Origin of the sequence: Bacteroides mediterraneensis, from assembly GCF_900128455.1 — a bacterium.
GTDB classification, from domain to species: domain Bacteria; phylum Bacteroidota; class Bacteroidia; order Bacteroidales; family Bacteroidaceae; genus Phocaeicola; species Phocaeicola mediterraneensis.
The window spans coordinates 967280-1024950 of record NZ_LT635783.1; the positions used below are offsets into that span (position 1 = coordinate 967280).

A 57671-nucleotide genomic window follows, 5' to 3' on the forward strand; every position below is an offset into this window, starting at 1 on the left:
AGGAGGACATTGCTTGGTGGGTAGTTTGACTGGGGTGGTCGCCTCCAAAAGCGTAACGGAGGCTTCTAAAGGTGCCCTCAGGACGATCGGTAACCGTCCGCAGAGTGTAATGGCATAAGGGCGCTTGACTGGGAGACAGACAAGTCGAGCAGGTAGGAAACTAGAGCATAGTGATCCGGTGTTTCCGTATGGAAGGGACATCGCTCAAAGGATAAAAGGTACTCCGGGGATAACAGGCTGATCCCTCCCAAGAGCTCATATCGACGGAGTGGTTTGGCACCTCGATGTCGGCTCGTCACATCCTGGGGCTGGAGAAGGTCCCAAGGGTTGGGCTGTTCGCCCATTAAAGTGGCACGCGAGCTGGGTTCAGAACGTCGTGAGACAGTTCGGTCTCTATCTATCGTGGGCGTATGAAATTTGCGTGGCTCTGACACTAGTACGAGAGGACCGTGTTGGACCGACCTCTGGTTTACCGGTTGTGCCGCCAGGCGCATCGCCGGGTATCTAAGTCGGGATCGGATAAGCGCTGAAAGCATCTAAGTGCGAAGCCGGCCACAAGATTAGATTTCTCAGGGTCGTTGAAGACGACAACGTTGATAGGATGCAGGTGTAAAGCTGGAGACAGCAAAGCCGAGCATTACTAATTGCCCGAAGGCTTTCCTTATCCGCGCAGGGCGGATGGAAAAAGCATCAAAGGATGATATATACGTTCAGCCGAGTGCTGGGATTGCTTGCTTGTGAGTCATGATGAAATAAGGATATTAAGGTGACTATGGCGCGAAGGTTCCACCTCTTCCCATTCCGAACAGAGAAGTTAAGCTTCGCCACGCCGATGGTACTGCGTACAAGTGGGAGAGTAGGTAGTCGCCGTTTTACAGAGAGCCTCGAGATAGCAATATCTCGGGGCTTTTTTTTTGCCCGTAAGGGAACGGGGAATAATACTTTTAAATAAATTGGCATCTGCTTTGGGGAGTGTCGAATCAGAAAATCTGTATTTCTGTTTGTCCCAGCGAGTGGTTTTCGTATCTTTGAAAAATAGAATCAAAGCGAATATTCTTTTTAATTCATCAGATGAATATGAAAACACACACCTTTCATTTTTTGAGAGCCATTTGCCTCGGGGGATTGTTGAATGCGTCCGCTTTCTGTGTACAAGCTGAGAATACAGTGTATGTTCCTACGCCGGAGAATTTGCAGGCGCGAAAAGAGTTTCAAGATAATAAGTTCGGCATCTTTCTGCATTGGGGAATTTACAGCATGTTCGGGCAAGGAGAATGGTACATGAATAACGATAATATCGACTGTCATGAATATGCGAAGGTGGCCTCTGGCTTTTATCCTTCCCGATTTGATGCGCATGAGTGGATCGCGGCTATCAAGGCTTCTGGTGCCCGGTATATCTGCATTACTTCCCGTCATCATGACGGCTTTTCCATGTTTCATACAAAATATTCGGATTACAACGTGGTGGATGCAACACCTTTCAAACGGGATGTTATTAAGGAATTGGCTGAAGAGTGCCAGAAGCAAGGCATCAAGTTGCATCTATATTATTCCCATCTGGATTGGACACGCGAGGACTACTATCCTTTGGGAAGAACGGGACATGGAACAGGTCGTACTGCGCACGGGGAATGGGCTACTTATTATGAGTTCATGAATCATCAGTTGACGGAGTTACTGACCAATTATGGTCCGATTGGAGCAATTTGGTTTGACGGAATGTGGGATCAGCCTGACGGATTCGACTGGAAGCTGGATGAACAGTACGCATTGATTCATAAATTACAGCCGGCCTGCCTGATTGGCAACAATCATCATAAGTCACCTTATCCCGGAGAGGACTTCCAGATGTTCGAGCGAGACTTGCCCGGTGAGAATAAAGCGGGCTTCTCCGGTGAGTCTGTGGTAGGGCGGTTGCCTTTGGAAACTTGTGAAACAATGAATGGCATGTGGGGATATCAGATAAAAGACCAGAATTACAAGTCGGTTACGGAATTGGTCCGTCTGCTGGTCCGTGCGGCCGGAAAAGGGGCCAATTTGCTGATGAATATTGGTCCACAGCCTAATGGAGAACTTCCGGCGGTGGCCGTTGAACGGCTGAGAGGGATCGGAAAGTGGATGTCGGAAAACGGGGAAACCATCTATGGTACTACAGCAGGAAACGTGATGACCTCCTCATGGGGAACAACAACCCGGAAGGGAAACATGCTTTACGTGCATCTGCTGACGGATGAAATGCCCCAGTTTGTGACGTTGCCTCTGACGGAAAAAGTTCTTTCTTCGGTTCTATTTCATACTGGAGAGAAGGTGAAATGGGAAAAAATTCAAGGAGGTATTGTGTTACACACTGAAAATTTGGAGCCTTCTGTGGATTGTATTGTCGCGTTGAAATTAAAGGAATGATTATATTTGCAATAAAAAATAGAATGCCATGGTGATAAAAACAATTTTAGATACTGATTTATATAAGTTTACGACTTCATACGCCTATATCAAGCTCTTCCCGTACGCTATGGGAACCTTTACGTTCAAGGATAGAGACGACACGGAATATACGGAAGGTTTTCTGGAGGCGTTGAAGAATGAAATCCATAATCTGGAAATGGTGAAACTGGCACCGGAGGAACTGGAATATATGACTTCTCATTGTCGTTTCCTTCCGGGAGTGTATTGGGAATGGCTATCGTCTTTCCGTTTCGACCCCAATAAGATAGAAGTCTGGCTGGATGAGCAGCATCATCTGCAAATGTCCGTTACGGACTATTTATATAAGGTAACATTGTATGAAGTCCCCCTATTGGCTATCGTATCGGAGATTAAAAATCAGTTCCTGAACCGTATGCCGGACAAACAGGTTATTCTGGACAAGCTGGCGGGAAAGGTGGAACTGTCGAACGCCCATCAGATGCCTTTCTCTGAATTTGGTACACGGCGCCGTTTCTCATTTGACGTGCAGAAACTGGTGGTGGAGTACTTAAAGAAACATGCCCGTTATTGTACGGGAACTTCCAATTGTTACCTGGCCATGAAATACGGGATGCTGCCTATGGGAACGCATCCGCATGAATGGTTCATGTTTCATGGGGCACAGTTCGGTTACAAGCATGCCAATTACATGGCCCTGGAAAATTGGGTGAATGTGTACGATGGAGATTTGGGAACGGCCCTGTCGGATACCTATACTTCCGATTCGTTTTTGAGTAACTTCAGCCGGAAGCAGGCGAAGCTGTTTGACGGTGTGCGCTGCGACTCCGGCAACGAATATGAGTTTATTGACCGTCTGATTGCCCGCTACAAGGAACTGGGGATTGACCCGACTACGAAAACCATTATTTTCAGTAATGCGCTCGACTTTGAAAAAGCGCTGAAGATATTCCAGTATTGCCAAGGTAAAATACGCTGTTCGTTCGGCATTGGTACCAATTTGACGAATGATACAGGTTATCAGCCTTCTAATATTGTCATGAAGCTGTCACGCTGCAAGATGACCATGAACCAAGAATGGCGTGAGTGCGTAAAGTTGTCGGACGATATGGGCAAGCACATGGGAAGCATGACCGAAGTAGAAGCCTGTCTACACGAATTGCGTTTGCTTTCTGAATGATAGATTTACACCCTATCGCATGTGTTTGTGTGAATTTGTTGTTTAAATATTGAAAAAACTTTCTTTTTATTTTCTCATTTCAAAATATTGTATACCTTTGCAGCAACAAAAAAGAAACGAGTAAAAAGATTCTGACAATGAACACTATGTTTTTACATATTTTGCTATGCGGTCTGATTAATCTGCTGGAAAGCCCGGTGGGAAGTGAGTCGCGTGCATATTGATGTAAAAATAAAATCATATAAAGCCTTTCTCACTTCCTTGTGCGAAAGGCTTTTTTTTAGGATTATAGGAAATAAAAAAGATACTATTATGAGTGACAGATTATTTATTTTTGATACTACGCTCCGCGACGGGGAGCAGGTACCGGGATGCCAGTTGAATACGGTTGAGAAGATTCAGGTTGCCAAACAGCTGGAAGCTTTGGGAGTAGATGTAATCGAGGCCGGATTTCCAATTTCAAGTCCGGGAGATTTCAATTCGGTAATTGAAATTTCCAAAGCCGTGACCTGGCCGACCATTTGTGCGTTGACACGTGCCGTACAGAAAGACATCGACGTGGCTGCCGAGGCGTTGCAGTATGCCAAACACAAACGTATTCATACGGGTATTGGTACCTCTGATTCGCATATCAAATATAAATTCAATTCTACTCGTGAAGAAATCATCGAACGGGCTGTCAGTGCGGTGAAATATGCGAAACGTTATGTAGAAGACGTGGAGTTTTATGCCGAAGATGCCGGACGTACGGAGAATGAATACCTCGCACGTGTGGTAGAAGCCGTTATCAAAGCAGGAGCTACAGTGGTAAACATTCCGGATACGACTGGTTATTGCTTGCCGGATGAATACGGCGCAAAAATCAAGTACCTGATGGAGCATGTGGACGGAATAGACAAAGCCATTATTTCTACCCACTGCCACAATGACCTGGGAATGGCTACGGCCAATACCATCAGTGGAGTGCTGAACGGAGCCCGCCAGGTGGAAGTGACCATCAACGGTATCGGAGAACGTGCCGGTAACACCTCGCTGGAGGAAGTAGCCATGATTCTTCGCTGTCACCACGACATCCATATCGATACGAACATCAACACGCAGAAAATCTATCCTACCAGCCGCATGGTTTCCAGTTTGATGAACATGCCGGTGCAGCCCAATAAAGCCATTGTGGGACGTAATGCATTTGCCCATTCTTCCGGTATCCATCAGGATGGAGTGCTGAAGAATGCACAGACCTACGAAATCATCGACCCGAAAGATGTGGGTATCGATGACAATGCGATTGTATTGACGGCACGTAGCGGACGTGCGGCTTTGAAACATCGTCTGCATGTGTTGGGCGTAGAAATGACGCAGGAGAAATTGGACAAGGTGTATGAGGATTTCCTGAAACTGGCAGACAAGAAGAAAGATATTACGGATGACGATATTCTGGTATTGGCTGGAGCCGACCGCAATGTGAACCATCACATCAAACTGGAATACTTGCAGGTGACCAGTGGAGTAGGAGTCCGTTCCGTGGCCAGTCTGGGATTGAATATCAGTGGCGAACATTTTGAGGCAGCCGCTACGGGTAACGGACCGGTGGATGCAGCCATCAAGGCCGTGAAACAGATTATCAAGCGTCAGATGACCTTGAAGGAATTTACTATTCAGGCCATCAGTAAAGGTAGTGATGATGTCGGTAAGGTACATATGCAGGTGGAATACGACGGCCAGATGTACTATGGTTTCGGAGCCAACACTGACATTATTGCCGCTTCGGTAGAGGCATACATCGATTGTATCAATAAATTCAGAAAATAATTAAACGAGATATTTTTATGGCTAATACGTTATTTGACAAGATATGGGATGCACATGTGGTGCAGAAGGTGGAAGACGGACCTACCCAATTGTATATAGACCGTCTGTATTGTCACGAAGTGACCAGTCCGCAGGCTTTTGCCGGTATGCGTGCCCGTGGATTGAAATGTTTCCGTCCGGAACGTATCTATTGTATGCCGGACCACAATACGCCGACGCACGACCAGGACAAACCGATTGAAGATCCGGTTTCAAAGGCACAGGTGGATGCGCTGGCCAAGAATGCAGCCGATTTCGGGTTGACGCATTTCGGAATGATGGACAAGAAGAACGGTATTATCCATGTGGTAGGTCCGGAACGTGGACTGACCCTTCCGGGCATGACCATTGTATGTGGTGACTCACATACTTCTACTCACGGTGCAATGGGAGCGGTTGCTTTCGGAATCGGTACCAGTGAGGTGGAAATGGTGATGGCTTCGCAGTGCATCCTTCAGGCTCGTCCGAAAACCATGCGTATCACGATTGACGGCAAGTTGGGAAAAGGTGTGACAGCCAAGGATGTAGCCTTGTATATGATGTCGAAGATGACGACCAGTGGTGCCACAGGTTACTTTGTGGAATATGCCGGTGAAGCTATCCGCAGCTTGACTATGGAAGGACGTCTCACCCTGTGCAACTTGTCTATCGAGATGGGTGCCCGCGGAGGAATGATTGCGCCGGACGAAGTGACCTTTGAATACATTAAAGGTCGTGAATATGCGCCGAAAGGAGCGGAATGGGACAAGGCATTGGCTTATTGGAAGACGTTGAAGAGCGATGACGATGCCGTGTTCGACAAGGAGGTTCGTTTTGATGCGGCAGATATCCAGCCGATGATTACTTATGGTACCAATCCGGGAATGGGTATGGCCATTACGGCTCATATCCCCACTACAGAAGGTATGAGTGACGTGGAAAAGGGTTCGTTTGAAAAATCCTTGCATTACATGGGTTTCCAGCCGGGTGAAAGTCTGTTGGGCAAGAAAGTGGATTATGTGTTCTTGGGAGCTTGTACTAACGGACGTATTGAGGACTTCCGGGCCTTCGCTTCTATCGTGAAAGGACGTAAGAAAGCTGACCATATTACGGCGTGGCTGGTGCCGGGCTCGTGGATGGTGGATGAACAGATTCGGCAGGAAGGACTGGATAAAGTTCTGGAAGAAGCGGGTTTTGAAATCCGTCAGCCGGGATGCAGTGCCTGTCTGGCCATGAACGACGACAAGATTCCGGCAGGAAAGTATTCCGTGTCTACCAGTAACCGTAACTTTGAAGGACGTCAGGGACCAGGTTCCCGTACGTTGCTGGCCAGTCCGTTGACAGCGGCAGCCGCTGCCGTAACCGGTGTGATAACAGATCCGAGAACGTTAATGTAAAAAATGAGTGTCATGAAACAGAAATTCAATATCATAACAAGTACTTGTATTCCTTTGCCTTTGGAAAATGTGGATACGGACCAGATTATTCCGGCACGTTTTCTGAAAGCGACGACCCGTGATGAAAAGTTTTTTGGTGACAATTTGTTCCGCGACTGGCGTTATAATCCGGATGGTTCGTTGAACAAGGATTTTGTGTTGAACAATCCGAAGTACAGTGGACAGATTCTGGTGGCCGGAAAGAATTTCGGTAGTGGCTCCAGCCGTGAACATGCGGCATGGGCGATTGCCGGATATGGTTTCAGAGTGGTGGTGTCCAGCTTTTTTGCCGACATTCACAAGAACAATGAATTGAACAACTTCGTGCTTCCGGTGGTGGTAAGTGAGAGATTCTTGAAAGAATTGTTTGACTCGATTTATGCCGATCCGAAAACAGAAGTAGAAGTAAATCTGCCGGAGCAGACTATTACCAATAAAGCGACCGGTAAGTCTGAAAAGTTTGAAATCAATGCCTATAAGAAACATTGTTTGATGAACGGGCTGGATGACATTGACTTTTTGGTAGAAAACAAAGATAAGATAGAAGCCTTTGAAAAGGCACGTAACTAACCGGCGGAAGACAAGAATATGAATAATCATCCGAGAATAGAAATAATGGACACTACGTTGCGCGACGGTGAACAGACCAGTGGCGTTTCGTTTGTGCCTCATGAGAAACTGATGATAGCCCGTCTGCTGCTGGAAGACCTGAAAGTAGACCGGATAGAGGTGGCTTCTGCCCGTGTGTCGGATGGTGAGTTCAACGCGGTAAAAATGATTTGTGACTGGGCGGCACGCCGTGGCCTGTTGCAGCGGGTGGAGGTACTGGGATTTGTGGATGGAACCGTTTCTGTGGACTGGATTCATCGTGCAGGATGCCGGGTCATCAATCTGTTGGCAAAAGGTTCGGAAAAGCATTGCCGTTATCAGTTGAAAAAGACGCTTTCGGAGCATCTGGCTGATATCCACCAGGTGGTGGATTATGCTTTGGCGAATGATATGGATGTCAATTTGTATCTGGAAGACTGGAGTAACGGAATCAAGGACTCTCCTGAGTATGTGTTTGGGCTGATGGACGATTTGAAGGACAGTGGCATCAAGCGCTTTATGTTGCCGGATACACTGGGAATTCTCAATCCGTTGCAGGTGATTGAATACATGCGCAAGATGAAAAAACGGTATCCCGACCTGCATTTTGATTTTCATGCCCATAATGATTATGATTTGGCAGTGAGCAACGTGCTGGCAGCTGTGTTGAGTGGGGTAAAAGGATTGCATACCACCATCAACGGATTGGGCGAACGGGCTGGTAATGCTCCGTTGGCCAGTGTGCAGGCCATCTTGAAAGATCATTTTCATGCGATTACCCACATTGACGAGAGCCGGCTGAACGATGTGAGCCGCGTGGTAGAGTCTTATTCCGGTGTGACGATTCCGGCCAACAAACCGATTGTGGGTGAAAGTGTCTTTACACAGGTGGCAGGCGTACATGCCGATGGAGACAATAAGAACAAGTTGTACTTCAACGATTTGCTCCCGGAGCGCTTCGGGCGTGTACGGGAATATGCCTTGGGAAAGAATTCCGGAAAAGCCAATATCCGCAAGAACCTGGAAAGCATGGGGCTTGAACTGGATGAAGAATCGATGAAGAAGGTGACCAACCGCATCATTGAGTTGGGCGACCGCAAGGAACAGGTTACTCCGGAAGATTTGCCGTATATCATCAGTGACGTGCTCAAGCACGACGGGATACAGAACAAGGTGAAATTGCTCAGCTATTTTGTCACTTTGGCTCAAGGGCTGAAACCGATGGCTACGCTGAGCATTGAAATTGATGGAAAGACTTATCAGGAAAGCTCTTCCGGCGACGGACAGTATGACGCTTTCGTGCGTGCGTTGCGTAAGATTTATAAAAATACGCTGGGCCGCAAGTTTCCGATGCTGGTGAATTATGCGGTTACCATTCCGCTGGGCGGACGGACCGATGCTTTTGTGCAGACCGTGATTACATGGAATTACGAGGATAAGGAGTTCCGTACCCGTGGATTTGATGCCGACCAGACGGAAGCAGCCATCAAGGCTACGATTAAAATGTTGAACTTGATAGAAGATTTAAATTAAACGTATCTGATTATGGATTTTAAAATAGCAGTATTAGCCGGTGACGGAATCGGACCGGAAATCTCTGTACAGGGAGTAGATGTAATGACGGCCGTTTGTGAAAAATTCGGTCACAAAGTAACTTATGAATATGCACTTTGCGGAGCTCACGCCATTGATGAAGTGGGTGATCCGTTCCCGGAAGAAACTTACCAGATTTGCAAGAATGCTGATGCGGTTTTGTTCTCTGCAGTAGGTGACCCGAAATTCGACAATGACCCTACGGCGAAAGTACGTCCGGAACAAGGGTTGTTGGCCATGCGTAAGAAGCTGGGACTGTTTGCGAACATCCGTCCGGTACAGACTTTCAAATGCTTGGTTCACAAATCTCCGTTGAAGGCGGAATTGGTGGATGGGGCTGATTTCCTCTGCATCCGTGAACTGACAGGCGGTATGTACTTTGGCGAAAAATATCAGGACAACGACAAGGCATACGATACCAATATGTACACTCGTCCGGAGATTGAACGTATTTTGAAGGTTGGTTTTGAATATGCCATGAAACGTCGGAAGCACCTGACGGTAGTAGATAAGGCCAATGTGTTGGCTTCTTCCCGTTTGTGGCGTCAGATTGCCCAAGAGATGGCTCCTCAGTATCCGGAAGTGACGACCGATTATATGTTCGTAGACAATGCCGCCATGAAGATGATTCAGGAACCGAAGTTCTTTGATGTCATGGTGACGGAAAATACATTCGGAGATATCCTGACCGATGAGGGCTCTGTCATCAGCGGTTCAATGGGTTTGCTTCCTTCTGCTTCTACTGGTGAGAGTACTCCGGTATTCGAACCGATTCATGGTTCCTGGCCACAGGCAAAGGGCTTGAACATCGCCAACCCGTTGGCACAGATTCTGTCGGTTGCCATGTTGTTTGAATATTTCGACTGCAAGGAAGAAGGAGCGCTTATTCGTCGGGCAGTAGATGCTTCATTGGATGCCAACGTGCGTACACCGGAAATTCAAGTGGAAGGTGGAGCCAAATACGGTACGAAAGAAGTGGGTGCCTGGATTGTAGATTACATCAAGAAGGCTTGATTGGATTGAGCTGAAAAAGAAATAGAAAGAGGGATTTTCCGTGTGGAAGCTCCCTCTTTTTGTTTTAGAATTTTTTGACCCGGATGTGGCAATAGGGTTCCCCGCCGGTCTTGTCATAATAATGTTGGTGATATTCTTCTGCGGGCCAGAAGGTGGTGGCAGGGGTAAGCCGGGTGTGTACCTCATAGCCTTTATCTTTCAAAATCTGAATGACTTTTTCGGCCTGCCGCTTTTGTTCTTCGTCCAGATAGAAGATTTCACTGCGGTATTGCGGGCCGATATCTGGGCCTTGTCCGTCGGTTTGTGCCGGATCATGTATCTCAAAAAACAGTTTACACAAATCGGTATAAGTGGTTTTTGTGGCATCGTATTCCACAAGCACCGCTTCCGCATGTCCGGTAGTATGGGCTTTTACTTCCGGGTAAGTGGGGTTTTCCTTGTGTCCTCCTGTATATCCTACGGTAGTACGTATCACTCCTGTAGCACGTTCCATCTGGTGCTGGACACCCCAGAAGCATCCACAGGCAAAAATCGCTTTTTCGGTTTTCATAATTTTCTTGCTTTTATGTATAAATGATTGTTCAAACTTACAAAAAATCTCTGGAATAACCTCGAAAAACGGGTGAAATGACACTAAACGACTTAATATCAGAGTTGTTACGGTGTCAAATGATGACAAGCCGAAAAAGCGGAAAACGCAAAGAAAAGCGGATTTAAGAAGAAGAATGGTTTGCAAATCATTACCCGTGAAAGAGTAAGATTTAACATATGGGAGATGCTATTGCACCGTTTGTCACCGATTTGCATATCAAGGTCTAACTCGTTGATATTTAACTTTGCAAACAAAAAAAAAACGAGTATGGCAAGAAGTACATTCAAAGTGCTGTTCTACGTGAACGGCAGCAAGGAGAAAGACGGTATTGTCCCCATCATGGGACGAGTGACAATCAACGGTACTGTGGCACAGTTCAGCTGCAAGCAGACCATCCCGAAAACCCTTTGGGATGCGAAAGGCAACCGAGCCAAAGGCAAGAGTGCCGAAGCACGGAACGTCAATCTGGCATTGGACAACATCAAGGCGCAAATCATCAAGCACTATCAGCGCATATCCGACCGAGAGGCATACGTAACGGCTGAAATGGTGCGCAATGCCTACCAAGGGGTAGGAAGCGAGTATGAGACACTGATAAAGGCTTTTGACAAGGATTGCGCCAACTTCCTGAAACGTGTCGGTAAAGACCGCAGCATCGGCACGTACAAGGTCATGGTAAGGGCAAGGAACTATGTCGCAGCCTTTATCAAGTCATTCTACAGACGGACGGACATGTCCATGCTGGAACTTACACCCGACTTCATCAAGGAGTTTGCGGCTTATCTTACGGCTGAACGGGGACTGAAAAACGCCACCATCTGGCTGAACTGCATGTGGCTGAAAGGGGTGGTCATGCGTGCGCACTATAACGGACTGATACCGAGAAATCCGTTTGCGCAGTTCCATATCAGCCCGAATGTTAAGGAACGGGAGTATCTGACAGAGGACGAAATCAAAAGAATCATGGCGCACGAGTTTGACAACCCCACCCTCGCATTGGTGCGGGATCTGTTTATTTTCGCCTGTTTCACCGCCTTGTCTTTCGTGGATATGAAAGAACTCACAACGGATGAAATAGTGGAGGTGAATGGTGAGAAATGGATATTGTCGAAACGGCACAAGACAAATGTCCCGTTCCAAGTGAAGCTGCTGGATATTCCCTTGCAGATAATCGAACGGTACAAGTATCTGTCGGAAGACAAGCTGGTTTTCGGGAAAATCAACTATTGGACGATGTGCAAACAGCTGAAAAAGGTAATGGCGGAATGCGGAATAGAGAAGCAAATCTCCTACCATTGCGCTCGTCATACGTTTGGAACACTGGCTCTTAGCAAGGGGATGCCCATTGAAAGCGTGAGCCGTGTTCTGGGACACACGAACATTGTCACGACTCAAATCTATGCGAAGATAACCACGCAGAAACTTGACAATGACCTGACGATGTTCGGCAACAAGCTGAACGCATCGTTCGGAAGTGTAACCCCATAACCAAGCATAGCCATGAAACGAAGCATCATAACAACAGACGGTAACGGCAACATCATCATGCCGACCGACATTAGCGCAACCGCCATGAGCGAATGGGAACTTTGCGACCTGTTCGGAGTAACCGCCCCGACATTCCGTGCAGGGCTGAAGGCTCTTTGCAAGAGCGGAGTTTTAAGGGAATACGGGATAAGGCGAAGCATACGGGTATCCGATAATTGCTGTATGGAGGTTTACAACCTTGAAGCGATAGTTACCCTCGCTTTCCATATCGGCACATTCGGAGCGGAACGGGTACGCAATGCCGTTCTTGAAATACTGTACCTGCGAAAAGAGAAAACAAGCATCTTCTTCTCGCTGAATACCAACGGTATATCCAAATCCGAATACTTCTCGTAGCTGAATGCCTGACATAATTCACTCGGTAAGTCAGTAATTCATTAAGTCAGTACGACAGACGCTCTGATTTTTTCTCCCGAAAAGCGTAATCCGACATTCGCTTTTCGGGAGTTTTCCGTTTGCACAACCCGTTTCCTGTCCCAAACCATTGAAAGTTTTTGTTTCGGGGGCTATTTGTCACCATTCTGCCGTGTTTTGCATAACAACCTATCCGATAATTGATTATATTTTTGCAGCTGGTAATTTTCAAACTTAAAACCATTTGATTATGTCAGCTATCGAACAACAGGACAGCCACAGACCGCCATCGGATGGCGGCATGGCAAAGGAAGAGTTTATCCGAGTGGGGACAACGCTCTATAAGATTGTGGAGCAGCCCAAACTGAACGGAGGGTATATAAGGAAACGCATCGCATGGAACAACGAGACCCTGCGACAGGATTACGGCAAGGATTACATCGGCAGAGTTCCCAAGTATGACGGCTTCTGCACAGTACCCGAACACATCGGCTACCGTTCCGTGGTCGGCAAGTTCCTTAACCTCTACGAACCGATAGACCACCGACCGCAGGAGGGCGATTTATCGCATATCCAATCTTTGGTACGGCACATCTTCGGGGAACAGTACGAGTTGGGGATGGACTATCTGCAACTGCTCTACCTGCAACCAATTCAGAAGTTGCCTATCCTGCTGTTGGTGTCGGAAGAACGCAACACGGGCAAAAGCACCTTCCTGAACTTTCTGAAAGCCCTTTTTCAGAACAATGTGACTTTCAACACCAACGAGGATTTCCGCAGCCAGTTCAATTCCGACTGGGCTGGCAAGCTCCTTATCGTGGTGGATGAGGTGCTGCTCAACCGCAGGGAGGATAGCGAGCGGTTGAAGAACCTCAGCACCACACTTTCCTATAAGGTGGAAGCCAAAGGCAAAGACCGTGATGAGATTGCGTTCTTCGCCAAATTCGTGCTGTGTTCCAACAACGAGCATCTGCCCGTAATCATAGACGCAGGGGAAACACGCTATTGGGTGCGCAAGATAGACCGCTTGCAGTCCGATGATACCGACTTCCTGCAAAAGCTGAAAGCGGAGATACCCGCCTTTCTCCATTTCCTGCAACACAGAAAACTGTCCACCGAAAAGGAAAGCCGGATGTGGTTCAACCCCACATTGCTGCATACAGAAGCCTTGCAGAAGATTATCCGTAGCAACCGCAATCGGCTGGAGATAGAGATGTCGGAACTGCTGCTTGACATTATGGTTGCAATGGATGTGGATAGCGTTTCATTCTGCCTTAACGACCTTGTCGTACTGCTGGTGCACTCGCAGGTAAAGGCGGAAAAGCACCAAGTGCGTAAGGTGGTGCAGGAGTGCTGGAAACTGACACCTGCACCAAACGGGCTTACCTACACCACCTATCAGGGCAATTACAACAGAAGTTGTCACTATGAGCCGATAAAGAGGGTGGGACGCTTCTACACCGTCACAAGGAAGCAACTCGAATCCCTGTAATACTATCATTTTTCTGTTGAATTGTTGAATATGGGTATAAATACACTGACAATAAACGATATACATTCTCAACAAAATCTCAACAAGCCAAAAGAGAAGTTGAGAGACCACCGACACCCGTTTGTGGATTTCTCTTTTGGCGAGCGGTTTGTTGAGAAGATGTTGAGAGGTTACGAGGCTGTATATAAACATATTACATTGACAATTCATCAAATCAACAAATTTTCATCAACTTCAAAACCGTATGTAATATGACAATCCAAGATGTAAAGCAAATCAAACTGGCGGACTATCTGCAAAGTCTGGGCTATACGCCTGTAAAGCAACAAGGCAGGAATCTGTGGTACAAATCACCGTTACGGGAAGAAACGGACGCATCGTTCAAGGTAAACACCGAGCTTGAAAAATGGTATGACTTCGGCATCGGCAAAGGCGGAAACATCCTCGCATTGGCAGCGGAACTCTACCGTTCGGAAGATGTAGCCTATCTGTTGAGACGCATAGAGGAGCGGACAGCATACATCCGCCCTGCATCGTTCTCTTTTGGCAGACAGCATTCCGACAATCGTACTTATCAGGGATTAAAGGTTGGAGAATTGTCCTCCCCTGCTCTTATAGCCTATCTGCAAGAAAGGGGAATAAACATCGGACTTGCCAAAAGAGAATGCAGGGAGCTTCGGTTTATGAATGCCGACAAACCCTATTTTGCCATCGGCTTTCCGAACATGGCAGGAGGATATGAAGTGCGCAACAGATACTTCAAGGGATGTGTCGCCCCGAAAGATATCACCCATATCCGACAGCAGGGCGGACAACGATGTATGTGTTACCTGTTCGAGGGGTTCATGGATTACCTTTCATTCCTTACCATCCGAGTAGAAAACAATCCGCAACACCCGCGATTGGACACACAGGACTATATCATATTGAACTCCGTTTCCAATCTTGCAAAAGCGGAAAGCATATTGGAGACCTACACCCAAGTCGGCTGTTTCCTTGACAACGACACGGCAGGACGGAACACTTGCAAGAAGCTGAAAGAGAAGTTTGGGGAACGGCTGCTTGACAAGTCAATGTACTATCGTGAGTATAAGGACTTGAACGACTACCTGTGCGGTAAGCCCTTGTCCCAATCGGCAGAGCCGATAAAGGAGAAGAAGCAAGTCCAATCCGCAAGGCGGATGATGCAGCCACCGAAAAAGAAAGGGGGATTTCATCTGTAATGTGCTCGTCTGCTTTCCGAAAGGTATTTAGACAGAAATACCATAGCTCAATAGGGCGTTTTCTTCACGCATTACTCCGTAACGCTAAAAACGCCCTATCGAGCCAAAGGGAAATCCCTTTGGAAACCCTGTGCAAACGAGAGCAGAAGCCAAACTCGTTTGGATTATGCCGAGTGCAGCAAGGGTTCATTTGCATAATAAACCCTGTGAGCCGATGCCACAGGCAGAGAGAAGAAACATAACGATAACCGCAAAATAGAAATAAAATGGGATATTTTTCATTGGACATTAAGAAAGCAAAGGGTACATCGGACACCACGCAGTCCGACCATATAGAGAGAAAGATAATACCTAAAAACGCAGACCCGACAAGGACACATCTGAACAGGGTGCTTGTCGAATACCCCGATGGCGTTCACGGCAGGGATGAAGCGATTGCCCACAGACTGAACACGGCAGGCATCAGACGGAAAATCACACACGACCAAGTCCGTGTCGTTCGGGTGGTTTTGTCGGGTACGCACGAGGACATGATGAACATACAGGAAAAAGGAGAACTCGATGAATGGTGCAACGACAGCATCCAATGGCTGCAAGCCACATTCGGCAAAGACAATGTGGTTGCCGCACATCTGCACATGGACGAGAAGACTCCGCACATCCACGCAGCCGTTGTTCCCATCGTGACGGGTGAAAGGCGCAAAGCCAAGAAAGAGCAAACGGACGGTAAGCGCAAGTACCGCAAGAAAACAAATTCCGTCCGCTTGTGTGCCGATGACCTGTTCAACCGCCAGACCTTGGTCGCCTACCACGACAATTACGCAAGGGTGATGGCGAAATACGGATTGCAGCGTGGGGTACGGGGTTCGGAAGCACGGCACACCACCACCATGCAGTATTATAGGGACTTGAAAAAGAAGAATGAAGTCCTCGAAACTGAAACCAGACTGTTGCAGGAGAAGAAAGCCGAGGCGCAGGAGGAACTGAAGCAGGTGAAAGCGGAAATCCGTACCGACAAGCTCAAAAACGCAGCCACCGATACGGCAACCGCCCTTGCAAGCAGTGTGGGCTCTCTTTTCGGAAGTGGAAAGATGAAATCGTTGGAGCGCAGGAACGAGGATTTGCAAGACCGCATCCTTGAACTTGAAAACGAAGCCCGACAACGGGAACGGCAACAAGCCAAGCAGATACAGGAGATAAGAAACGCTTACGAGCAACAGCACCGCAAGCTGTCGGAGTTTGCGGATTTTGTCAGACGCTACTTTCCATATGTGGAGAAGCTGATGCCTATAATAAACTTCCTGCGTGACCGATTGAAGTTCAATGACGGAATAATCAGAAGACTATGCGAGTTCAAGGAGGTCGGGATAAAAGGCGAACTCTATTCTTCCGAATTTAACCGAAGTTTTGATACCCGACACTCCGTCTGCTCTATCAAACAGGATGAAAACGGTAAATTCGATTTCAAGATAGACGGGGTTTCTCACGTGAACTGGTTCAGAAAGAAGATGAATGAGTTTAGAGAAGCCATCGGAATACCGAAGCCAAGACAGAATAGAAGTATGAAACTGTAAATCAAAAAAATCCGTGATAGTAGAATGGTATATCACGGATTTTTCATACTTTTGTATTGGATTGAGGCTACTCTTTCCAAAACATATTAGAATTAAGAAGAAGCGTTATGCTTATCTTGTACTTGAAAACGTAGGAAATTTTCAATTAGATGCAAGGATAGCATAGTGGTTCTCACGCATATAGCGTGGGCTACTATTGTTACATCTGCATCTATGGTTTCCTACGACCTTCAAGTAAGAGTGTGGCTTTGTAGTTCACGCTTTTTCGTAGGTTGGACTAAAATGTTTATTAAATATAATACAAGTATTCACCTGTAAGAAGTTACTAATGACAAAAAAGAAATTGCCCGTTCGTTTTACGGGTCAGCACTTTACTATTGATAAAGTGCTAATAAAAGATGCAATAAGACAAGCAAATATAAGTAATCAGGATACGGTTTTAGATATTGGGGCAGGCAAGGGGTTTCTTACTGTTCATTTATTAAAAATCGCCAACAATGTTGTTGCTATTGAAAACGACACAGCTTTGGTTGAACATTTACGAAAATTATTTTCTGATGCCCGAAATGTTCAAGTTGTCGGTTGTGATTTTAGGAATTTTGCAGTTCCGAAATTTCCTTTCAAAGTGGTGTCAAATATTCCTTATGGCATTACTTCCGATATTTTCAAAATCCTGATGTTTGAGAGTCTTGGAAATTTTCTGGGAGGTTCCATTGTCCTTCAATTAGAACCTACACAAAAGTTATTTTCGAGGAAGCTTTACAATCCATATACCGTTTTCTATCATACTTTTTTTGATTTGAAACTTGTCTATGAGGTAGGTCCTGAAAGTTTCTTGCCACCGCCAACTGTCAAATCAGCCCTGTTAAACATTAAAAGAAAACACTTATTTTTTGATTTTAAGTTTAAAGCCAAATACTTAGCATTTATTTCCTGTCTGTTAGAGAAACCTGATTTATCTGTAAAAACAGCTTTAAAGTCGATTTTCAGGAAAAGTCAGGTCAGGTCAATTTCGGAAAAATTCGGTTTAAACCTTAATGCTCAAATTGTTTGTTTGTCTCCAAGTCAATGGTTAAACTGTTTTTTGGAAATGCTGGAAGTTGTCCCTGAAAAATTTCATCCTTCGTAGTTCAAAGTCGGGTGGTTGTCAAGATGATTTTTTTGGTTTGGTGTCGTCTTTTTTTAAGCTGCCGCATAACGGTTTGCAGCTATACGCAGGCAGGGATTTTTACCACTAAGCTACCTACGATGAACTGAACTTTAAATTTACCACTTTCCTGTCTTACGAAGCACGAACCCCCTGCTTGCGTATAGGTGATGTTATGCGGTCGGCTTTCATTTTCTCTTCTTTCTCGTTAATTTGTAGTGCAAAGTTACTAAATTTGCAGTCAAGCAATTTCAATTTTTGAATTATGTATTTCAGCAGACCTTGGACTTCTATCTAAGTGATAGGCAGTCCTGAATAAATTCCAATCAATCTTTTAGGGCAAGACAATCAGTCTATGCTTTGTGTGTGCTGTCATTTTTTTTGATGGCATTGCTTTGTCGTAGTTGCTCTGTCGGGTAATACTGTCTATTCACTTCTCTGTGATTTGAATTCAATTCAAATTATGAAGAAGTTGATTGTATCATTCGCATTTGTTTTAATTGCTTTGACATCGTATGCTCAAAGTAGTTCCGAACACCTTACCTTTAAGGGAATTCCCATTGAGGGAAGTATGACTGAATTTTGTCAGAAGTTAAAAGCTAAAGGATTCACTTCTATTGGCAGTGAAAACAATCTTGCATTGTTTATGGGAGACTTTACAGGTCGTAATGCAACTATAGGTGTAACAGCTACAGATGATGGGAAAAGTGTATTTGCCGTAGCTGTGTTGTTTGACCCAAGTGGTGAATGGAATACGCTTGTTAATACTTATAACTATTATAAAGATTTATACACCCGAAAATATGGCAATCCGACTATTTCAAAAGAGAAGAACCCTGCCCATTTGGATTCCAATACAGCTTTAATGGCAGAAGTTCATCAAGGAACTGTTGTTTGGGGTAGTGCTTGGGAGGTAACAGGAGGAAACATTGAATTATCGATAGAAAAGACTTCTGGTTTTTATGAGGGTATGGTAATGATTCGTTATCGTGATTCTCAAAATGTAGAAACTAAAATTCAAAAAGATTTAGAGGATATTTAGTATCCTATGTATGCGACTTATTCAAAATGTGTCTGGTACATGAATCCGTTAATTGTCAAATAATAACATAACAGAATTATGAAAAAGCTTTTCGTATTATTCGCTTTAATGGTTATAGCTTCTACATCATATGCTCAAGTCTATAAAATGTATAAGACTCGGAACTATCATAATCAACTTCGCTTAAATACAATGACAGGCGAAGTACAACAAATTCAAGATGATGGTCAGTCTTGGGAAATTTGTAGTGCGAGAGAAATTTTAGGAGATAAAGAAGGACGATTTCGCCTTTATGAAACACAGAATATGTGGACATTCATAATGCTTGATACATATACAGGTAAGAATTGGCAAGTCCAGTTTAGTGTCAAGGGTGAGGATTACATGTTTGCTGCACCAATCAACATATTTTCTCTTGCATATCCTGAGAAGTCGTCAAATTGGACTAATAGATTTCAGATGTTTGCCACTGAAAACATGTGGACATTTATATTGTTGGACTCATATAATGGACGACTATGGCAAGTTCAATATAGTACACAAGATTTAGACAACCTATTTTGTATTCCTATAAATAAATACGAATTAGTAGAAAATAACGAAAGGTGTATATTCTCTATTCAGCCACTGACAAGTATGTATCAATACTATCTTATAAACGATAATACAGGTGATATGTGGAAATTTCAGTGGAGTACTAAGGGTGATGATTATAGATGGATTGAAAGATTCAGATAAATATTACTTCCAATATGCAGCCATTGTTCATTTGGGTAATTTGTATAATTGCTATTTCGGTTATTGTAATAGCGATGGTACGAACACGCCTAAAAAACAAATCCAAAGAGCTTGCAGAAAAGCTAAACCATATATCTGCATATAGCGAGAAATCAAATTATGAGCAAGCAAAAGAGAGATTATCGGCTCTTAAGGAGGGGGCGTTTATAGATATTCCCTCAGACTTAAATAATGGCTTTTATGGCAGGGTAATCTCCGCAACGCAAGAAAAAGATTTCATCAATCATTATAAGGTGCATTTCCAAGAGGCATATTCACTTCTGAAGAAACTTGAAGCCTTTAACATCACTCCATCAGAAACCATATCCAAATTCATTAACGACTTTGGAAGAATCAACAAACTTGTAAAACAACACAATGATGGTGTTATAACCTTTCTACTTGACACGCACAGGGACTTTTTTGACCATTGCCTAAAATACCCATTAGACAAGCAACAAAGACGCTCAATTGTTTCAGAAGAGGATAATTGTTTAGTAGTCAGCAGTGCAGGTAGTGGTAAAACCTCTTCAATTGTCGGTAAGGTTAAATATCTCACCGAAATCAAGGGTATAGCACCTGAAAGAATTTTACTTATCAGTTATACCAACAAAGCAGCAGCCGAACTAACCGAAAGAATGGCGACCAATGGATTGAAAGGCTACACATTCCATAAGTTAGCCATTGATATTATAGGCAAAACGACAGGTACAAAACCATCTATTTGCGACAATACAGATTCATTGTTTGTAGATATATATCACAAATTGTTAGATAAATCGTCTTTCAAGAAAAGTATAGTGGAATACTTTATTGATTACCAAACGAATGAAGCTGATTGGGAACAACGCAAGAATGAAAGACGGGAGCAATTATCAGGACTAAAGAATGTGCAGCTAAAGGCGATGTTTCCCGATATGGACGGCAGAGCCATATATGTGAGAAGTGAACAAGAACAAAAAATATGTTTTGCTTTGTCCTCGCTGGGAGTGAAATTCAGATATGAAGAACCATACGAACATCAATTAGCAGATGAGATGCACTCACAATATCGTCCCGACTTCTCAATATATTTTAAGCAAGGAGGAGTAACCAAACGCATCTATCTTGAACATTTCGGAGTTGATGAACACGGGCTTGTTCCTGCTTGGTTCGCAAAAGATAAGGGTATAACCTACGAAGAAGCCAATCAGAAATACAATGATGGTATAACTTGGAAGAAAACTGCTCACGAGAAATTTGGCACACAACTTTTAGTAACATCAAGTGCAGATTTTCATTATTCTGATATTAGGGATAAACTCCGTAAACTATTAACTGAAGCAGGTGTACCAATTCAAGAAAAGACCGATGAGGAGTTATACGATTTAGTACTACCCAAAGGCAGCAAGCAGGAAAAGGCGTTTATACGACTTGTTGTTACTTTCGTTACATTGGTAAAATCAAGTTGTAAATCAGTTAAAGAGGTTTTGAAACAAGCCAAAAATGCAGATGATGAACGAAGTGTGTTTATCATCAAGAATATATTTCAACCTGTATATGAACGCTACATAAATGCGTTAAGCGATAGTAACCAAATTGATTTTACCGATGCTATTCTTCAAGCCACTGAGATATGTCGTACTTCACACCCTGTTGAATATGATTATATCATAGTGGATGAGTTTCAAGATATTTCTGTTGACCGTTACAACTTCTTGAAAGTATTGCGAGAGGGTAATCCTCCTGCAAAGTTGTATTGTGTGGGTGATGATTGGCAGTCTATTTATCGTTTTTCGGGAAGTGATATGGCTCTATTCAATCAATTCCCCGAATATTTTGGAACAACGGAGATAAACAAGATTGAAACGACATACAGATTTGGAGAGCCTTTGGTTTCTTTATCGTCGAACTTTATACAACGCAATAAAGCCCAAATACAAAAGAATATCCATTCGTTCAGCTCAGAAATGAGAACCGAGTTGGAATTCTATGCTTATGATAGACGAGATTACTGCAATACGATAGGGCAACTTGTAGCTTCTATTCCATCGGATAAATCAATATTCCTATTGGGGCGTTACTCTTTTGATGATTACTACCTCTCTTTTATGTACCAATCAATTAAAGAGGGTAATAGATTCTACTATGTGATAGGAGGACGAAAAATAGAGTTTTTAACCGTACATAAGTCAAAAGGTCTTGAAGCGAATTATGTAATACTCTTACAATGCAATAAAGATACATACGGTTTCCCATCACAGGTGAGTGACGACCCTGTGCTTAACTATGTGCTCACTAAGAGCGACCAATTCCCATACGGAGAAGAAAGAAGATTATTCTATGTTGCAATAACAAGGGCTAAGATAAAAACGCTTGTATTATACGATAAGCGTTTCCCGTCTGTATTTGTGGATGAATTCTTGCACCCCGAAAAGGTGTCAGAAGAAAGCTATGTAAAGCACCCTAACGCCAATAAAAGATGGACAAGAAGTGCAGACCAATTTTTATTGAAACTGCACAATGAAGGTAAAAGTGTCAAATATATTGCAAACAAAATGGGTAGAAGTCAAACTTCGATTGTAATGCGATTAAACAAACTAAAAAAATAGTCGAACTTTTTCTTTGATGTACCTTGTGTGCATCGGACTATTCTATTATTTTTGTACACAGAAACGAGTTACTTGAAAGCAATTCAAGGTAGAACGCAGCAGATTGTACCGTTGCCAAGTCATTACCTCAAAAACGGGTAATTATCCCAAAGTCCTTTGTATAAGGTACTAACAGAAGTTTTCCAGAATTACGGAAAAATATTGTAATGTCTTCGTGTTCGATTTATAAATACTACCTTCGCATCAATTCAAAGAAATAAGGAATGAAATATTTAGTCTTGATTTTGTGTAGTATATTCTCTTCTGTGTGTGTCTTGCAGGCACAGTCGTATAATGAAATCGTTGAGCAGGCTATGGAGTGTGTGAAGAAGGACAGTCTGGTACAGGCCGAACAGCTTTTTCGGAAAGCATTGAAACTTGAACCGAACAATGCACGGAATGCTTTGCTTTTTTCCAATTTGGGAACTGTACAGAAACGCTTGGGAAAGACGGATGAGGCTATTGAATCGTACTCACTGGCGTTGAACATCATTCCGTATTCTACAGCTATGCTGTTGAACCGGGCAGCTCTTTATCTGGAAAAGGATTTGCTTCAGAAAGCATATCTGGATTATTGCAACGTGATTGATCTTGTGCCGAAGAATCAGGAAGCTCGTCTGTTTCGGGCCTATATCTATATGCAACGGCGTGAATACAAGGAAGCGCGAGTAGACTATAATGTGGTGCTGGAACAGGATGTGAAGAATAAAACGGCCCGTATCGGCCTGGCCATGCTGGACGAGAAGGAAGGACGCTTTCAGTCGGCCATGGATGCCATGAACCGCCTGGTGTCTGATTATCCGCAGGATGTCTCGGTGTGGAAGATGCGTGCGAATATGGAATGGGAGCACGGACAATTGGATGCGGCTTTATATGACTTGGATGAGGTGCTGAAATTAGATGCTCGGGATGCAGCCTCGTATGTAATGAAAGGAGACATTTACTTGGAGCTGAAAAGAAAGTCGGAGGCTCGTGACGCTTACGAAAAAGCCATAACTTTGGGGGTATCACGTGCGGAATTGCTGGAAAAATTAAAACAGTGCAAATGACTTTCTAAAAATATGTTCGTTTTTGTTTGTACTTTTTAAAAAGATTTTGCTATCTTTGCATAAAATCGTGTAACAATGCAAATTCGTTCGGTCATAAAATTAGGAGTTATACTTTCCGTGGTACTGTTTTGTATCGGGATTGCCTTCTATGGTTTTGCTCGTTTGAGTATGGCCGACAAGGAACACCAGATTGATGTTTTCGATTTTGTACCTCAGAATTGTGCAGGAGTTCTTGAGACTGATAATATCGATAATTTTATGCACGCCTTTTCGCAGGTGGCCTATTCCTCTCAGTTGGACACGCTGCATCGTTCCGGCTTGATTAATGATCTCTTGTCTGATTTGAACGAGTATTCTTCTGTGGCTGCACACGGCCTTTCATATCAGATGCATTATGTGGTGATGAGTTTCCATCGTCCTCATACGGCCATGGATGTGGTAGCTTATTTCCGTACGGGGAAAGAAGGGAAACATCAGTTGATTGAGGCGGTACAAAGTCGGTATGGGGTAGGTTTTGCACCGAAGAAGGAAGTTTATCGTGGAAAGAAAATAGAAATATATCCTCTTAGTTCTACAAAGTATCTGTCAGTTTATACGACCGACGGATTGGTGGTGGTGAGCTATCAGAAGAAGCTGATTGAAGAGGTGATTGATGCGGTGAAGGATAATAAATCACTTCACGATGATTCCGTATTTGCTTCCATACATCATCCACAACCTGCCAACTTCATTACCATTTATGGGCGTACGGCATCCATTCCATTTTTAGGAAAGGAGGCTTGCCACAGCTGGAGTGAGTATGATATTCACTTGAACAGCGAGGTGTTTTATTTGAGCGGGCAGATGTATGAGTCGGCAGACTGCCAGCAGCGTACCATCGAGGCGGTGCGTGCGATTCCTACGGTTTGCGAACCGGACAGTTTGCTTATTGTGTCAGGACATAATAAGGTGGATTCGTGTGTGGCACAGATAGCGGCGTCGCCTTCCCATTCTTTGTTTGATGAATGTGTATCCAATTTGTCACGGGATGCTTCTTATATTATGGTGACAGATATGGAAAAGGTGATGGAGTCCCCTGAAAAATATGCTTCTTATCTTCCGCCGTTTATGCTTCGGCATGCCGATTTGTTCCGTTCCTTTATCTTGTCTGTACAGCTTACGGAAGTGGACAATCGGTTGTCACACATCTTTGTCTTTACCTACAAAGACTAAACCTTCTTTTTTATCTGAGTTTGTTTCTTTCAAAATGAGGACCTGCCTTGAAATGAAAATACAGCAGGGAAACTACGGTCAATGAGGCACCAAACAGGTAGGCTATTTTGAACGTGGCTATTTCTGCGATGTATCCTCCAGTCAACATTCCGATTCCTAAACCGACGTCCCATGAGGTCAGATAGGTGCTGGTAGCGGTTCCTCGCTGGTTGTTGGGGGCAAGATTTACAAACAAGGTATTGTAAGCCGGGAACATGGTACCGAACCCGATACCCAGCAGCAATGAAATCAGAAAGAAAATGATTGTTGTTATTCTCAGACTCCATTCTACGAGCCATCCACAGGCTGTCAAAGCAAAATAGCAGGCACTGACCAGATATAATCCTGCGGCGATGACTTGGGTTACCAATCCTTTGTCTACTAGTCTTCCACTAAATAACCGGCTGACAGCCATTCCTACCGCCATGAGGGTGAAAAAGAATCCCGTTTCTGCAGTAATGCCAATTTCTTGTGCGTACATGGCTACGTAGTTGGTAGTCATTCCATAGGGAATGGAGAGCAGCAGCAGACTGAGACCGGCAGGAAGTCCTTTGAGTAAGATAAAACGGTCGAGTGAAATGGGGGCACGTTTAACGGGAGCTTTGTAGGGAGTGCGTACGATACAGGCAGCAATGAAGCCTAAGACGCACGAGCCGAGTGCATACGAAAAGATAGTGGTGTAGGAAGCCCCTCCACTATGCAGAAACAAACCGAACATCGGCCCTATGGACATGGCGATGTTGTTGGTCAGTCCGTAGTAACCCAGTCCTTCTCCCCGTCGGGAAGAAGGCATGATGTCGATGACCAAGGTGTTGCCGCCTACGGTCACCATTCCAAAAGAAAAGCCGTGAACGACACGGAAAATGATAAACAAGGTCAATACGGTGGCAGTCATGTATCCGGCAAAAATAAGCGTAAAGATGAAGTAGGCCAGCAGGTATAAAGGCTTGCGGGCAAACGTGTCCAGAAAATAACCGGAAAACGGACGGATGCACAAGGAAGAAACCGTATAGCAGGAAAGGACGATTCCGATGGTAGTGTGTGATGTATGGAATACTTCCGACAGATAGAACGGAAGTATCGGTGTCAGTAGCCAGAATCCGAAATAGAGCAGAAAATTAGCAGCCAGAATGGCGCAGAAACTTGGTGTGACCAGTTTATCTTTTGGCATATTCGGAGGAGAGTAATTATTGAGGTGTATATAGATAAACACGGATTACACAGGATGAAGTCTGGGAAATTCCCTTTCCACTTTTTCCGGTGTAATCCGTGTTTTTATTACTATAGCGTATGGAAAATCAAGAATCAGTTGGCCGATTCGAATTCTTCCAAGAAGCGCGTGTCGTTTTCGGAGAACATACGCAAGTCTTTTACTTTGTATTTCAGGTTCGTGATACGTTCCACTCCCATACCGAAAGCATAACCTGTGTATACTTTGCTGTCAATGCCGTTGGCTTCCAGCACTGCCGGGTCTACCATACCGCATCCCAGAATTTCTACCCATCCGGTATATTTACAGAACGGACAGCCTTCACCACCGCAGATGTCGCAGCTGATATCCATTTCTGCACTAGGTTCCGTAAACGGAAAGTACGACGGGCGCAGGCGGATTTTTGTATCCGGACCAAACATTTCCTGTGCGAACTGCAGCAGCACCTGTTTCAGGTCGGTGAAAGAAACGTTCTTGTCCACGTACAGACCTTCTACCTGGTGGAAGAAGCAGTGGGCACGGTAGCTGATAGCCTCATTACGGTACACACGTCCCGGACAAATCACGCGGATAGGCGGTTGTGACACTTCCATTACGCGGCTCTGTACAGATGAAGTGTGTGTACGGAGGATGATGTCAGGATGGGTTTCGATGAAGAAGGTATCCTGCATGTCGCGTGCCGGATGGTCTTCAGGGAAGTTCATGGAAGAGAACACATGCCAGTCGTCTTCAACTTCCGGACCGTCGGCGATGGTAAAGCCCATACGACCGAAGATATCGATAATTTCGTTGCGTACAATTGTCAGCGGATGGCGCGTACCGAGTTTGATGGGATAGGCTGTACGAGTCAAATCCAGTTCGGCAGCACTGTTGTCCTGATTCTCGAATGTTTCTTTCAAAGCAGCAATGCGTTCTTGTGCCAGATTTTTCAACTCGTTCAATTTTATACCTACTTCTTTCTTCTGTTCTGCAGGTACGTTACGGAAGTCAGCCATCAGTGCATTGATGGCGCCTTTTTTGCTCAGGTATTTGATACGTAAAGCTTCCAGCTCATCTGGATTCTGTGCGGAGAGTGCTTTTACTTCCTGAAGCAACTGTTCTATTTTTGCTAACATATCTCTTCTTTAATTATTTTGTCTGCAAAGGTAAGGATTTAAACTGAAAAAATTCTGTTTTTCATTCAATAAAAAAGAAAACTCTTGTTTCGTAGACAATGAATGGAAAAAAAAGGTAATTTTGCGGCGATATTTGAGGAAACCAAATGAAAAGACTAATCTTTGGATGCTGTCTGCTGATGCTGATGGTATCGTGCGGAGGGGGGAAGAAGAAAGCAGACCCTTTCGCCGCATTGACTGAACAAATTGATTCTATAAAAGTACATCCGGATTCCATTCAGGATTCCACTGTGGTGGTAGAGGAGCAGGTTCCTGCGGCTGCAGATGAAAGTTTTGCTGATTTCTTTTATAATTTCGCTTCCGATGAGGCGTTTCAGCGGACGCGTGTGGTATTTCCTTTTTCTTTATACAAAGGGAAACAGGTGACCCGCATTCAGAAGGCAGGCTGGAAGTTTGATCCCTTGTTCAGTCGGGAACCGGCTTATACCGTCCTTTTCGATAAGGAAGAGGATATGGAAATTGAAAAAGATACCAGTCTGCATAGTGTGCAGGTCGACTGGATTTTTCTGACAGACCGGCGAATCAAGCGTTATTATTTTCAGCGGAAAAAAGATTCCTGGTTTCTGGAGGCCATCAATGTGGAAAAATTGCCGGACGAAGAAGATGGAAAGGAAGACTTCTATGCTTTCTATGAGCGGTTTTCACGAGATTCCTTGTTTCAGCAAGAACGTCTGCACGATCCGCTGAAGTTCGTGACGGCTGATCCGGAGGATGAGTTTCAGATACTTGAAACAACTTTGGAGCAGGGGCAATGGTTTGCTTTCCGTCCACCGATGATGAAGGGACGCATGACCAATGTGCATTACGGTCAGCCCGAGAATATACATTCTGACTATAAGGTCGTGGAATTTAAAGGATTTGGCAACGGTTTCAGTAATACGCTGTATTTTGAACGCTACGGAGGTGAATGGAAACTGATGCGATTTGAAGATTTGAGCGATTGACGATATGAAGGACTTTACAAATTACTCATTGCTTCCTTATAATACGTTCGGTATGGATGTAAAGGCGGCTCGTTTCGTGGAATATGAATCAGTGGATGAACTGCAGTGTTTCTTGAACGGACGGCAGGAAAAGGATGCGCCTCTTTTGCACGTAGGAAGAGGAAGTAATCTGCTGTTTGTGTCCGATTATTCGGGAACCGTGTTACATTCCGGTATTAAAGGCATGCAAGTGGTGCAGGAGACAGAGGATTTTGTGGACCTGCGTGTCGGAGCTGGCGAAGTGTGGGATGACCTAGTGGATTATACCGTACAGAAAGGATGGTATGGAGCGGAGAATCTTTCCTTGATACCCGGTGAAGTCGGTGCGTCTGCGGTGCAGAACATCGGGGCCTATGGGGTAGAAGCGAAAGATTTGATTGTGTCTGTCGAGACGGTTTCTGTCGCAACCGGCGAACTGCGGGTGTTTACGCACGAAGAATGCCGTTATGCGTATCGTGAAAGCATCTTCAAGCAGGAACTGAAAGGGAAATATATCGTCACTTATGTTACTTATCGCCTGAAAAAACATCCGGTGTATCATTTGGATTATGGGAACATCCGTTCCGAATTGGAAAAAGAGGGTGGACTACTTTCTTTGGCTGTTCTCCGACGAATCATCATACGTATCCGGGAGGAGAAACTTCCCGACCCGGAGAAAATCGGCAATGCCGGCAGTTTCTTTATGAATCCCATTGTACCGGTGCAGCAGTTTGAGGCGTTGCTGAAGCTTTATCCCGATATGCCTCACTACAAAGTGGATGAAAACCGGGTGAAAATTCCGGCCGGATGGATGATTGACCGTTGCGGCTGGAAGGGCAAACATCTGGGCCGGGCGGGAGTGCACGACAGGCAGGCGTTGGTGCTGGTCAATTTGGGTGGGGCCACCGGAGAAGAGGTGGTCCGGCTGGCAGAAGCGATAGTCTGTTCGGTGAAAGAGAAATTTGGTATCGCCATTTGTCCGGAAGTTAATTTTATTGGAGAAAAGCAATGAAGGTCACAATATTAGGTAGTGGCACCTCGACGGGTGTGCCACAAGTGGGGTGTATGTGTGAAGTGTGTACCAGTCATGACCCGCATGACAACCGGTTGCGTTGTTCGGGGCTGGTAGAGGTAAACGGGGTGCGTATCCTGATTGATTGTGGTCCGGATTTCCGGGAGCAGATGATTCGCCTGAACGATTACCGCCCGATTGACGGAGTATTGATAACGCACGAGCATTACGACCATGTGGGCGGGCTGGATGACTTGCGCCCTTTCTGCCGTTTCCGGGACATAGCGGTGTATGCCGAGGAGTATACAGCCACACGCCTGAAAAACCGGATGCCCTACTGTTTTGCCGAGAATCTTTATCCGGGTGTACCGCATATCCCTTTGCACTACATAGAAGAAGGGGTACCTTTCACTGTATCCAGCATGGAGGGGAATGAAGTGGAAGTCGTGCCTTTCCGCGTGATGCATGGACAACTTCCCATCATGGGATTCCGTATCGGTCCGATGGCATGGATTACCGACATGTCGAGAATGCCGGAAGAAAGCTATGATTGCCTGAAAGACCTGAAGCTTCTGGTGATGAATGCTTTGCGAATTGAACCCCATTGGACACACCAGTCTTTATCCGAGGCATTGGAACAGACGCAGCGCATCCATGCCGAAAAAACTTACTTCATTCACATGAGTCATCAGATTGGGCTGCATGCGAAAGTGCAGGCGCAATTGCAGGAAAACGTCTATCTGACCTACGACGGACTTCAGCTTGAGGTGGATGAGAGCGGCAAGATGAAGTGACTCATAAGATAAATTAATATACCTATGGTGCTTTTTTGTTGATAAATCTGTATCTTTGTGCCCTATTAAGTAGACATTTAAGTAGAAAAAATCAAAATAATAGGAAAAATGGCACAAGAAGACGTTTTCAAGAAACTTGTTTCACACTGTAAAGAATATGGTTTTGTATTCCCGTCAAGTGAAATTTATGATGGACTTGGAGCCGTATACGATTACGGTCAGAACGGTGTGGAACTGAAAAACAATATCAAACAGTACTGGTGGCAGAGCATGGTGTTGCTGCATGAGAACATCGTAGGTATCGATTCTGCAATTTTCATGCATCCTACCATTTGGAAGGCTTCCGGACACGTGGACGCTTTTAATGACCCGTTGATTGACAACCGTGATTCCAAGAAGCGCTACCGTGCCGATGTATTGATTGAAGATCAGATTGCCAAATACGACGAAAAGATAAACAAGGAAGTAGCCAAGGCTGCCAAGAAATACGGGGATGCTTTCAATGAAGCTGAATTCCGCAGTACCAATCCGCGTGTGCTGGAACACCAGGCCAAACGCGATGCGTTGCACGAGCGTTATTCCAAGGCAATGAATGCCAACGACCTGGCAGAACTTCGTCAGATTATTTTGGATGAAGAGATTGTATGTCCGATTTCAGGTACAAAGAACTGGACAGAAGTGCGTCAGTTCAACCTGATGTTTACCACCGAAATGGGTTCTACTGCCGACGGTGCCATGAAGGTTTATCTTCGTCCGGAAACCGCTCAGGGTATTTTCGTGAACTACTTGAACGTACAGAAGACAGGACGTATGAAGATTCCGTTCGGTATTGCTCAGATTGGTAAGGCTTTCCGTAACGAAATCGTGGCTCGTCAGTTCATTTTCCGTATGCGTGAGTTCGAACAGATGGAAATGCAGTTCTTCGTAAAACCGGGAACCGAACTCGAATGGTTCAAGAAATGGAAAGAAACTCGTTTGAAATGGCATAAGGCACTGGGCTTCGGCGATGACCACTATCGTTTCCATGACCATGAAAAGCTGGCTCACTATGCCAATGCGGCAACCGATATCGAGTTCCTGATGCCGTTCGGTTTCAAGGAAGTGGAAGGTATCCATTCTCGTACCAACTTCGACTTGAGCCAGCACGAAAAATTCTCTGGCAAGAGCATCAAGTATTTCGATCCGGAAATCAACGAAAGCTACATTCCGTATGTCATCGAAACTTCTATCGGTGTGGACCGTATGTTCCTGAGCGTGATGAGTGCCGCTTATCACGAAGAAAAGCTGGAAAACGGCGAAACACGTGTGGTATTGAAGTTGCCTGCTGCTTTGGCACCGGTGAAACTGGCTGTCATGCCGTTGGTCAAGAAAGACGGTCTGCCTGAAAAGGCCCGTGAAATTATCGATGACCTGAAATTCCACTTCAACTGCCAGTACGATGAAAAGGATTCCATCGGAAAGCGTTACCGTCGTCAGGATGCCATCGGTACTCCGTATTGTGTGACCGTCGATCATCAGACATTGGAAGACAACTGCGTAACCTTGCGTAACCGTGATACCATGGAACAGGAACGTGTGGCGATTGCAGATTTGAATAATATCATTGCCGACAAAGTCAGCATCACCAGCTTGCTGAAAACGTTGCAGTAATAAATTAAACTACATGAACAAGAACCTATTTTGGCTGATTGCCTTGTCATTTGTACTTTCTTTCGGATTTGCATCCTGCGCGAAAGATACGACCGTGGAAGACCCGTATGCAAACTGGGAAGTGCGTAATGACCGCTATTTGGATTCCATTGCGGATGTGGCCCGTACGCATCCGGGAGAATGGGAGATATATTGTAATTACAAGATTGCAAATGAAAGTACCTCTCCCGGACTGGGAGGAAGTTCGGTGGTGACCAATCCTTTCGAAACGCCTGCCAGCGTCAATGACTCGGTGTATATGAAGATTATTGAGCCGGGCACTGGAGCTACTCCTTTGTTTACGGACAGTGTCAGCGTGTACTACCGTGGCAAGCTGATTAACGGAACGGTGTTCGACCAGAATTATACGGGAGAGTTGGATGAGCAAATCCATGTACCTAGCCATCTGGCGATGCAGACCAAACGGACAGATGGACAATTGGTTGATGGGTTAATTGTGGGTTGGATGACTGCTTTGCAGCAGATGAAGGAAGGTCAGCGTGTGGAATTGTATATTCCGGCAGATTTGGCTTATGGAGAATCCTCACAGTCTTCCATTCCAGCTAACTCCATGTTGATTTTCGATTTGAAGCTGGAGAAGGTGATTCATCCGAAAGGAATTGAAAACTACAGCCTGAAAGTGAAGTAAATTCAGTCAGTGAAATAAAGAAACGCCATGAAGAAGGCTCCTGCGGGAGTGGGCTTCATGGCGTTTTTGTTTCTATCTTCTCCGTATTTTCTTGTAATAGTCGGGCACGGCAGAGATACCGAAATTTTCCGGATGGGTAAACAGGATTTTGATGGCCAGTAAGCGGTAGATATAGCGGTTGGTTTCTTCCACCAGTTGCAGGTCGATGGCTTCTTCCACTTTCTGCTCTTTCAGTTCCGTTCCGATGCGGGCCTGTCCGATGTTGTACGACTGTGCCACGGCCACCCAGTCGTGAAACTTGTCGTAGGCGGTGCGCAGGTAACGGCAGGCGGCATGGGTCGATTTTTCGATGTCCAGCCGTTCATCGATTTTCCGTTCCACCCGCAGACCGTATTCCCGGGCCGTCTCTTTCATGAACTGCCATAGTCCCAAGGCTCCCACGGGCGAGCGTGCCTCCGGATTCATGCCGCTTTCAATCACCATCAGGTATTTGAAATCGTCGGGAATCTGGTGTTCTTCCAGAATAGGTTCTATAAGAGGAAAGAAATAAGCCGCTTTTTGTTGGAGCGACTGGGAAAAGCGGGACAAGGAGGCCAGTTCCCTGCGCAGCTTCCGTTTGCGGTCGGAAGGATCCAGATTCACCTGTTCCCCACAGAAAATCAGTACGTTCGGTTCCAGCAGACTGTCGGCCACTTCAATGCGGCTGAGTGCGGCATAGGCAGGAGTGCCTTCTATCTCTTCTTCGGGAAGTGAAGGTCGGGGCCTCCGGTCGGGACCTTGCGCATGCACTGTCAAGGGTGCGAGAGGCAGGAAACACACCAGCAGCAATGTCAGACCAGATTTCATACTTCGTTTTTTTTCATGTTATCTTTTCTTGCTGGCAAAGGTAAGCGATTTATGGTCAGGGTGTACTGTCAGACTTTTAAAAGTTTTTCCGCATCGGTGGAGGTTGAACGGTAAAAAGGTCAGGTAGCAGGCAAAACGTTGTTTTTTTCTGTATTTCTTTTTACCTTTGTGCCCGTCAGAGAAGGGAATGAAACATCGCGTAAATGCATATTGCCTGTTGCTTGTCAGTTTGTGGGTGCTGGTGGTCGGAGTTTTTCCACATCATCATCACAACGAAGCGTTCTGTGTCAGTCCGGACATGGAAACCTGTACTCCTGTGCATGTGCATGCGGAAGGAGAGACTTGTCATTGTCCCGGTGATGCCGACAAGCATACCTGCGATATCAGCTGTGTGACCCATTTCTCTTTTTCCACTCCGCATCATTCCCCGGATTTCACGCCGGATTATACGTATTATACTTTGATTTATCTGTCGTCCATGTGGTTGGAGACGCCTGTCTCTGTGGAATCTACGGACCTGACTTCCTATTACATCGAAAGATTACACGCCCGGAACTTTTCGGCCGTGCGGAATTTCCGTGCCCCTCCCTTTGCTGCTTGAAACAACTCCGCGTGGGAGATAGAGAGAAGTGTACTTTGCAACCAGCTTGCAGGGTATAGACGTTATTTTTGCAGCAAAATTAAAAACACCGTAATTCAATGAAAAACTATATTTTGACAGGCACATTGTGTATGTTCCTGTTGGGTGCATGTGGAGAGCATGCCCATGAACATGGCGAGGAGGGACACAGCCATGAAGAAGAAATGCATGCCGGAGAAAAGGCCGGCCATTCCGATGAGATTATCTTGGCCCCTGAAAAGGCGAAGGCGGCAGGTGTGGAGGCCGAAACCGTTCATGCGGGAAGTTTTCGCAATGTAATTCATACCAGCGGACAGATTCTGGCTGCCCAGGGCGAGGAAGCTACTGTGGTGGCCGCTTCCTCGGGTGTGGTTTCTTTCTCCCGGAAAGTGGCCGAAGGAATGGCCGTCGGCAAGGGAACGGAACTGCTGAGTGTGTCGGCTGCCCATATTCAGGATGGTGATCCTGTGCAGAAAGCCAAGGTGGCTTATGAGAAGGCCAAGGAAGAATACGAACGGGCTCAAAAACTGGTGAGCAGTCAGATTGTGTCGCAAAAAGACTTTGCGGCCTTGCGTGAAGCCTACGAGAATGCCCGTCTCACCTACGAAGCGTTGAAGCCGAGCATGTCGGGCAAGGGAGTATCTGTCAAGTCTCCTATCGGCGGATTTATCAAGACGTGCCTGGTGAAGGAAGGCGATTATGTGACAGTGGGCCAGCCGTTGATGACGGTGACACAGTCTCGTCGGTTGGTGTTGAAGGCGGAAGTGTCCGAGCGTTATTATGCGCAGCTTTCCCAGGTGGTGTCTGCCAATTTCCAGACTCCTTATAATAATAAGGTCTATAGCCTTGAGAGTCTGGGTGGCAAATTGCTTTCTTTCGGTAAGTCTTCGGGAGATACCTCTTATTATGTGCCGGTGACTTTTGAGTTCGACAACCGGGGAGAGATGATTCCCGGTTCTTTCGTGGAGGTGTACCTCTTGTCGGGTGAACGGAACGGGGTGTTGAGTCTTCCGCTATCGGCCTTGACCGAGGAACAGGGTGTGTATTTCGTCTACTTGAAGCTGGACGAGGAGTGCTATAAAAAGCAGGAAGTGAAACTGGGAACTTCCGACGGCAGCCGGGTAGAGATTCTTTCCGGTGTGAAAGATGGGGATACGGTGGTGACCCGTGGTGCAATTCATGTCAAACTGGCCTCGGCTTCCAATGCCATTCCGGCGCATACACATAATCATTAAAGCGGAGGAACTATGTTGAACAAGATTATACGATTTTCCTTACAGAACCGCTTGCTGGTGCTGGTGGCTTCGGTGCTGTTACTGATAGGAGGAACCTATACGGCCTTTCACACCGAAGTGGATGTGTTTCCCGACCTGAATGCCCCGACGGTGGTGGTGATGACCGAGGCCAACGGCATGGCGGCAGAGGAAGTGGAACAGCTGGTCACTTTCCCTATCGAGACGGCGGTGAACGGAGCGACCAATGTGCGACGGGTGCGTTCTTCCTCCACCACGGGCTTTTCAGTGGTTTGGGTCGAGTTTGAATGGGATACCGATATCTATCTGGCTCGTCAGATTGTGTCTGAGAAGCTGGCCGCAGTGGGCGAGTCTTTGCCGGACAATGTGGGGAAGCCCACGCTGGGACCACAGTCGTCTATTTTGGGCGAATTGCTGATTGTGGGCCTGAACGCCGATTCTACTTCTATGCAGGATTTGCGTACGCTGGCCGACTGGACCATCCGTCCGCGTCTGTTGTCCACCGGAGGTGTGGCACAGGTGGCCGTACTGGGGGGAGACATCAAGGAATACCAGATTCTGATTCATCCCGACCGGATGCGTCATTATGGGGTAACTCTGGGAGAGGTGATGGCCGTGTCGCGCAACATGAACCAGAATACCAACGGAGGTGTCATCTATGAATATGGCAACGAGTACATTGTGCGGGGAGTGCTTTCTACGGACGATGTGCATAAGTTGGGACGGGCTGTCATCAAGACCACGGCAGAGGGAGCACCCATTACCTTGGAAGACGTGGCCGATGTGCGTATCGGTTCACAGCAGCCCAAGCTGGGAGTGGCTTCCGAAAAAGGAAAGCCGGCCGTACTGCTCACGGTAACGAAGCAGCCCAACACGGGTACGATTGCCTTGACGGAACAGCTGGAGAAGGCCTTGGCCGACTTGCAGAAGAACCTGCCGAAGGATGTGAAAATCTCTACTGATGTGTTCCGCCAGTCGCGTTTCATCGAAAGCTCCATCAGCAACGTACAGGAATCGCTGTATGAAGGTGCTATCTTTGTGGTCATCGTGCTCTTCCTGTTCCTGGCCAATACGCGGACAACGATTATTTCGTTGATTACCCTTCCTCTTTCCCTGGTGGTGGCCATTCTGGTACTGCACTACATGGGGCTGAGTATCAATACCATGAGTCTGGGAGGTATGGCCATCGCCATCGGTTCGCTGGTGGATGATGCCATTGTCGATGTGGAAAACGTGTGGAAGCACCTGCGGGAAAACAAGATGCTCCCGCCGGAAGAACGCAAGCCGGTACGCGAGGTGGTGTTCAATGCCTCGCGCGAGGTACGTATGCCGATTCTGAACTCCACACTGATTATCATTGTGAGCTTTATTCCGCTTTTCTTTCTGACCGGGATGGAAGGCCGTATGCTGGTGCCGCTGGGCATTGCCTTCATCGTGTCTTTGTTTGCTTCTACGGTGGTGGCGCTGACCCTGACTCCGGTGTTGTGCAGTTACTTGCTGGGCGGAAAAACAAAAGGAGACGGACTGCCGAAAGAAGCCTTCTTGGCCGTATGGCTGAAGAAATATTACGAACGGGCCTTGCTTTGGTCGCTGGAGCACAAGAAGACGGTGCTGGGAGGTACGGTTGCCGTGTTCGTGGTGGCTTTGGGCATCTTCTTTACGTTGGGCCACAGCTTCCTGCCGTCGTTCAATGAAGGGTCGTTTACCATCAATGTCAGCTCCCTGCCGGGTATTTCGTTGGAAGAATCCGACAAGATTGGGCGTCAGGCCGAGGAAATCCTGCTCTCCATTCCGGAAATACAGACCGTGGCCCGCAAGACGGGACGTGCGGAACTGGATGAGCATGCGCTGGGCGTGAACGTGTCGGAAATAGAAGCGCCTTTCGAGCTGAAGGACCGTTCGCATGCCGAACTGCTGGCGGATGTCCGTCAGAAACTGTCGGTCATCACGGGGGCCAACATTGAAATCGGACAGCCCATCAGTCACCGTATCGACGCCATGTTGAGTGGTACGCAGGCCAGCATTGCCATCAAGCTGTTCGGAGATGACCTGAACCGGATGTTTGCTTTGGGCAATCAGATAAAGGCGGCCATCAGTGATGTGGAAGGTGTGGCCGACCTGAACGTGGAGCAGCAGATTGAACGTCCGGAACTGAAGATTGTACCCAAGCGGGAGATGCTGGCCAAGTATGGCATCTCGTTGCCGCAGTTCAGTGAGTTCGTGCAGGTGAATATGGCCGGCGAGGTCGTGTCGCAGGTGTATGAAAAGGGAAAGACCTTCAACCTGGTGGTGCGTGCGGATGAGGCCGACCGGGGCGAGATGGACCGTGTGAAAGACCTGATGATTGACGATGCGCAGGGGCGGAAGATTCCCTTGTCGTACGTGGCCGATGTGGTGTCTTCCATGGGACCGAACACCATCAACCGGGAAAACGTGAAACGGAAAATCGTGATTTCGGCCAATACCAGCGGGCGCGACTTGCGCAGCGTGGTGAATGACATCCAGCGTCGGGTGGACGAGAAGATTACGTTGCCCGAAGGCTATCACATCGAATACGGCGGACAGTTTGAAAGCGAGCAGGCCGCCAGCCGTACCTTGCTGCTGACTTCCCTGATGAGCATCGTGGTCATCTTCCTGTTGCTGTACATGCAGTTCCACGATGCCGCCGAGAGCGGGGTAATTCTGTTGAACCTGCCGCTGGCCCTGATTGGCGGTGTGTTTGCTCTGTGGCTGACTACGGGTGAAGTCAGTATTCCGGCCATCATCGGATTTATCTCCTTGTTCGGTATTGCCACCCGAAACGGTATGTTGCTGGTCACCCACTACAACCTGTTGCGTGAAGAGCAGCATCTGGATGTGCGCGAAAGTATCGTACACGGTTCGCTCGACCGTCTGAACCCGATTCTGATGACCGCCCTTTCGTCTGCCCTGGCCCTGATTCCGCTGGCCTTGCGCGGCGACCTGCCGGGCAATGAGATTCAGAGTCCGATGGCCAAGGTCATCCTGGGAGGATTGCTGACCTCCACTTTCCTGAATGCCTTTGTCATTCCTATTGTGTATGAGTTAATGAACCGGAAGAAAACGACTAAAAGAACAGAAGCATGAAAAAATTTGGATGGATATTGCTTGCGGGCCTGGCTTTTTCCGGCGGGCTACAGGCACAGAAAATAGAAGAGGTGCTGCAATCCGTGGAGCAGCACAATAAGGAACTTCAGGCCAGTGTGCATCGCATGGAAGCGGCCAAGATGGAAGTGCAGACACGGAATAACCTGGAAGACCCCAGTGTGGAGTACAGTCCGTTTTATGCAAGCAATGTGGACGGCATGGCCAGTTCGGAACTGGTGGTGACGCAGGGATTTGATTTCCCCACGCTGTATGCGGCACGCAACCGTTCCGGAAAATCGCAGAAAAACGTGCTGGACCGTCAGCAGCAGGTGCTCCGTCGCGACATTCTGCTGCAAGCCAAGAACCTGTGTCTGGACCTGATTCGGCTGAACCAGGAACAGCAGTTGCTGGCCGAGCGGATGAAGAATGCCGATGCCCTGTTGGAGTTGTTCGAAAAACGCCTGAAAGAGGGGGATGCCAATGCCCTGGAAGTGAATAAAATCAAGATGGAACGCATGAAGGTGCAGACCGAAGTGGCTCAGAACAATGCCACACACCGTACGGCATTGCAGCAGTTGCTGGCCATGAACGGTAATATGCCATTGGAATTTGCGGAAACGGATTATCCGAAGGTTGAAGCTATCCGGGATTATCAGACGTTGTATAACGAAGTGATGCAGTCGGATGTCGATTTGCAGGTGGCTGAGGCAACAGCTCAGGCCGCTTCGGAAGAAGTGAAGGTAAACAAGCAGAACTGGTTGCCGAAGCTGGAAGTGGGCTACCGGCGGAATACCTCGGTGGGAGAGAAGAGTAACGGTTTCCTGGTAGGAGGCAGTTTTCCTTTGTTTTCCAACCGTAAGAAACTGAAAATTGCGAAAGCCCAGGCGTTGAGTGCGAACTTGCAGCGCGACAATGCCCGCCTGCAGGTGGAAGCCAAGGTACAGAGCCAGTTCAACGAGATGCAGCAGTTGCATGAGGCGATGCAGGCCTACGATGTGCCTTTGATGCACCACACCCTCCGTCTACTCTACGATGCCGTCACGGCCGGCCAGTTGTCCATCATCGACTTTTATGTGGAGGCCGACAATGTATATGGCAACCTGCAAAGCTACATGACGCTGGAGAACCAGTACCAGAAGCTCATGGCCGACATCTATAAAAACCGTTTGTAAATCAACTGTGGTAAAAAAGCAAAACCGCCCCTGCGAAGAGGCGGTTTTTTTTCGATGTTTTTTACGTTTCCCGTGGCCGAAACGTAGGTTTTCCGCCCGAGAAACATACGTTTCCGCAGTGGGAAACGTACGTTTTTCCCGAGGGAAACGTAAAAAAGACTCCAGTGTTTCAGGGAAAAGCGGCTGGCCTTTCCCTGAAACAGCCGGGAAATACCTTAAATTCTGTCCAACGGAATGTGAAGGGCCTGGGCCACTCCCTTGCCGTAGTTTTCATCCGCCTGCATGCAGTTCCGGATGTGGCGGAGCTTGATTTCTTCCGGAATGTCTCCCATGGCTCTGGCCGTATTCTCAAAGAGCACCTGTTGCTGGGCAGGTGTCATCAGGCGGAACAGGGCACGAGGCTGAGAATAGTAGTCTGCGTCATCTTCCCGGTAATCCCACTGATAAGCCGCGCCGTCCAGTTCCAGAGGCGGTTCCTTGTATTCGCCCTGCTGCTGCCATTCTCCGTAGCTGTTGGGTTCATAGCCCAAGGTCGAACCGTGGTTGCCGTCCACGCGCATCTGTCCGTCGCGGTGGTACATGTTCAGGAAAGGACAACGGCTCCGGTTGACCGGAATCTGGTGGTGGTTGACGCCCAGACGGTAACGCTGCGTGTCACCGTAAGAGAAGAGACGGCCCTGCAGCATGCGGTCGGGTGAGAAACTGATACCCGGCACCACGTTGGCCGGATTGAAAGCCGCCTGTTCCACGTCGGCGAAATAATTCTCCGGGTTGCGGTTCAGTTCGAGCACCCCCACCTCTATCAGCGGATATTCCTTTTGCGACCAGACTTTGGTCAGGTCGAAGGGGTTGAACGGACACGCTTTGGCCTGTTCTTCCGTCATCAGCTGGATGTACATCGTCCATTTCGGGAAGTCGCCTTTTTCAATGCTTTCGTAGAGGTCGCGCTGGTGGCTTTCCCGGTCTTTCGCGATAATCGCTTCCGCTTCCGCATCGGTCAGGTTACGGATGCCCTGCTGGGTGTGCAGGTGGAATTTGACCCACGTACGTTTCCCTTCCGCATTGATCAGGGAGAACGTGTGGCTGCCATAGCCGTGCATGTGGCGGTACGAAGCCGGAATACCGCGGTCGCTCATGGTGATGGTCACCTGGTGCAGGGCTTCGGGCAGCGAAGTCCAGAAGTCCCAGTTGTTGCGCGGGCTGCGCATGTTTGTACGCGGGTCCCGTTTCACCGCATGGTTCAAGTCGGGGAATTTCAGCGGGTCGCGCAGGAAGAACACCGGCGTGTTGTTTCCCACCAAGTCCCAGTTGCCTTCTTCGGTATAGAATTTGATGGCGAAGCCACGGATGTCACGTTCCGCATCTGCCGCCCCACGTTCACCGGCCACCGTAGAAAAGCGGACAAACAGTTCCGTTTCCTTTCCTACTTGTGAAAAGATGGCCGCCTTGGTGTAGGCCGTGATATCGTGCGTGACCGTAAATTTTCCAAACGCTCCCGAGCCTTTGGCGTGCATGCGCCGTTCGGGAATCACTTCGCGGTCAAAATGTGCCAGTTTTTCGAGAAACCACACATCCTGTAAAAGCATCGGGCCTCTTCGTCCTGCGGTAGCCACATTCTGGTTGTCGGCTACGGGTGCGCCTGAGGCACTGGTAAGTTTCTTTTTTTCCATAAGCATTACATTAGTGATTTAATAATAGATTAAGAAGGAGTTATACGGTGATGAACCGGTCCAGGATTTGTTTGTCTGAGTCGGTCAGCAAGCCGTTTTTGGATTGCAGGAAAGGTACAGAGGCTTTCCGGGAAATACGCAAGGTTTTCTTCATGTTCCGGAGCATGCTTCCTGTCCTGAATTTATACGTAGTGAAAAGCAGCGTGCGATGAGAAGGCACTTGTCCTGCCATTCGTCGGCTGCAGGCTTTCCATTGCCGGTGCGGGTGCTGTCCGACGACGAAACAGCCGCAGGTCCAGCATCCCGACAGCAGGAAATCCGTTTCTGCCAGCTTCTGAGGGTCGAAATCGGAAATCGCACACAGGCTGACATGCAGCCCTTTCGACCAGAGATACATTGCAATCTCTCTGGCGAAAAAGGCTGTCTTTCCTTTGTGGCTATAATACAGCACAGTTGCCTTCATGGGATTTGCAGCAACAAGATTCCTTTACAACCACTACCCGGCTGTTAGGCAGGTCGGGAATGTAGATAAAGCCGTCTTTTGCGGTGATGTCGGCCGGGCCAATCAGCGGCTGTTCCAGTTTCAAAGGCAGAGGAGACATCTTTCCGCTGGCCAGGTCGATGCGGCTCAGTTGGGCCGGTGTCCAGTTGGTGACAATCAGCGATTTTCCATCGGAAGAGAAAGCGATGCCGTCGTATTGTCCGGTCACTTCCGTCAGTTTGCGGGCCACGGGCTGCTTCAGGTTGTCGATGCGGTAAATCACGTTGGCTTCCTTGGTCACTCCGTCGGCCGGATAAGAAGCCACATACATCATTCCGTCACGTACGAGCAGTCCGTTCGGTCCGCTGATTTGCAGCCATTCTTCAGGCTGTCCCGGCTGGGCCGGATTGCTGATGTCCAGGCGGAAAATACGGTCGGTGTTGGTCACTGAAGCATACAGATAGTTTCCGTCGGCTGCCAGGTCGTTGACAAACAGGTTGCCTTCGGGCAGGGAAATGACTTTCGGCTTTTCCGCCTTGTCGGTCAGGTGATACACCACAATCTTGTTCACATCACATACATACAGGTAGTCCTGACGGATGAACATTCCTTTGGGAGCCGACAGATTGCCGTCGGCCGGAACCATGACCTGGGTCTTTCCGTCCTTATAAAATGCGATGTATCCTTTTCCTTCCGTGTTCAGCGGATTCAGTTCTGCGGTACCGAAGTTGGCCACCAGGATACCTCCCTGATACGGATACGTACTTTCACAATAACGAAGTCCTTCGTTTACTACTCCTTTTACGGTTTGTGCCGACAAACTTATCGACAAGCAAACAAACATTGCACTGAGAATCTTTTTCATCTTTTTACGTTTATTTTTTGACAAAGTTAAATGCGAACCAAATATTTTCTATATTTGTAGCACTCATTTTTCCGATAACATTCATAGGCAGAAACGATAAGAAATGGAACTTCGTCAGTTGAAATATTTTAAAGCGGCCTGCGAATTGCAGAATTTTTCGGAGGCGGCACGTGCGTTGTTTATCTCGCAGAGTACACTTTCCCAGCAGATTAAGCAGCTGGAAGATGAATTGGACGTCTTGCTTTTCGACCGCATCGGGAAGCGGGTAGTCCCTACGGAAGCCGGACTGGCTTTTTTGCCTTATGCGGCAAAGGCCCTTTACGATGCGGAAGACGGGAAACAGATTATCCGCGACTTGAAAGGGATAGAGACGGGGGTGCTTCACATCGGGGTGACTTATAGCATGAGTCCCTTGCTGATTGCTGCATTGGGCCGCTTCACGAAAACCTATCCGAAGGTCAAGGTCGATATCAGTTTCGCCACCTCGGAAGAACTGTTGGAAGAGCTGGAGGCCAACCACCTGGACTTTGTATTGTCTTTCAAGCCGGAAGGCACGTCGGAAGGGTTTGAAACCCTGTCGTTGTTCTCTTCCCGGCTCCGCTTCATCGTGCATCGCTCGCATCCGTTGGCCGGACTTTCTTCCATTACCCTGAAACGTCTTTCCGAAACTCCGCTGGTGCTGCCGGGGCAAGGTTTTGCCACCCGGAAAAAGGTGGACGAACTTTGCCGGACCCATCGGCTGGAACTGACGGTGGGCGTGGAAATGAACGACGTACATACCATTATCCATACGTTGCGTGCGGGCTATTGGGCTACTATCCTGACGCAGGCTGCCGTGCGGGGAGAGGAAGATTTGGTGCAGATTCCTATCTTGTGTGCCGACAAGCTGACCTCGGAAGGTTGTCTGTTCTGGGCGCAGGGAAACTACCGGAAAAAGTCGGCGCTGGCATTCGCCGATTTTTTGCAGAAGACGGTCGGAAACGGGGGAGAATGAGATTGGCCGGAGGATGCCGGCGGGTTTAAAAAATGATAAGGGCAAAAAAAGATGGACGGCTCTTCCCCGTAATCCGTGCCGAATTATTAACTTTGCCCTTTGATAGAAAATAAACAGAAACACAGCAATATGCCATTAAATTTACCCGATAAACTGCCTGCAATCGAGTTGTTGAAGCAAGAGAATATTTTCGTGATAGACAATTCGCGGGCCAGCTCGCAGGACATCCGTCCGTTGAAGATTGTCGTACTCAACCTTATGCCGCTTAAAATAACGACAGAAACCGACTTGATTCGTTTGCTGTCCAACTCTCCTCTACAGATTGAGGTGAGCCTGATGAAGCTGAAAAGCCATACTTCAAAGAATACGCCGGTGGAGCACATGAAAGCGTTCTATCGTGATTTTGAACTGATGAGAAATGAAAAGTTCGACGGAATGATTATTACCGGAGCCCCGGTGGAACACCTGGATTTTGAAGATGTCAACTACTGGGACGAGGTGACGGATATTTTCGAATGGACCCGTACCCATGTCACCTCCACGTTCTATATCTGCTGGGCGGCACAGGCCGGCTTGTATTATCATTACGGCATCCCGAAGTATCCGTTGGACAAGAAGATGTTCGGTATCTTTGAACACCACATCTGCAAGGGCTTCGAGCATCTGCCCATCTTCCGTGGATTCGACGACGTGTTCTATGTGCCTCATAGCCGTCACACCGAAGTCCGCCGGGAAGACATTGAAAAATGCAAGGACCTGCAGATTATTTCCGAGTCGCCCGAGTCGGGTGTACACATCGTGATGGCCCGCGGCGGACGTGAGTTTTTCGTGACCGGCCATTCGGAATATTCTCCTTATACGCTGGATACGGAATACCGCCGTGACCTGGGCAAAGGCCTGCCCATTGAAATGCCACGCAATTACTACCGTGACAACGATCCGGAAAAAGGACCGCTGGTGCGCTGGCGGAGCGTGGCCAACCTGTTGTTCTCCAACTGGATGAACTATTATGTGTACCAAGAAACTCCTTACGATATCAACCAGATAAAATAAGAATGATCAGACAACGTCCTATCGAACTGCTTGCCCCGGCCAAGAACCTGGAGTGCGGCATGGAAGCTATCAACCACGGGGCCGATGCGGTATATATCGGTGCCCCGCGTTTCGGCGCACGTGCCGCTGCCGGCAACTCATTGGAAGACATTGAGGCCTTGGTGCGTTATGCCCATTTGTATCGCGTACGCATTTACGTGACTGTCAATACCATCCTGAAGGAAGAGGAACTGGCAGATACCGAGAAAATGATTTGGGATTTGTACCGGGTGGGGGTGGATGCCCTCATCGTGCAGGACATGGGAATCACCCGCCTGAATCTGCCCCCGATTCCGCTGCATGCCAGTACGCAGATGGACAACCGCACGCCGCAGAAAGTGAAATTTCTGGCCGAGGCCGGTTTCCGTCAAGTAGTATTAGCCCGTGAGCTGACGCTGGACGAGATTGCAAAGATTCATGCCGCCTGTCCGGATACGCCGCTGGAGGTATTCGTACACGGCGCCTTGTGCGTGAGCTACAGCGGACAGTGCTACGTGAGCCAGGCATGTTTCGGTCGCAGTGCCAACCGCGGAGAGTGTGCGCAGTTCTGCCGCCTGAGCTTCGACATGGTGGATGCAGACGGGAAAACGATTGCCCGCGGCAAGCACCTGCTTTCGCTGAAAGACATGAACCAGAGCGACAACCTGGAGGCCTTGCTGGATGCGGGCGCCTCTTCGCTGAAGATTGAGGGACGCTTGAAGGACGTGGCCTACGTGAAGAACGTGACCGCCTATTACCGTCAGAAGCTGGATGCTATCCTGAAGCGCCGGAAAGAATACGTGCGGGCTTCGTCCGGTACCGTCCGTCTGGCTTTCCGTCCGCAGCTGGACAAGAGTTTCAGTCGGGGATTTACCGATTATTTCCTGCACGGACGTACACCGGATATTTTCTCTTTCCATACGCCGAAGTCGTTGGGCGAGGAGATGGGCGTGGTGAAAGAAGTGCGCGGCAACTATTTCACGGTGGCCGGAGTGAAACCTTTCAGCAACGGCGACGGGCTCTGCTATTTGGACGAGCAAGGCAAGCTGCACGGTTTCCGGGTAAACCGGGTGGAGAACAACAAACTCTATCCGCAGGAGATGCCCCGTCTGCGTCCGAAGACCAAAATCTACCGTAACTTCGACCAGGAGTTTGAGCGGGTGATGCAGAAAAAATCAGCCGAACGTAAGATAGCCGTATCCATGCTGTTCGAAGAGAACAACTTCGGATTTACCCTGACCCTGACCGATGAAGACGATAACTGCATCAGCGTGACGCTGCCGGCAGAAAAGACACTGGCACGTACCCCTCAGGCTGAGAACCTGAAGAACCAGTTGGGCAAGCTGGGCAACACCCCGTTTGAGCTGGAGAAACTGGACATCTCCTTGTCGGCAGACTGGTTTGTACCTTCTTCTGCCTTGGCCGATTTGCGCCGGAATGCGGTGGAAAAGCTGCTGGAAGCCCGCCGCATCAATTATCCGCAGGAAAGGGTACGCTTCCCAAAAACCACGCATGCGTTTATCGTGGGCGACCTGACCTACCTGGGCAATGTGATGAATACGAAGGCACAGGCCTTCTATCACGACCACGGGGTGAAGCGCATCGAGCCTGCTTTTGAGAAAGAACCACGGACCGATGCTGTGCTGATGTTCTGCAAGCATTGCCTGCGCTACAGCATGGGCTGGTGTCCGGTACATCATAAGGTGAAATCGCCCTACAAGGAACCTTATTACTTGGTAAGTACGGACGGACGGCGATTCCGTCTGGATTTCGACTGTAAAGTCTGCCAGATGAAAGTGTCATTGGATAATCAGAAGTCAGAATGAAATACGCGGGATATATTCTAGGGGTGATTTGTTTGTTGTTGTGCGTGACGGCCTGCCATTACCGCACTTCCTTGTCTTCCACAGGAGAAAGAAATCCGAACGATTCGGTGGTGAAGGTGGTTAGGGAACGTCCGTATGCTTTGAACAGCAATTTCCGGGTCACGGCCGACACGCTTTGGCTTCATCAGCTCCCGTTGCTCGATTCCATTCCGGTGAAGGAGGGCGATGAACTGGTGGTAGCCGAGATTACCGCCCGTAAAGAAATGGAAGGCGACTCGGTGTGGGTGAAAGTGGCCCGCGACCAGGAAACCATCGGATGGGTTCCCGAGCGCCAGTTGCTGTCGCACATCGTCCCCGTAGACCCTATCTCCCGTTGCATCCACTTGTTCAGCAACTCCCATGCCCTGCCGTTCTTTCTGGTGCTGGCCGTGTTCTTCCTCTGCTTTGTGTACCGTGCCCTGCGGCGCAAGCAGATTAAGCTCATCTGGCTGAACGACATCGACAGTGTGTTTCCCATTACCCTGTCGTGGTTGATGGCCGCGGCAGCCACGTTGTATAACAGCATGCAGCATTTCGTGCCGGAAACCTGGGAGCGGTATTATTATGACCCTTCACTGAATCCCTTCGACCTGCCTTTCGTATTGGGACTGTTTGTACTCAGCGTGTTCCTTATCTTGTTGCTGGGGGTGGCCTTGTTGGACGACCTGTTTCATCAGACCGCGATGGAAGTGGCCTTTTTCTATCTGCTGGGGCTGGCTTCCTGCTGCATTTTCTTGTATATCTTTTTCACCTACTTGTGGGTGTATCTGGCCTATCTGGCATTCATCGCCTATTCCGTGTGGTGCGTCAGGCGCTTGCGCAAGGCCAACAGCTATCCCTACGCCTGTGGAGCCTGCGGTGCCAAGATGAGGTCGAAAGGCATTTGTCCGCACTGTGGCGCCTTGAATGAGTAATAATCCGCATAATTTTGTAATTTTGCACCTTTCAAAAATTTAAAACCCTACATAATATGATTAGTATAGATGGACTGACCGTGGAATTCGGAGGGACCACCTTGTTTAGTGACCTGAACTTTCAGATTAACGAAAAAGACCGTATTGCCCTGATGGGAAAAAATGGAGCCGGCAAATCTACGCTGCTGAAAATACTGGCCGGTGTGCGCCAGCCTACGCGGGGAAAAGTGACCGCTCCCAAGGACTGTGTGATTGCCTATCTGCCGCAGCACCTGATGACGGAAGACGGGCGGACGGTATTCGAAGAAGCCTCTCAGGCTTTTGCCCATCTGAAGGAGATGGAGGAAGAGATTGAGCGGATGAACAACGAACTGGCCACACGGACGGACTATGAAAGTGATTCCTATATGGCCCTGATAGAGAAAGTGGCCTCGATGAGCGAGAAGTTTTATGCCATCGACATGACACATTTCGAGGAAGACGTGGAGAAGGCTTTGTTGGGACTGGGCTTCCTGCGGGAAGATTTCAACCGTCCGACCAGCGATTTCAGCGGAGGGTGGCGGATGCGCATCGAGCTGGCCAAGCTGCTGCTCCAGAATCCGGATGTGTTGCTGCTGGACGAGCCGACCAATCACCTGGACATCGAATCCATCCAATGGCTGGAAGATTTCCTGATCAACAGTGCCAAGGCGGTGGTGGTCATCAGCCACGACCGGAAGTTTGTGGACAATATCACGACCCGTACCATCGAAGTGACCATGGGACGGATTTACGACTATAAGGTGAATTACTCCCAGTACTTGGTGCTGCGGAAGGAACGCCGTGAACAGCAGATGAAGCAATACGAAGAACAGCAGAAGATGATTCAGGAGACCAAGGACTTCATCGAACGTTTCAAGGGCACTTATAGCAAGACCTTGCAGGTGCAGAGCCGGGTGAAGATGCTGGAGAAGCTGGAACTGATTGAGGTGGACGAAGAAGATACCTCGGCCTTGCGCTTGAAATTTCCTCCTTCACCGCGTAGTGGAAACTATCCGGTCATCATGGAAGGAGTGGGAAAGACGTATGGCAACCACGTGGTGTTCAAGAATGCCAACCTCACCATTGAACGGGGCGACAAGGTGGCTTTTGTGGGAAAGAACGGAGAAGGTAAGTCTACCCTCGTGAAGTGCATCATGAATGAAATAGACTATGAAGGTACGCTGACGCTGGGCCATAACGTGCAGATTGGGTATTTTGCACAGAACCAGGCTTCGTTGCTAGACGAGAACCTGACGGTGTTTCAGACCATTGACGATGTGGCCAAGGGAGAAATCCGCAACAAAATCCGGGACTTGCTGGGAGCCTTCATGTTTGGCAGTCCGGAAGCCTCGATGAAGAAGGTCAAGGTGTTGTCGGGAGGAGAACGTACCCGTCTGGCCATGATCAAACTGTTGCTGGAGCCGGTCAACCTCTTGATTCTGGATGAGCCGACCAACCACTTGGACATGAAGACGAAGGATATCCTGAAACAGGCGTTGATGGATTTCGACGGTACCCTGATTGTGGTATCGCACGACCGTGATTTCTTGGACGGGCTGGTTACGAAGGTGTATGAGTTCGGTCACCAGCGTGTGAAGGAACACTTGTGTGGCATCTATGAGTTTTTGGAGACCAAGAAACTGGAAAGTCTGCAGGAATTGGAGCGTAAAAACGCCTGAAAAGGCCCTTTGGAAAGAAAAATCGGCTTTTTTGAGAAAAAAGTTTCCAAATGTTTTGCAGGTTTAAAATAAGTTACTACCTTTGCACTCGCAATCGGGAAATGACCGATGCGACAAAGGATTGATTCGCTAGCTCAGCAGGTAGAGCACAACACTTTTAATGTTGGGGTCTTGGGTTCGAGCCCCAAGCGGATCACCAAAGAGAGGCCTTCAGTTTTGAAGGCCTTTTCTTTTTTCGAGTTCAACATAAGGCGGCTCATTCCTCTTCCAGATATTGGTATTTTTTATGGTGAATGACCAGGGTAGCACGTCGGTCATTGTGGAGCTGCCATTCCGTTTCTCCGTCTGTATAGTTTGCGGTTTTGGCCGATGCCTCTGTCTGAGAGAGGGTATAGCAATGAGGAAGTGCCGGATGCAGCAGTTTTACAAGGGCCTGTTGGTCGTCGTTATAATAGATGACGTTCAGAAAGGCGGGTACCTCATTTTCTTTCTTTTCGTCGGCCAGCCGGTAGATGCAGTTGGTTGGACTGAGTTGGGTGAAAGTATAGGTAGCCGTATCATTTCTGAAAATGAACTCCTGAAAGGATGAAAGCTGCGGAACGGGCTGTGATAGTTTGACAGACTGTTCCGGACGGGTGTATTCGTTTACCGAATCGTTATGCAGGTTTAATTTCAGCTGGTATGTGTTGTTCTTGAAATGAAATTCTGCATATTGCTTGTCTTTCTGACTGTATAGTTTGATGGAGGCGTCTTCTCCACTTTGGTCTTCTTTTAATAACTGCGAGACATAGATTTCCGGCAGTTCATTTTGGTCTGAGATTTTTTTTAATGTCGTATGTTGGCATTGCAATTCATTGGAGAGGAGTGTGATTTGCATCTGATTGTCCAGATGGAGCTGTTTTCCTTTTTGTTCGATATTCCCGCGGGTGACGAATGTCTCAGGTTCTGCAATGTATTTTTCGAGAAGTTCATACTGGTCGCCGTTGATGGCCAGCATGACATAAATTCCCGGACAGTCTGCGGCAGGAAGTATGCCCTCATAGATTCCGTCGTTTGTATGAGGAGTTTGGCATGACCCTAGCAGAAAGGCTAGGCTTCCCATGAATGAGGGAAAGATGTGATTTGTTTTCATGAGGTGATTTTTTTAATGTATAGTTATTGAAATAAAATGAATGTTCTAGTCTGGTTTAGTTATTAGGATAGGTGGTGAGGAATGTGACGCCTGTAGAGGAAAAATTGTGTTTTTGAAGAATGCGGATGAGGTGATTTTTTATCGTTTATCAGTTGTTTAGCTGTTTGTTTAATATAATAATAGAAACAAACAAACGTAGAAAAAGTTCATGAGAGAGAAGCGTGGGAGAAAACGCAAGTGCGTTTCAATCAAAACTCTTTGGTGTTTTGTCTCAAACGCAAGTGCGTTTTACTTGAAACGTAAGTGCGTTTTTCAGAAAGGTTCTGACAATTGTTGCTATTGTGTCATTGTGTTGATTCATAGTGTGTTATAAAAGTCTTCTGCGGTAGGCGGTGGGACTCATCCCCATGTGGCTTTTGAAGCAACGGTTGAAATGGGTAATTGACTCAAATCCGCATTCCAGACTGATTTCAGCGATGTTCCATCGCTCGTTCAGCAGGAGTTTGCAGGCATAGCCTATCCGCATGTCTGTGAGGTGCTGCTTGTAGGTCTTGCCCGTATTCGTCTTGAAAAAACGGCAGAAGGCGGTAGGATTCATGGCTGCATAAGAAGCTATGTCTTCCAGCCGGAGATTTTGTGTGTAATGCGTGTTGAGGAACGCCATGACCTTTTCTATTTTCCGTCCGTTGAATTGGGAAGGCATCGGATGATAGACAGGCGATGAAATCTGTCTGTAGGAAGACAGGTGTGTCAATGCATCCAGCAGTTGGAGAAACTCAATAATCTGACCGGCTCCACGCTGTGACGGAATGCGTTTGAGTGTTTCCGGAATCTCCGGGTAATCGGTGAGAGAATAAAGTAATCCTCTTTGGGACTCTTCCAGCAGGCGGTTGATTGCCTGGAACTGGCTGTAGTGGGAAAAGGCGTATTGCATGAAATCTTTTTCGAACTGGATGATGACCCCGTTTACTCTCAGTTCTTCTTGCTGTATATATTCCGGCGGGTTTTCCACATAATGCGGAAGATTGGCGCCCAGCAGAAAAAGTGACTGGTCGTTGAAATCGGTCATTCCGTCTCCAATCATTCCCTGTCCATATCCTTTTTCTATGTAGATGATTTCGAACTCGCTGTGGAAATGCCAAGGATAGGTGAAACGTTTGTAATCGTAGTACCGTGCTTTAAGCGGGTTGGTATCCGAAATGTCCAGTTGTTCGTTGAGTATCTTTTTCATGGTGAACGTAATAATGGCAAAGTTACGCAAATAACCTGCAAAAATCGGTGAATTTGGGTGTTTATTTCTCCTCTAACTTTGTGGCAGATTAAAATCTGTAAGTTATGAACAATCTGTTTGATGTATCCGGACGTGTAGCCGTAGTTACGGGTGGTTCCGGGGTATTGGGAAGTAATATATCCGAAGGTCTGCTGAAGGCCGGAGCAAAGGTGGCTGTGATTGGGGCACATCCCGACCATGTGGAGGAAGCTGTGGAAAGATTGAGGCAGACGGGAGGCGAAGTGTATGGCTTTACCTGCAATGTGCTCGATATGGACAGCTTGCGGAAAGTGAAGGACGAGGTGTTGGCACAATGGGGAAGGGTGGATATTCTGGTCAATGCGGCAGGAGGAAACATTCCCGGAGGTACGCTGACCGAAAGCCAGCATGTGTTCGACATGAAAGTGGAGGATTTGAATAAAGTGCTTGATTTGAACTTGAACGGAACGGTGTATCCTTGTCTGGTGTTTGGAGAAGTGATGGCAGCACAGAAGAGTGGTAGCATTGTAAATGTGTCCTCCATGGCGGCGTGCGAAGCCATTACCCGGGTGCCGGGATATTCCATGGCCAAAAGCGCGGTGGAGAACTTCACCCGTTGGATGGCCCAAGAAATGGCCCTTAAATTCAGCGAGAAAATCCGGGTCAATGCCATTGCTCCTGGTTTCTTTATCGGCAACCAGAACCGGGCCGTGCTGATTAATCCGGATGGTTCACTCACGGAACGCAGCCGGAAGGTCATTGCCAAAACTCCAATGAGGCGTTTTGGGGATATTTCAGAGCTTAATGGAGCCGTACAGTTCTTGTGCAGTGAAGCAGCCAGTTTCATCACAGGCGTGACGTTGCCCGTAGACGGCGGATTCAGTTCATTCAGTGGAGTTTAAAAACGGTCGGAGGGAAAAAGATGGAAAAGACATGGCGATGGTTTGGAAAGAAAGACCCTATCACACTTTCCATGCTCCGGCAGATAGGAGTGGAAGGGATTGTCACGGCCCTGCATGAGGTACCTAACGGGGAAATCTGGACGGTGGAAGCCATCCAGGACTTGAAAGCCTACATAGAGTCGTATGGATTGAGGTGGTCGGTCGTAGAAAGTCTTCCCGTGTGTGAAGCCATCAAATATGGTGGCCCGCAACGGAATCGGTTGATTGAAAACTACAAAACCAGTCTGGCCAACCTGGGTATGTGTGGCGTGAAAACCGTTTGTTATAATTTCATGCCGGTTATCGACTGGATACGTACGGATTTGCATTATGCATTGCCTGACGGAAGCACGTCGCTTTATTTCAATCGCATACGTTTTGCTTATTTCGATTTGAAAATCCTGCGCCGGGAAGGAGCGGAACAAGATTATACTCCGGAAGAATTGCAGGAAGTGGCCGAACTGGACCAGCATATCACGGCGGCAGAAAAAGCCGAGCTGATTGATACGATTATCGTCAAGACCCAAGGATTCATCGATGGGAACATTCAGGAAGGGGAACCTTATCCGGTTCGCAAGTTCCGTGAATTGCTGGCTCTATATAAAGGTATAGACCGGCAGCGGTTGAGAGAAAATTTGCGTACGTTTCTGGAGGCGGTGATGCCCGTGTGCGATACCTACGGAGTGAACTTGTGCATTCATCCCGATGACCCTCCTTTCCAGGTGCTGGGTTTACCTCGCATTGTGACGGACGAACCCGACATTGAGTGGCTGTTGCAGGCGGTAGATAATCCGCATAACGGACTGACCTTCTGTGCCGGCTCCCTGAGTTCCGGCAGTCAGAACGATACCCGTGAACTGGCCCACCGTTTTGCCCGAAGAACCCATTTTGTCCATCTGCGCAGTACGGAGATTTTACCAAGAGGAGATTTTAGGGAAACGTCTCATTTAGCCGGAAGAGGACAGCTGCTCGACCTGATTCGCATCTTCGAGAAAGAGAATCCCGGACTTCCCATGCGGGTAGACCATGGACGTACGATGCTGGGAGATGAAAAGGAAGGGTATAATCCCGGGTATTCTTTCCACGGGCGCATGCTGGCGCTGGCCCAGGTGGAAGGCATGATGGCCGCTGTCCGTGACGAGATGAAGCGGGGACTGATATAATTTAATTTTGTTTCAGGGCTCGGAAAGCCTTTGGGGCGATGCCGGTATTCTTTTTAAAGAAGCGGCTCAGGTAGGACGAGTCGGGAAAGTGGCAGAGGGAAGCAATCTCGGCAATCGACAAAGCCGGGTTGTTGAGCAACACCTTCAGCTCGGCTGTCAGCTGTTCGTCAATGAGTGCCTTGGGTGTTTTTCCGTTGGAAAACGACAAGGTTATTTCATTCAAGTAGCGTGGAGAGATGCAAAGCTGTTCAGCATAGAAAGACACTTGGTGCATCTGTGCCGCGTGCTCATGAATGAGGTGCATGAATTTATGAAACAAAAGTTGTTTCCGGGTGTACGACTCAGCTTTCGATACGTATGTGTCGGGAATGGAACTGAAAATCCACATGAGCATGCTTTGCAGGAAGTTCAGTTCCAGCCGTTCGCGGAATGCAGGTGAAGGCCGGCTGAAGAGTAGCTGGGCCATGTCAATCCACAGGGTGACATTCTTCCAGCTTTCTTCTCCATGGTCGTATTGTGGGAATTCCCTCATGTAATTAAAATAGGTCGTATCGAGGGAAATGGCGGCTTGTAGAAATATCTTTTTGGGGTAGAGCAGCAGACGTACGTGGAAGTTGTCCGAGGCTTCCATCAGTTGCATGATGCTTCCTCCCCAGAAAATAAGTTCCGACATTTCCCGAAGATGAAACTGCTGGGCTCCTGTAGAGAGAATGCACGTTCCGCAGGTACACAATATCTGTACGCCACAGTTGAAGTGGAGGGGAGAGGGCCGGAGAAAGTCCAGGTTCCCTTCATCGTAGTGGATTCCGTTGAGGGATGACAAGAGTGAAATATCCATGAGGAAGTATTTTTATGAAACAAAAATAGCCTTTTTTCTCGGAATAAAATTCATTTTGTGCGGTTTTTGAAAAGTTTTGTACGGCAAAAGGTATGATATGGCCTTTGGATAATTACTAATTTTGCAGCGTTTTAAAAACAAGCATTATGACAAGAAAAAATTCGCAATTGTTTATTCTCGTATTTTTAGGGGTACTGACTGCTTTCGGGCCTTTTGTAACCGACATGTATTTGCCTACTTTGCCTGCCATGACAGGCTTTTTCCATACCACTTCCTCACAGGTGCAGCTGGGACTGACGGCCAGCATGATCGGGCTGGCTGTGGGACAGCTTTTCTTCGGACCACTCAGCGACAAGTATGGCCGTCGTTGTCCGCTGATTATCGCCATGTGTCTGTTTTTACTGGCCACGTTGGGTTGCCTGTATTCCCGCACCATCATGCAGTTCGTGGGCTGGCGGTTGATTCAGGGAATGGCGGGTGCCGGAGGTATCGTCATTTCCCGCTCTATCGCAGCCGATAAATATTCCGGCAGGGAGTTGGCAAAGATGCTGGCCATTATCGGAGCCATCAACGGGGTTGCTCCGGTGGCCGCTCCGATTGCTGGAGGCGGTATGGCCGACAGTGTGGGGTGGCACGGTATTTTCTGGGTATTGTTCGGGCTGGGTGTTATCCTGTTGGCCGGAAGTCTGCATTTCACGGATTCCTTGCCGGCTGTCCGTCGGCAGAATGCGCGTTGGAGCGATGTCTATAAGAGTTTCCTCACTGTCATTCAGAACCGTCGGTACGTGTGCTACATTTTTCAGTTTGGTTTTGCGCAGGGAGTGATGTTTGCCAATATCTCTTCTGCTCCCTTTATCATGCAGCAGCATTATGGCTTTTCTCCTTTGATGTTCAGCCTTTGTTTTGGCATCAATGCCATTGCCATTGTGATTTCTGCGGCTGCATCGGTCAAGTTTGCCCATTCGGAACAGGCGTTGTACCGGGGAAGTGTGGGAATGGTCATTGCCTCTTTCTTTCTCTGTATTGCGCTTTGTACCAATTGTCCTTTCTGGGTTTACGAGGTCTTGCTGCTTTGTCTGCTTTCCATGCTGGGGCTGACTTTCACCGCCTCCAACACGTTGGCAATGGATAGTGAACGGGAAAATGCCGGTATGGCTTCGGCTTTGCTGGGAGCGCTGGGCTTTGCTTTTGGCGGTATTGTCTCTCCATTGGTAGGACTGGGCAATATCATGGTATCCACCGGGATTATGTTTTTTGTCGGTTCTGTCTGTGCGCTGGTGTGTACACGTATCGCACTTCGCCGGGCTTTCTCACTGGCACAGTATTACCGGAAATAATTTTTTACATTGTTTTCTGTGAAGAATCTTTTATTTCGTATTCTATGCGATAAAAATCAGTTAGATAATTATCATATTGGGATAATTTTATCAAAATGGCAGTAATCTCAGGTGAAAACGTGGTCATGAAGCACTTTGGCTTTTGTATCTTTGTCGCAATTATCATTTTGAATATAGGTTAAGCTATGATAAAAGCATTGTTTTTTGACATTGACGGCACTTTGGTCAGCTTTCAGACCCACCGGATACCTGATTCTACGGTGCAGGCCATCCGGCAGGCAAAGAAACTGGGTATCCAAGTGTTCATTTCTACCGGACGTCCGTTTTCCCTCATTAATAATCTTCAGGAAATCAGTGAACTGATAGATGGATACATTACGGTAAATGGCGCATATTGTTTCATTGGCAAACAGGTGATATCCTGCAGTCCGATTCCGGAAGAAGATGTGCGTACCCTTATCCGGCAGTCTGATGAGATGAACTTCGCTTGTATGGTGGTAGGGGAGAAAGACCTGATAATGTATAACAGTAATGAGAAAGTGGACTACATTTTCCGGCAGATGCTGAATGTGCACGGCATGAAGGAAAGCCGTTCGCTTGACTCCTTGTGGGCATACCCTATTCTTCAATTGACGCCGGTCATTTCGGAAGAGGAGGAACGGCGAATCATGCCTCTTCTTCCTCATTGCGTATCCAGTCGATGGTATCCCGATTTTGCCGATATTACGGCACAAGGTACGGATAAAGGCAGAGGACTGAGGGCCTTCATGGCTTTTCTGGGGCTGAAAAAGGAAGAAACCATGGCCTTTGGTGACGGAGGCAACGACATTCCGATTGTTCGGGAGGCTGGAATCGGCGTGGCCATGGGTAATGCGAATGAATCGTTGAAAGCCATAGCGGATTACGTGACAGCCTGTGTGGATGAAGAGGGCATCCGGAAAGCTTTGGAACATTTTGTCTTTCAAGCCTGATATTAGTTCCTCAGATTTCTTGATTCCGGAATGGGTGTTGAAGGGAAAATGGATAAAGCAGCTCACTATTTGAAAATGGCAAATTGGGCTGCAAATGGGCTGCAAAAATCACTTTTTTAAAGCTAAACTAAGCGGTAGTAGACCTGTTTTATGCTTGCCTGAAATAGACTTTGGAGAGAACAGATTTCAGCTTTATTATAGCCTTGTTCTTCTTCTTGATTAATAAGATAGGACATCATAAGATGAGGCTATTAAAGTGTTCATTAATATAATCTACTACAAACAAAAAAACTCCTGCAATCATTTAGATTACAGGAGTTTATTATATTGAATCAAGTATAAATTACTTATTCAAAGCCAAAGCTACGTTTACAGCGCAAGCTACTGTACATCCTACCATCGGGTTGTTACCGATACCCAGGAATCCCATCATTTCTACGTGAGCAGGAACTGATGAAGAACCAGCGAACTGTGCGTCTGAGTGCATACGGCCCATAGTATCTGTCATACCGTAAGAAGCAGGACCTGCAGCCATGTTATCCGGGTGAAGTGTACGACCTGTACCACCACCTGAAGCTACTGAGAAGTAAGGTTTACCAGCAAGAACACGTTCTTTCTTGTAAGTACCTGCAACCGGATGCTGGAAACGAGTCGGGTTAGTAGAGTTACCTGTGATAGATACATCTACATTTTCGTGCCACATGATAGCTACACCTTCACGTACATCGTCTGCACCGTAGCATTTTACTTTTGCACGAGGACCGTCTGAATACGGAGTTTCTTTTACGATGTTCAAATCACCTGTGAAGTAATCGAACTTAGTCTGAACGTAAGTAAATCCGTTGATACGAGAGATAATCATCGCAGCGTCTTTACCCAGACCGTTCAAGATGCAACGCAACGGGTTCTTACGAACTTTGTTGGCCATTTCTGCAATCTTGATAGCACCTTCTGCAGCAGCGAATGATTCGTGGCCTGCCAAGAAAGCGAAGCACTGAGTTTCTTCACGGAGCAGACGAGCTGCCAGGTTACCATGACCCAAACCTACTTTACGGTCATCGGCTACTGAACCCGGAATACAGAAAGCCTGCAAACCGATACCGATTGCTTCTGCAGCGTCGGCAGCGTTTTTGCAACCTTTTTTCAGTGCGATGGCACAACCTACTACGTATGCCCATTTAGCATTCTCGAAGCAGATACCCTGAGTTTCCTGACAAGTCAGATACGGATCAAGGCCGGCTGCGTCACAG

General features: G+C 47.4%; 47 protein-coding genes, 1 tRNA gene, 1 rRNA gene and 1 other annotated feature (2 of these 50 running past the window's edge). Of the genes, 38 read left to right on the forward strand and 11 right to left on the reverse strand.

Features of this window, described 5'->3' with window-relative positions; translation table 11 throughout:
• Positions 1–664 (forward strand) — a sequence feature (mutual gap in cmsearch alignment for this rRNA model is longer than 100); it begins 766 nt to the left of the window's first position.
• Positions 665–762: 98 nt separating this feature from the next.
• The 8 genes from rrf to leuB all read left to right on the forward strand — a co-directional run bounded on the left by rrf (position 763) and on the right by leuB (position 10065).
• Positions 763–873 (forward strand): 5S ribosomal RNA (gene rrf / locus BQ7480_RS03835).
• A 204-nt stretch (positions 874–1077) separates the two neighbouring features.
• Positions 1078–2406 (forward strand): alpha-L-fucosidase, encoded by a 1329-nt coding sequence (locus BQ7480_RS03840; RefSeq protein WP_072543886.1) that lies wholly within the window; start codon positions 1078–1080, stop codon positions 2404–2406.
• Positions 2407–2434: 28 nt separating this feature from the next.
• Entirely contained in the window at positions 2435–3607 is a 1173-nt protein-coding gene (gene pncB, locus BQ7480_RS03845; protein WP_022354345.1) for a nicotinate phosphoribosyltransferase, read from the forward strand.
• A gap of 312 nt (positions 3608–3919) precedes the next feature.
• Positions 3920–5416 (forward strand): 2-isopropylmalate synthase, encoded by a 1497-nt coding sequence (locus BQ7480_RS03850; protein WP_022354344.1) that lies wholly within the window; start codon positions 3920–3922, stop codon positions 5414–5416.
• A 17-nt stretch (positions 5417–5433) separates the two neighbouring features.
• Positions 5434–6831, forward strand: a complete 1398-nt coding sequence (leuC, locus tag BQ7480_RS03855; protein WP_072541793.1) for a 3-isopropylmalate dehydratase large subunit — start codon at positions 5434–5436, stop codon at positions 6829–6831.
• A 12-nt stretch (positions 6832–6843) separates the two neighbouring features.
• On the forward strand, positions 6844–7440 hold the full coding sequence (leuD, locus tag BQ7480_RS03860; protein ID WP_072543887.1) for a 3-isopropylmalate dehydratase small subunit: 597 nt from the start codon (positions 6844–6846) through the stop codon (positions 7438–7440).
• Positions 7441–7458: 18 nt separating this feature from the next.
• On the forward strand, positions 7459–8991 hold the full coding sequence (locus BQ7480_RS03865) for an alpha-isopropylmalate synthase regulatory domain-containing protein (protein WP_072541794.1): 1533 nt from the start codon (positions 7459–7461) through the stop codon (positions 8989–8991).
• Between the two features lie 12 nt (positions 8992–9003).
• The gene (gene leuB / locus BQ7480_RS03870; RefSeq protein ID WP_072541795.1) at positions 9004–10065 is read left to right on the forward strand and encodes a 3-isopropylmalate dehydrogenase; all 1062 of its coding nucleotides are present in this window, start codon (positions 9004–9006) and stop codon (positions 10063–10065) included.
• 64 nt (positions 10066–10129) lie between these two features.
• On the opposite strand, the gene msrA is transcribed toward leuB, so the two are convergent.
• Positions 10130–10615, reverse strand: a complete 486-nt coding sequence (msrA, locus tag BQ7480_RS03875) for a peptide-methionine (S)-S-oxide reductase MsrA (RefSeq protein ID WP_072541796.1) — start codon at positions 10613–10615, stop codon at positions 10130–10132.
• A 309-nt stretch (positions 10616–10924) separates the two neighbouring features.
• On the opposite strand from msrA, the gene BQ7480_RS03880 reads away from it, so the two are divergent.
• The 11 genes from BQ7480_RS03880 (at position 10925) to BQ7480_RS03940 (ending at position 24705) form a co-directional block, all read left to right on the forward strand.
• Complete coding sequence (locus BQ7480_RS03880) at positions 10925–12145, forward strand: site-specific integrase (protein WP_007855984.1); 1221 nt, start codon at positions 10925–10927, stop codon at positions 12143–12145.
• A gap of 12 nt (positions 12146–12157) precedes the next feature.
• Positions 12158–12541, forward strand: coding sequence for a hypothetical protein (locus tag BQ7480_RS03885; protein ID WP_013617184.1), 384 nt, complete (start codon positions 12158–12160; stop codon positions 12539–12541).
• A 268-nt stretch (positions 12542–12809) separates the two neighbouring features.
• Complete coding sequence (locus BQ7480_RS03890; RefSeq protein WP_007855986.1) at positions 12810–14051, forward strand: primase-helicase family protein; 1242 nt, start codon at positions 12810–12812, stop codon at positions 14049–14051.
• 251 nt (positions 14052–14302) lie between these two features.
• Complete coding sequence (locus BQ7480_RS03900) at positions 14303–15274, forward strand: toprim domain-containing protein (protein WP_007855988.1); 972 nt, start codon at positions 14303–14305, stop codon at positions 15272–15274.
• Positions 15275–15540: 266 nt separating this feature from the next.
• The gene (gene mobV, locus BQ7480_RS03905) at positions 15541–16848 is read left to right on the forward strand and encodes a MobV family relaxase (protein WP_007855989.1); all 1308 of its coding nucleotides are present in this window, start codon (positions 15541–15543) and stop codon (positions 16846–16848) included.
• 328 nt (positions 16849–17176) lie between these two features.
• On the forward strand, positions 17177–17977 hold the full coding sequence (gene erm(F) / locus BQ7480_RS03915) for a 23S rRNA (adenine(2058)-N(6))-methyltransferase Erm(F) (protein ID WP_002682030.1): 801 nt from the start codon (positions 17177–17179) through the stop codon (positions 17975–17977).
• A 481-nt stretch (positions 17978–18458) separates the two neighbouring features.
• Entirely contained in the window at positions 18459–19037 is a 579-nt protein-coding gene (locus BQ7480_RS03920) for a hypothetical protein (protein ID WP_072541797.1), read from the forward strand.
• A 78-nt stretch (positions 19038–19115) separates the two neighbouring features.
• Positions 19116–19775: a hypothetical protein gene (locus BQ7480_RS03925; protein WP_072541798.1), complete on the forward strand. Its 660-nt coding sequence runs from the start codon at positions 19116–19118 to the stop codon at positions 19773–19775.
• A 14-nt stretch (positions 19776–19789) separates the two neighbouring features.
• Positions 19790–22405: a UvrD-helicase domain-containing protein gene (locus BQ7480_RS03930; protein WP_072541799.1), complete on the forward strand. Its 2616-nt coding sequence runs from the start codon at positions 19790–19792 to the stop codon at positions 22403–22405.
• Between the two features lie 263 nt (positions 22406–22668).
• The gene (locus tag BQ7480_RS03935; RefSeq protein ID WP_072541800.1) at positions 22669–23493 is read left to right on the forward strand and encodes a tetratricopeptide repeat protein; all 825 of its coding nucleotides are present in this window, start codon (positions 22669–22671) and stop codon (positions 23491–23493) included.
• 75 nt (positions 23494–23568) lie between these two features.
• On the forward strand, positions 23569–24705 hold the full coding sequence (locus BQ7480_RS03940) for a hypothetical protein (protein WP_072541801.1): 1137 nt from the start codon (positions 23569–23571) through the stop codon (positions 24703–24705).
• A gap of 10 nt (positions 24706–24715) precedes the next feature.
• Here BQ7480_RS03940 and BQ7480_RS03945 read toward each other — a convergent pair whose 3' ends face one another.
• Positions 24716–25915, reverse strand: coding sequence for an MFS transporter (locus tag BQ7480_RS03945; protein ID WP_072541802.1), 1200 nt, complete (start codon positions 25913–25915; stop codon positions 24716–24718).
• Positions 25916–26049: 134 nt separating this feature from the next.
• Entirely contained in the window at positions 26050–27069 is a 1020-nt protein-coding gene (pheS, locus tag BQ7480_RS03950; protein WP_072541803.1) for a phenylalanine--tRNA ligase subunit alpha, read from the reverse strand.
• Positions 27070–27215: 146 nt separating this feature from the next.
• Between pheS and BQ7480_RS03955 the strand changes: the two genes are divergently transcribed.
• The 5 genes from BQ7480_RS03955 (at position 27216) to BQ7480_RS03975 (ending at position 32235) form a co-directional block, all read left to right on the forward strand.
• Positions 27216–28073: a DUF4348 domain-containing protein gene (locus BQ7480_RS03955; RefSeq protein WP_072541804.1), complete on the forward strand. Its 858-nt coding sequence runs from the start codon at positions 27216–27218 to the stop codon at positions 28071–28073.
• 4 nt (positions 28074–28077) lie between these two features.
• The gene (murB, locus tag BQ7480_RS03960; protein WP_072541805.1) at positions 28078–29103 is read left to right on the forward strand and encodes a UDP-N-acetylmuramate dehydrogenase; all 1026 of its coding nucleotides are present in this window, start codon (positions 28078–28080) and stop codon (positions 29101–29103) included.
• Positions 29100–29897, forward strand: a complete 798-nt coding sequence (locus tag BQ7480_RS03965; RefSeq protein WP_072541806.1) for an MBL fold metallo-hydrolase — start codon at positions 29100–29102, stop codon at positions 29895–29897. The genes murB and BQ7480_RS03965 overlap by 4 nt, the downstream gene beginning before the upstream one ends.
• A 108-nt stretch (positions 29898–30005) precedes the next feature.
• Positions 30006–31547: a glycine--tRNA ligase gene (locus BQ7480_RS03970; RefSeq protein ID WP_072541807.1), complete on the forward strand. Its 1542-nt coding sequence runs from the start codon at positions 30006–30008 to the stop codon at positions 31545–31547.
• 13 nt (positions 31548–31560) lie between these two features.
• Positions 31561–32235, forward strand: a complete 675-nt coding sequence (locus BQ7480_RS03975; RefSeq protein WP_072541808.1) for a BamJ family beta-barrel-assembly machinery protein — start codon at positions 31561–31563, stop codon at positions 32233–32235.
• Between the two features lie 72 nt (positions 32236–32307).
• Here the strand turns inward: BQ7480_RS03975 and BQ7480_RS03980 are convergent, their stop codons facing one another.
• Complete coding sequence (locus BQ7480_RS03980) at positions 32308–33081, reverse strand: lytic transglycosylase domain-containing protein (protein WP_072541809.1); 774 nt, start codon at positions 33079–33081, stop codon at positions 32308–32310.
• 187 nt (positions 33082–33268) lie between these two features.
• On the opposite strand from BQ7480_RS03980, the gene BQ7480_RS03985 reads away from it, so the two are divergent.
• The 4 genes from BQ7480_RS03985 (at position 33269) to BQ7480_RS04000 (ending at position 39230) form a co-directional block, all read left to right on the forward strand.
• Entirely contained in the window at positions 33269–33682 is a 414-nt protein-coding gene (locus BQ7480_RS03985) for a DUF6769 family protein (protein WP_072541810.1), read from the forward strand.
• 98 nt (positions 33683–33780) lie between these two features.
• Positions 33781–34935: an efflux RND transporter periplasmic adaptor subunit gene (locus BQ7480_RS03990; RefSeq protein WP_072541811.1), complete on the forward strand. Its 1155-nt coding sequence runs from the start codon at positions 33781–33783 to the stop codon at positions 34933–34935.
• A gap of 12 nt (positions 34936–34947) precedes the next feature.
• Complete coding sequence (locus tag BQ7480_RS03995; RefSeq protein ID WP_072541812.1) at positions 34948–38058, forward strand: efflux RND transporter permease subunit; 3111 nt, start codon at positions 34948–34950, stop codon at positions 38056–38058.
• On the forward strand, positions 38055–39230 hold the full coding sequence (locus BQ7480_RS04000; RefSeq protein WP_072541813.1) for a TolC family protein: 1176 nt from the start codon (positions 38055–38057) through the stop codon (positions 39228–39230). Before BQ7480_RS03995 ends, BQ7480_RS04000 begins: the two co-directional genes overlap by 4 nt.
• Positions 39231–39445: 215 nt before the next feature.
• Here the strand turns inward: BQ7480_RS04000 and BQ7480_RS04005 are convergent, their stop codons facing one another.
• Genes BQ7480_RS04005 through BQ7480_RS04015 form a run of 3 tightly spaced genes read right to left on the reverse strand, consistent with a single transcriptional unit; the run spans position 39446 to position 42246 of the window.
• On the reverse strand, positions 39446–40900 hold the full coding sequence (locus BQ7480_RS04005) for a catalase (protein ID WP_072541814.1): 1455 nt from the start codon (positions 40898–40900) through the stop codon (positions 39446–39448).
• 40 nt (positions 40901–40940) lie between these two features.
• On the reverse strand, positions 40941–41363 hold the full coding sequence (locus tag BQ7480_RS04010; RefSeq protein WP_072541815.1) for an NADPH-dependent FMN reductase family protein: 423 nt from the start codon (positions 41361–41363) through the stop codon (positions 40941–40943).
• Positions 41338–42246 carry a Vgb family protein gene (locus BQ7480_RS04015; RefSeq protein WP_072541816.1) on the reverse strand — a complete coding sequence of 303 codons (909 nt, stop codon included), beginning with the start codon at positions 42244–42246 and terminating at the stop codon, positions 41338–41340. Before BQ7480_RS04015 ends, BQ7480_RS04010 begins: the two co-directional genes overlap by 26 nt.
• 103 nt (positions 42247–42349) lie before the next feature.
• Here BQ7480_RS04015 and BQ7480_RS04020 point away from each other — a divergent pair, with 103 nt between their 5' ends.
• The 6 genes from BQ7480_RS04020 to BQ7480_RS04045 all read left to right on the forward strand — a co-directional run bounded on the left by BQ7480_RS04020 (position 42350) and on the right by BQ7480_RS04045 (position 48989).
• Complete coding sequence (locus tag BQ7480_RS04020; RefSeq protein WP_072541817.1) at positions 42350–43240, forward strand: LysR substrate-binding domain-containing protein; 891 nt, start codon at positions 42350–42352, stop codon at positions 43238–43240.
• Positions 43241–43369: 129 nt separating this feature from the next.
• Positions 43370–44293: a homoserine O-acetyltransferase MetA gene (gene metA / locus BQ7480_RS04025; protein ID WP_072541818.1), complete on the forward strand. Its 924-nt coding sequence runs from the start codon at positions 43370–43372 to the stop codon at positions 44291–44293.
• A gap of 2 nt (positions 44294–44295) precedes the next feature.
• Positions 44296–46137: a peptidase U32 family protein gene (locus tag BQ7480_RS04030; protein ID WP_072541819.1), complete on the forward strand. Its 1842-nt coding sequence runs from the start codon at positions 44296–44298 to the stop codon at positions 46135–46137.
• Positions 46134–47090 carry an SH3 domain-containing protein gene (locus BQ7480_RS04035; protein ID WP_072541820.1) on the forward strand — a complete coding sequence of 319 codons (957 nt, stop codon included), beginning with the start codon at positions 46134–46136 and terminating at the stop codon, positions 47088–47090. Before BQ7480_RS04030 ends, BQ7480_RS04035 begins: the two co-directional genes overlap by 4 nt.
• Positions 47091–47146: 56 nt before the next feature.
• A complete protein-coding gene (locus BQ7480_RS04040; RefSeq protein ID WP_072541821.1) occupies positions 47147–48790 on the forward strand; it encodes an ABC-F family ATP-binding cassette domain-containing protein in 1644 nt (547 codons plus the stop codon).
• A 123-nt stretch (positions 48791–48913) separates the two neighbouring features.
• Positions 48914–48989, forward strand: a tRNA-Lys gene (locus BQ7480_RS04045).
• A 57-nt stretch (positions 48990–49046) separates the two neighbouring features.
• On the opposite strand, the gene BQ7480_RS04050 is transcribed toward BQ7480_RS04045, so the two are convergent.
• The gene (locus tag BQ7480_RS04050; protein WP_139255704.1) at positions 49047–49922 is read right to left on the reverse strand and encodes a copper resistance protein NlpE N-terminal domain-containing protein; all 876 of its coding nucleotides are present in this window, start codon (positions 49920–49922) and stop codon (positions 49047–49049) included.
• A gap of 367 nt (positions 49923–50289) precedes the next feature.
• Entirely contained in the window at positions 50290–51153 is an 864-nt protein-coding gene (locus tag BQ7480_RS04055) for a helix-turn-helix domain-containing protein (protein WP_072543889.1), read from the reverse strand.
• 104 nt (positions 51154–51257) lie between these two features.
• Between BQ7480_RS04055 and BQ7480_RS04060 the strand changes: the two genes are divergently transcribed.
• Both BQ7480_RS04060 and uxuA read left to right on the forward strand, forming a co-directional pair.
• A complete protein-coding gene (locus BQ7480_RS04060; RefSeq protein ID WP_022354286.1) occupies positions 51258–52073 on the forward strand; it encodes an SDR family oxidoreductase in 816 nt (271 codons plus the stop codon).
• Between the two features lie 20 nt (positions 52074–52093).
• Positions 52094–53275, forward strand: coding sequence for a mannonate dehydratase (gene uxuA, locus BQ7480_RS04065; RefSeq protein ID WP_072541822.1), 1182 nt, complete (start codon positions 52094–52096; stop codon positions 53273–53275).
• A 1-nt stretch (position 53276) separates the two neighbouring features.
• Here uxuA and BQ7480_RS04070 read toward each other — a convergent pair whose 3' ends face one another.
• Positions 53277–54113: a helix-turn-helix transcriptional regulator gene (locus BQ7480_RS04070; RefSeq protein ID WP_072541823.1), complete on the reverse strand. Its 837-nt coding sequence runs from the start codon at positions 54111–54113 to the stop codon at positions 53277–53279.
• Positions 54114–54256: 143 nt separating this feature from the next.
• Between BQ7480_RS04070 and BQ7480_RS04075 the strand changes: the two genes are divergently transcribed.
• Positions 54257–55450 carry a multidrug effflux MFS transporter gene (locus BQ7480_RS04075; RefSeq protein WP_161946448.1) on the forward strand — a complete coding sequence of 398 codons (1194 nt, stop codon included), beginning with the start codon at positions 54257–54259 and terminating at the stop codon, positions 55448–55450.
• A gap of 185 nt (positions 55451–55635) precedes the next feature.
• The gene (locus tag BQ7480_RS04080) at positions 55636–56421 is read left to right on the forward strand and encodes a Cof-type HAD-IIB family hydrolase (RefSeq protein ID WP_072541825.1); all 786 of its coding nucleotides are present in this window, start codon (positions 55636–55638) and stop codon (positions 56419–56421) included.
• A gap of 343 nt (positions 56422–56764) precedes the next feature.
• On the opposite strand, the gene BQ7480_RS04085 is transcribed toward BQ7480_RS04080, so the two are convergent.
• Positions 56765–57671, reverse strand: partial view of a GGGtGRT protein gene (locus BQ7480_RS04085; RefSeq protein ID WP_072541826.1) — the 3' portion only. The gene runs 104 nt beyond the window's last position; only the last 907 of its 1011 coding nucleotides appear in the window; its start codon lies beyond the right edge, outside the window — the gene reads right to left on this strand; the stop codon is at positions 56765–56767.

Bases quoted from the DNA above. Each gene is read 5' to 3' on its own strand.
- BQ7480_RS04020 (WP_072541817.1), top strand. From the start codon at position 42,350: ATGGAACTTCGTCAGTTGAAATATTTTAAAGCGGCCTGCGAATTGCAG.
- BQ7480_RS03940 (WP_072541801.1), top strand. From the start codon at position 23,569: ATGCAAATTCGTTCGGTCATAAAATTAGGAGTTATACTTTCCGTGGTA.
- metA (WP_072541818.1), top strand. From the start codon at position 43,370: ATGCCATTAAATTTACCCGATAAACTGCCTGCAATCGAGTTGTTGAAG.
- leuB (WP_072541795.1), top strand. From the start codon at position 9,004: ATGGATTTTAAAATAGCAGTATTAGCCGGTGACGGAATCGGACCGGAA.
- murB (WP_072541805.1), top strand. From the start codon at position 28,078: ATGAAGGACTTTACAAATTACTCATTGCTTCCTTATAATACGTTCGGT.
- BQ7480_RS04000 (WP_072541813.1), top strand. From the start codon at position 38,055: ATGAAAAAATTTGGATGGATATTGCTTGCGGGCCTGGCTTTTTCCGGC.
- BQ7480_RS04010 (WP_072541815.1), bottom strand. From the start codon at position 41,363: ATGAAGGCAACTGTGCTGTATTATAGCCACAAAGGAAAGACAGCCTTT.
- uxuA (WP_072541822.1), top strand. From the start codon at position 52,094: ATGGAAAAGACATGGCGATGGTTTGGAAAGAAAGACCCTATCACACTT.
- BQ7480_RS04060 (WP_022354286.1), top strand. From the start codon at position 51,258: ATGAACAATCTGTTTGATGTATCCGGACGTGTAGCCGTAGTTACGGGT.
- BQ7480_RS03995 (WP_072541812.1), top strand. From the start codon at position 34,948: ATGTTGAACAAGATTATACGATTTTCCTTACAGAACCGCTTGCTGGTG.
- msrA (WP_072541796.1), bottom strand. From the start codon at position 10,615: ATGAAAACCGAAAAAGCGATTTTTGCCTGTGGATGCTTCTGGGGTGTC.
- BQ7480_RS04015 (WP_072541816.1), bottom strand. From the start codon at position 42,246: ATGAAAAAGATTCTCAGTGCAATGTTTGTTTGCTTGTCGATAAGTTTG.
- BQ7480_RS03900 (WP_007855988.1), top strand. From the start codon at position 14,303: ATGACAATCCAAGATGTAAAGCAAATCAAACTGGCGGACTATCTGCAA.
- BQ7480_RS04030 (WP_072541819.1), top strand. From the start codon at position 44,296: ATGATCAGACAACGTCCTATCGAACTGCTTGCCCCGGCCAAGAACCTG.
- BQ7480_RS03840 (WP_072543886.1), top strand. From the start codon at position 1,078: ATGAAAACACACACCTTTCATTTTTTGAGAGCCATTTGCCTCGGGGGA.
- BQ7480_RS04070 (WP_072541823.1), bottom strand. From the start codon at position 54,113: ATGGATATTTCACTCTTGTCATCCCTCAACGGAATCCACTACGATGAA.
- leuC (WP_072541793.1), top strand. From the start codon at position 5,434: ATGGCTAATACGTTATTTGACAAGATATGGGATGCACATGTGGTGCAG.
- leuD (WP_072543887.1), top strand. From the start codon at position 6,844: ATGAAACAGAAATTCAATATCATAACAAGTACTTGTATTCCTTTGCCT.
- BQ7480_RS03965 (WP_072541806.1), top strand. From the start codon at position 29,100: ATGAAGGTCACAATATTAGGTAGTGGCACCTCGACGGGTGTGCCACAA.
- BQ7480_RS03935 (WP_072541800.1), top strand. From the start codon at position 22,669: ATGAAATATTTAGTCTTGATTTTGTGTAGTATATTCTCTTCTGTGTGT.
- BQ7480_RS04055 (WP_072543889.1), bottom strand. From the start codon at position 51,153: ATGAAAAAGATACTCAACGAACAACTGGACATTTCGGATACCAACCCG.
- mobV (WP_007855989.1), top strand. From the start codon at position 15,541: ATGGGATATTTTTCATTGGACATTAAGAAAGCAAAGGGTACATCGGAC.
- BQ7480_RS03880 (WP_007855984.1), top strand. From the start codon at position 10,925: ATGGCAAGAAGTACATTCAAAGTGCTGTTCTACGTGAACGGCAGCAAG.
- BQ7480_RS04050 (WP_139255704.1), bottom strand. From the start codon at position 49,922: ATGAAAACAAATCACATCTTTCCCTCATTCATGGGAAGCCTAGCCTTT.
- BQ7480_RS03985 (WP_072541810.1), top strand. From the start codon at position 33,269: ATGAAACATCGCGTAAATGCATATTGCCTGTTGCTTGTCAGTTTGTGG.
- BQ7480_RS03975 (WP_072541808.1), top strand. From the start codon at position 31,561: ATGAACAAGAACCTATTTTGGCTGATTGCCTTGTCATTTGTACTTTCT.
- BQ7480_RS03865 (WP_072541794.1), top strand. From the start codon at position 7,459: ATGAATAATCATCCGAGAATAGAAATAATGGACACTACGTTGCGCGAC.
- BQ7480_RS03970 (WP_072541807.1), top strand. From the start codon at position 30,006: ATGGCACAAGAAGACGTTTTCAAGAAACTTGTTTCACACTGTAAAGAA.
- BQ7480_RS03955 (WP_072541804.1), top strand. From the start codon at position 27,216: ATGAAAAGACTAATCTTTGGATGCTGTCTGCTGATGCTGATGGTATCG.
- BQ7480_RS03920 (WP_072541797.1), top strand. From the start codon at position 18,459: ATGAAGAAGTTGATTGTATCATTCGCATTTGTTTTAATTGCTTTGACA.
- pncB (WP_022354345.1), top strand. From the start codon at position 2,435: ATGGTGATAAAAACAATTTTAGATACTGATTTATATAAGTTTACGACT.
- BQ7480_RS04040 (WP_072541821.1), top strand. From the start codon at position 47,147: ATGATTAGTATAGATGGACTGACCGTGGAATTCGGAGGGACCACCTTG.
- BQ7480_RS03890 (WP_007855986.1), top strand. From the start codon at position 12,810: ATGTCAGCTATCGAACAACAGGACAGCCACAGACCGCCATCGGATGGC.
- BQ7480_RS03925 (WP_072541798.1), top strand. From the start codon at position 19,116: ATGAAAAAGCTTTTCGTATTATTCGCTTTAATGGTTATAGCTTCTACA.
- BQ7480_RS03945 (WP_072541802.1), bottom strand. From the start codon at position 25,915: ATGCCAAAAGATAAACTGGTCACACCAAGTTTCTGCGCCATTCTGGCT.
- BQ7480_RS04035 (WP_072541820.1), top strand. From the start codon at position 46,134: ATGAAATACGCGGGATATATTCTAGGGGTGATTTGTTTGTTGTTGTGC.
- BQ7480_RS03930 (WP_072541799.1), top strand. From the start codon at position 19,790: ATGCAGCCATTGTTCATTTGGGTAATTTGTATAATTGCTATTTCGGTT.
- BQ7480_RS03980 (WP_072541809.1), bottom strand. From the start codon at position 33,081: ATGAAATCTGGTCTGACATTGCTGCTGGTGTGTTTCCTGCCTCTCGCA.
- BQ7480_RS03885 (WP_013617184.1), top strand. From the start codon at position 12,158: ATGAAACGAAGCATCATAACAACAGACGGTAACGGCAACATCATCATG.
- BQ7480_RS04005 (WP_072541814.1), bottom strand. From the start codon at position 40,900: ATGGAAAAAAAGAAACTTACCAGTGCCTCAGGCGCACCCGTAGCCGAC.
- BQ7480_RS03990 (WP_072541811.1), top strand. From the start codon at position 33,781: ATGAAAAACTATATTTTGACAGGCACATTGTGTATGTTCCTGTTGGGT.
- BQ7480_RS04080 (WP_072541825.1), top strand. From the start codon at position 55,636: ATGATAAAAGCATTGTTTTTTGACATTGACGGCACTTTGGTCAGCTTT.
- pheS (WP_072541803.1), bottom strand. From the start codon at position 27,069: ATGTTAGCAAAAATAGAACAGTTGCTTCAGGAAGTAAAAGCACTCTCC.
- BQ7480_RS03850 (WP_022354344.1), top strand. From the start codon at position 3,920: ATGAGTGACAGATTATTTATTTTTGATACTACGCTCCGCGACGGGGAG.